This window comes from Bradyrhizobium yuanmingense (assembly GCF_025200905.1).
Classification (GTDB): domain Bacteria; phylum Pseudomonadota; class Alphaproteobacteria; order Rhizobiales; family Xanthobacteraceae; genus Bradyrhizobium; species Bradyrhizobium yuanmingense.
In genome coordinates this window covers 3361746-3417745 of the sequence record NZ_CP104173.1, presented here as the reverse complement: position 1 = coordinate 3417745, position 56000 = coordinate 3361746, and the positions used below count along the sequence as shown (strand labels likewise).

52 protein-coding genes (1 of these 52 only partly in view) are annotated in these 56000 nt (G+C 64.6%); 18 read left to right on the top strand and 34 right to left on the bottom strand.

What is annotated here, in order from left to right:
• Window positions 1-91 precede the first annotated feature (91 nt).
• The gene (locus tag N2605_RS15960) at window positions 92-1321 is read left to right on the top strand and encodes a lytic murein transglycosylase (protein ID WP_035999838.1); all 1230 of its coding nucleotides are present in this window, start codon (window positions 92-94) and stop codon (window positions 1319-1321) included.
• Window positions 1322-1371: 50 nt separating this feature from the next.
• Here N2605_RS15960 and N2605_RS15955 read toward each other — a convergent pair whose 3' ends face one another.
• A complete protein-coding gene (locus N2605_RS15955) occupies window positions 1372-2061 on the bottom strand; it encodes an FMN-dependent NADH-azoreductase (protein ID WP_260347224.1) in 690 nt (229 codons plus the stop codon).
• Between the two features lie 108 nt (window positions 2062-2169).
• Here N2605_RS15955 and N2605_RS15950 point away from each other — a divergent pair, with 108 nt between their 5' ends.
• Window positions 2170-3054 (top strand): LysR substrate-binding domain-containing protein, encoded by an 885-nt coding sequence (locus N2605_RS15950; protein WP_225113569.1) that lies wholly within the window; start codon window positions 2170-2172, stop codon window positions 3052-3054.
• 39 nt (window positions 3055-3093) lie between these two features.
• Here N2605_RS15950 and N2605_RS15945 read toward each other — a convergent pair whose 3' ends face one another.
• From N2605_RS15945 to recJ, 3 genes are all read right to left on the bottom strand, one after another.
• Entirely contained in the window at window positions 3094-3891 is a 798-nt protein-coding gene (locus N2605_RS15945) for an aldolase (RefSeq protein ID WP_225113568.1), read from the bottom strand.
• 97 nt (window positions 3892-3988) lie between these two features.
• Window positions 3989-4798, bottom strand: coding sequence for an SDR family NAD(P)-dependent oxidoreductase (locus tag N2605_RS15940; protein WP_036033467.1), 810 nt, complete (start codon window positions 4796-4798; stop codon window positions 3989-3991).
• A gap of 82 nt (window positions 4799-4880) precedes the next feature.
• On the bottom strand, window positions 4881-6722 hold the full coding sequence (gene recJ, locus N2605_RS15935) for a single-stranded-DNA-specific exonuclease RecJ (RefSeq protein WP_260347223.1): 1842 nt from the start codon (window positions 6720-6722) through the stop codon (window positions 4881-4883).
• Between the two features lie 286 nt (window positions 6723-7008).
• Between recJ and N2605_RS15930 the strand changes: the two genes are divergently transcribed.
• Window positions 7009-8085 carry a methyl-accepting chemotaxis protein gene (locus N2605_RS15930; RefSeq protein WP_225113566.1) on the top strand — a complete coding sequence of 359 codons (1077 nt, stop codon included), beginning with the start codon at window positions 7009-7011 and terminating at the stop codon, window positions 8083-8085.
• 188 nt (window positions 8086-8273) lie between these two features.
• Here N2605_RS15930 and N2605_RS15925 read toward each other — a convergent pair whose 3' ends face one another.
• The 8 genes from N2605_RS15925 to N2605_RS15890 form a co-directional block, all read right to left on the bottom strand.
• Window positions 8274-9335, bottom strand: coding sequence for a glycosyltransferase family 4 protein (locus N2605_RS15925; RefSeq protein WP_225136037.1), 1062 nt, complete (start codon window positions 9333-9335; stop codon window positions 8274-8276).
• A 131-nt stretch (window positions 9336-9466) separates the two neighbouring features.
• The gene (locus N2605_RS15920) at window positions 9467-9682 is read right to left on the bottom strand and encodes a hypothetical protein (protein ID WP_074447910.1); all 216 of its coding nucleotides are present in this window, start codon (window positions 9680-9682) and stop codon (window positions 9467-9469) included.
• Window positions 9683-9818: 136 nt separating this feature from the next.
• The gene (locus tag N2605_RS15915; protein WP_225186002.1) at window positions 9819-10823 is read right to left on the bottom strand and encodes a 4-hydroxythreonine-4-phosphate dehydrogenase PdxA; all 1005 of its coding nucleotides are present in this window, start codon (window positions 10821-10823) and stop codon (window positions 9819-9821) included.
• Window positions 10820-12358 carry a tripartite tricarboxylate transporter permease gene (locus tag N2605_RS15910; protein ID WP_057029102.1) on the bottom strand — a complete coding sequence of 513 codons (1539 nt, stop codon included), beginning with the start codon at window positions 12356-12358 and terminating at the stop codon, window positions 10820-10822. The genes N2605_RS15915 and N2605_RS15910 overlap by 4 nt, the downstream gene beginning before the upstream one ends.
• Window positions 12359-12370: 12 nt before the next feature.
• Entirely contained in the window at window positions 12371-12853 is a 483-nt protein-coding gene (locus tag N2605_RS15905) for a tripartite tricarboxylate transporter TctB family protein (protein WP_225125514.1), read from the bottom strand.
• Between the two features lie 177 nt (window positions 12854-13030).
• On the bottom strand, window positions 13031-14023 hold the full coding sequence (locus tag N2605_RS15900; RefSeq protein ID WP_225140681.1) for a Bug family tripartite tricarboxylate transporter substrate binding protein: 993 nt from the start codon (window positions 14021-14023) through the stop codon (window positions 13031-13033).
• A gap of 52 nt (window positions 14024-14075) precedes the next feature.
• Window positions 14076-15335, bottom strand: coding sequence for a CaiB/BaiF CoA transferase family protein (locus N2605_RS15895; protein ID WP_035999872.1), 1260 nt, complete (start codon window positions 15333-15335; stop codon window positions 14076-14078).
• Window positions 15336-15344: 9 nt separating this feature from the next.
• Window positions 15345-16139: an enoyl-CoA hydratase/isomerase family protein gene (locus N2605_RS15890; protein WP_260347222.1), complete on the bottom strand. Its 795-nt coding sequence runs from the start codon at window positions 16137-16139 to the stop codon at window positions 15345-15347.
• Between the two features lie 117 nt (window positions 16140-16256).
• On the opposite strand from N2605_RS15890, the gene N2605_RS15885 reads away from it, so the two are divergent.
• Together N2605_RS15885 and N2605_RS15880 are read left to right on the top strand one after the other, a co-directional pair.
• Entirely contained in the window at window positions 16257-16922 is a 666-nt protein-coding gene (locus N2605_RS15885) for a GntR family transcriptional regulator (RefSeq protein ID WP_036022947.1), read from the top strand.
• Between the two features lie 218 nt (window positions 16923-17140).
• Window positions 17141-18112 carry an MBL fold metallo-hydrolase gene (locus tag N2605_RS15880; RefSeq protein ID WP_036022946.1) on the top strand — a complete coding sequence of 324 codons (972 nt, stop codon included), beginning with the start codon at window positions 17141-17143 and terminating at the stop codon, window positions 18110-18112.
• Window positions 18113-18174: 62 nt separating this feature from the next.
• Here N2605_RS15880 and N2605_RS15875 read toward each other — a convergent pair whose 3' ends face one another.
• Together N2605_RS15875 and N2605_RS15870 are read right to left on the bottom strand one after the other, a co-directional pair.
• Window positions 18175-18684 carry a DUF4269 domain-containing protein gene (locus N2605_RS15875; protein ID WP_109143886.1) on the bottom strand — a complete coding sequence of 170 codons (510 nt, stop codon included), beginning with the start codon at window positions 18682-18684 and terminating at the stop codon, window positions 18175-18177.
• A 23-nt stretch (window positions 18685-18707) separates the two neighbouring features.
• Window positions 18708-19436 carry a haloacid dehalogenase type II gene (locus N2605_RS15870; protein WP_260347221.1) on the bottom strand — a complete coding sequence of 243 codons (729 nt, stop codon included), beginning with the start codon at window positions 19434-19436 and terminating at the stop codon, window positions 18708-18710.
• Between the two features lie 338 nt (window positions 19437-19774).
• Here N2605_RS15870 and N2605_RS15865 point away from each other — a divergent pair, with 338 nt between their 5' ends.
• The gene (locus tag N2605_RS15865; protein WP_260347220.1) at window positions 19775-20797 is read left to right on the top strand and encodes a hypothetical protein; all 1023 of its coding nucleotides are present in this window, start codon (window positions 19775-19777) and stop codon (window positions 20795-20797) included.
• Between the two features lie 64 nt (window positions 20798-20861).
• Here the strand turns inward: N2605_RS15865 and glpX are convergent, their stop codons facing one another.
• From glpX to N2605_RS15845, 4 genes are all read right to left on the bottom strand, one after another.
• Window positions 20862-21863, bottom strand: a complete 1002-nt coding sequence (gene glpX, locus N2605_RS15860; protein WP_036022942.1) for a class II fructose-bisphosphatase — start codon at window positions 21861-21863, stop codon at window positions 20862-20864.
• A gap of 144 nt (window positions 21864-22007) precedes the next feature.
• Complete coding sequence (locus N2605_RS15855; RefSeq protein ID WP_260347219.1) at window positions 22008-23324, bottom strand: homoserine dehydrogenase; 1317 nt, start codon at window positions 23322-23324, stop codon at window positions 22008-22010.
• 28 nt (window positions 23325-23352) lie between these two features.
• Window positions 23353-24573 (bottom strand): LL-diaminopimelate aminotransferase, encoded by a 1221-nt coding sequence (locus tag N2605_RS15850; protein WP_109143888.1) that lies wholly within the window; start codon window positions 24571-24573, stop codon window positions 23353-23355.
• 228 nt (window positions 24574-24801) lie between these two features.
• Window positions 24802-25077: a hypothetical protein gene (locus N2605_RS15845; RefSeq protein WP_260347218.1), complete on the bottom strand. Its 276-nt coding sequence runs from the start codon at window positions 25075-25077 to the stop codon at window positions 24802-24804.
• A 254-nt stretch (window positions 25078-25331) separates the two neighbouring features.
• Between N2605_RS15845 and N2605_RS15840 the strand changes: the two genes are divergently transcribed.
• Both N2605_RS15840 and N2605_RS15835 read left to right on the top strand, forming a co-directional pair.
• Window positions 25332-27140, top strand: a complete 1809-nt coding sequence (locus tag N2605_RS15840; protein WP_225171209.1) for a PHA/PHB synthase family protein — start codon at window positions 25332-25334, stop codon at window positions 27138-27140.
• 122 nt (window positions 27141-27262) lie between these two features.
• Window positions 27263-27661 carry an MAPEG family protein gene (locus N2605_RS15835; protein WP_225113555.1) on the top strand — a complete coding sequence of 133 codons (399 nt, stop codon included), beginning with the start codon at window positions 27263-27265 and terminating at the stop codon, window positions 27659-27661.
• 116 nt (window positions 27662-27777) lie between these two features.
• Here N2605_RS15835 and argC read toward each other — a convergent pair whose 3' ends face one another.
• Both argC and N2605_RS15825 read right to left on the bottom strand, forming a co-directional pair.
• Window positions 27778-28761, bottom strand: a complete 984-nt coding sequence (argC, locus tag N2605_RS15830; RefSeq protein ID WP_036022938.1) for an N-acetyl-gamma-glutamyl-phosphate reductase — start codon at window positions 28759-28761, stop codon at window positions 27778-27780.
• Window positions 28758-29423, bottom strand: a complete 666-nt coding sequence (locus N2605_RS15825) for an FMN-binding negative transcriptional regulator (RefSeq protein WP_035999927.1) — start codon at window positions 29421-29423, stop codon at window positions 28758-28760. Before N2605_RS15825 ends, argC begins: the two co-directional genes overlap by 4 nt.
• 367 nt (window positions 29424-29790) lie before the next feature.
• Between N2605_RS15825 and N2605_RS15820 the strand changes: the two genes are divergently transcribed.
• The gene (locus N2605_RS15820; protein ID WP_035999929.1) at window positions 29791-30786 is read left to right on the top strand and encodes an MBL fold metallo-hydrolase; all 996 of its coding nucleotides are present in this window, start codon (window positions 29791-29793) and stop codon (window positions 30784-30786) included.
• A 53-nt stretch (window positions 30787-30839) separates the two neighbouring features.
• Here N2605_RS15820 and N2605_RS15815 read toward each other — a convergent pair whose 3' ends face one another.
• On the bottom strand, window positions 30840-31370 hold the full coding sequence (locus N2605_RS15815; protein ID WP_035999932.1) for a DedA family protein: 531 nt from the start codon (window positions 31368-31370) through the stop codon (window positions 30840-30842).
• A gap of 274 nt (window positions 31371-31644) precedes the next feature.
• On the opposite strand from N2605_RS15815, the gene parE reads away from it, so the two are divergent.
• From parE to N2605_RS15795, 4 genes are all read left to right on the top strand, one after another.
• Window positions 31645-33687, top strand: a complete 2043-nt coding sequence (gene parE, locus N2605_RS15810) for a DNA topoisomerase IV subunit B (protein WP_035999934.1) — start codon at window positions 31645-31647, stop codon at window positions 33685-33687.
• 441 nt (window positions 33688-34128) lie between these two features.
• The gene (locus tag N2605_RS15805; protein ID WP_057029089.1) at window positions 34129-34911 is read left to right on the top strand and encodes an outer membrane protein; all 783 of its coding nucleotides are present in this window, start codon (window positions 34129-34131) and stop codon (window positions 34909-34911) included.
• A gap of 193 nt (window positions 34912-35104) precedes the next feature.
• Window positions 35105-35290, top strand: coding sequence for a hypothetical protein (locus tag N2605_RS15800; RefSeq protein WP_036000069.1), 186 nt, complete (start codon window positions 35105-35107; stop codon window positions 35288-35290).
• 21 nt (window positions 35291-35311) lie between these two features.
• Complete coding sequence (locus N2605_RS15795) at window positions 35312-36082, top strand: SDR family NAD(P)-dependent oxidoreductase (protein WP_260347217.1); 771 nt, start codon at window positions 35312-35314, stop codon at window positions 36080-36082.
• A 111-nt stretch (window positions 36083-36193) separates the two neighbouring features.
• Here N2605_RS15795 and N2605_RS15790 read toward each other — a convergent pair whose 3' ends face one another.
• The 4 genes from N2605_RS15790 to N2605_RS15775 form a co-directional block, all read right to left on the bottom strand.
• Window positions 36194-36961 carry an outer membrane protein gene (locus N2605_RS15790; protein WP_036022935.1) on the bottom strand — a complete coding sequence of 256 codons (768 nt, stop codon included), beginning with the start codon at window positions 36959-36961 and terminating at the stop codon, window positions 36194-36196.
• A gap of 178 nt (window positions 36962-37139) precedes the next feature.
• Window positions 37140-38357 carry an FAD-dependent oxidoreductase gene (locus tag N2605_RS15785; protein WP_260347216.1) on the bottom strand — a complete coding sequence of 406 codons (1218 nt, stop codon included), beginning with the start codon at window positions 38355-38357 and terminating at the stop codon, window positions 37140-37142.
• A gap of 211 nt (window positions 38358-38568) precedes the next feature.
• Entirely contained in the window at window positions 38569-39009 is a 441-nt protein-coding gene (locus tag N2605_RS15780) for a hypothetical protein (RefSeq protein WP_225156025.1), read from the bottom strand.
• 378 nt (window positions 39010-39387) lie between these two features.
• Window positions 39388-40902 (bottom strand): caspase family protein, encoded by a 1515-nt coding sequence (locus tag N2605_RS15775; protein ID WP_225149557.1) that lies wholly within the window; start codon window positions 40900-40902, stop codon window positions 39388-39390.
• A 205-nt stretch (window positions 40903-41107) separates the two neighbouring features.
• On the opposite strand from N2605_RS15775, the gene N2605_RS15770 reads away from it, so the two are divergent.
• The 3 genes from N2605_RS15770 (at window position 41108) to N2605_RS15760 (ending at window position 45114) form a co-directional block, all read left to right on the top strand.
• Window positions 41108-42073, top strand: coding sequence for a helix-turn-helix domain-containing protein (locus N2605_RS15770; RefSeq protein ID WP_260347215.1), 966 nt, complete (start codon window positions 41108-41110; stop codon window positions 42071-42073).
• A 300-nt stretch (window positions 42074-42373) separates the two neighbouring features.
• Window positions 42374-43882, top strand: a complete 1509-nt coding sequence (locus tag N2605_RS15765; protein ID WP_260347214.1) for a DEAD/DEAH box helicase — start codon at window positions 42374-42376, stop codon at window positions 43880-43882.
• Window positions 43883-44046: 164 nt separating this feature from the next.
• Window positions 44047-45114 carry a GGDEF domain-containing protein gene (locus N2605_RS15760; RefSeq protein ID WP_260347213.1) on the top strand — a complete coding sequence of 356 codons (1068 nt, stop codon included), beginning with the start codon at window positions 44047-44049 and terminating at the stop codon, window positions 45112-45114.
• An 88-nt stretch (window positions 45115-45202) separates the two neighbouring features.
• Here the strand turns inward: N2605_RS15760 and N2605_RS15755 are convergent, their stop codons facing one another.
• The 9 genes from N2605_RS15755 to N2605_RS15715 all read right to left on the bottom strand — a co-directional run bounded on the left by N2605_RS15755 (window position 45203) and on the right by N2605_RS15715 (window position 54057).
• On the bottom strand, window positions 45203-45625 hold the full coding sequence (locus N2605_RS15755) for a TfoX/Sxy family protein (protein WP_057029081.1): 423 nt from the start codon (window positions 45623-45625) through the stop codon (window positions 45203-45205).
• A 166-nt stretch (window positions 45626-45791) separates the two neighbouring features.
• Window positions 45792-46202: a HesB/IscA family protein gene (locus tag N2605_RS15750; protein WP_074447904.1), complete on the bottom strand. Its 411-nt coding sequence runs from the start codon at window positions 46200-46202 to the stop codon at window positions 45792-45794.
• A 49-nt stretch (window positions 46203-46251) separates the two neighbouring features.
• Entirely contained in the window at window positions 46252-46623 is a 372-nt protein-coding gene (locus N2605_RS15745) for an SUF system Fe-S cluster assembly protein (protein WP_018641712.1), read from the bottom strand.
• The gene (locus N2605_RS15740) at window positions 46620-47867 is read right to left on the bottom strand and encodes a cysteine desulfurase (RefSeq protein ID WP_036022923.1); all 1248 of its coding nucleotides are present in this window, start codon (window positions 47865-47867) and stop codon (window positions 46620-46622) included. The genes N2605_RS15745 and N2605_RS15740 overlap by 4 nt, the downstream gene beginning before the upstream one ends.
• Entirely contained in the window at window positions 47864-49168 is a 1305-nt protein-coding gene (gene sufD, locus N2605_RS15735; protein WP_260347212.1) for a Fe-S cluster assembly protein SufD, read from the bottom strand. Before sufD ends, N2605_RS15740 begins: the two co-directional genes overlap by 4 nt.
• 11 nt (window positions 49169-49179) lie before the next feature.
• On the bottom strand, window positions 49180-49932 hold the full coding sequence (gene sufC / locus N2605_RS15730; RefSeq protein WP_035999976.1) for a Fe-S cluster assembly ATPase SufC: 753 nt from the start codon (window positions 49930-49932) through the stop codon (window positions 49180-49182).
• A gap of 132 nt (window positions 49933-50064) precedes the next feature.
• The gene (gene sufB, locus N2605_RS15725; RefSeq protein ID WP_036022921.1) at window positions 50065-51561 is read right to left on the bottom strand and encodes a Fe-S cluster assembly protein SufB; all 1497 of its coding nucleotides are present in this window, start codon (window positions 51559-51561) and stop codon (window positions 50065-50067) included.
• Window positions 51562-51674: 113 nt separating this feature from the next.
• Window positions 51675-52814 carry a cysteine desulfurase family protein gene (locus N2605_RS15720; protein ID WP_225125545.1) on the bottom strand — a complete coding sequence of 380 codons (1140 nt, stop codon included), beginning with the start codon at window positions 52812-52814 and terminating at the stop codon, window positions 51675-51677.
• Window positions 52815-52866: 52 nt separating this feature from the next.
• On the bottom strand, window positions 52867-54057 hold the full coding sequence (locus tag N2605_RS15715) for an acyltransferase family protein (protein WP_109143899.1): 1191 nt from the start codon (window positions 54055-54057) through the stop codon (window positions 52867-52869).
• 57 nt (window positions 54058-54114) lie between these two features.
• On the opposite strand from N2605_RS15715, the gene N2605_RS15710 reads away from it, so the two are divergent.
• Window positions 54115-55086 carry a LytTR family DNA-binding domain-containing protein gene (locus tag N2605_RS15710; RefSeq protein ID WP_225125547.1) on the top strand — a complete coding sequence of 324 codons (972 nt, stop codon included), beginning with the start codon at window positions 54115-54117 and terminating at the stop codon, window positions 55084-55086.
• A 348-nt stretch (window positions 55087-55434) separates the two neighbouring features.
• A protein-coding gene (locus tag N2605_RS15705) for an alpha/beta hydrolase (protein WP_035999994.1) crosses the window boundary here: on the top strand, window positions 55435-56000 show its 5' portion. It continues 82 nt past the right edge of the window; the window shows 566 of its 648 coding nt (coding positions 1-566); it begins with the start codon at window positions 55435-55437; its stop codon lies beyond the right edge, outside the window.

Genomic DNA, 56000 nt, shown 5'->3' with positions numbered 1-56000 from the left:
TGGGAACGACCGACGGGGTCGGGCCGAGTTGACGCACGCGGCCGTTTCGGAACCGACTCACGCGTGCCATGTTTCCGGCTAGAATGTGCCCATGAAGCACACTGATTCCTCGCCCCGTCACACACGCCGCGCCCTGCTCCAGTCGACGCTCGGTGCAGCCGCTTTGCTCGCGCTTCCCACCCGCGCTCTCGCCGCGCCTCCCGGCTTCGACGAATGGCGCGAGAGCTTTCGTGCGCGCGCGATGGCAAAAGGTATTTCCGCCGCGACATGGCAGCGCGCGATGGGACGGGTCGAACCGGACATGAGCGTGTTCGCGCAGATGCGCAACCAGCCCGAATTCCGCGAGCAGGTCTGGCAGTACATCAACCGCCGCGTCTCGGACTGGCGCATCATTAACGGCAAGATCGCGCTGAAGAACAACGAGGCGCTGTTCGCCCGCATCGAGCGCGATTTCGGGGTCGAGCGCGGCACGCTGCTGGCGCTTTGGGGCGTCGAGTCCGCCTATGGCGATCCGCTGGTGCAGCAGAACCACATGAGGCCGGTGTTTCCCTCGCTCGCCGCGCTCGCCTGGAACGAGCCGCGCCGCAAGGCCTATTGGGAGACCGAGCTGATCAATGCACTGCGCATCGTCGACAAGGGCTGGTCCACGCCTGAGGACATGCGGGGATCATGGGCCGGCGCGATGGGCCATTCGCAATGGATGCCGGAGGTCTGGCTCAATGTCGGCATCGACTATGACGGCAACGGCAAGGTCTCGCCATTCGGCAAGCCCGACGACGCGCTGGGCTCGACGGCAAAGTATCTCGTCAATCGTGGCAAGTGGCATCGCGGCGAGCACTGGGGCTACGAGGTGCGCGCGCCCGCCAACATGAGCGGCAGCCGGACCTATGCGGCCTGGCAGGCGGCCGGCGTGACGCGTGCCGACGGCCAACCATTTCCGCAGCCCAACGCATCCGCGCAGATGTGGACGCCGGTTGCGGGCGGGCCGACCTTCCTGCTCGGGCCGAATTTCTACTCGGTGAAGAGCTACAACCCTTCCATGAACTACGCGCTGGCGATCTGCCATCTCGGGGATCGCTGCCTGGGAGCTCCGCCCTTCATCCAGCCCTTCCCGGGCTCCGAGCGTGCGTTGACGCTCGCCGAAGTGCAGGAGATGCAGACGCGCCTGACCAAGGCCGGCTTCGACACGGGCGGCACCGACGGCCGGGTCGGCAACGACACCATGAAGGCAGTCAAGGAGTTTCAGCAGAAAGTCGGGATCGCGCCAGCCGATGGCTACGGCGGGCTGAAGGTGCTGGCCAAGCTGCGGCAAACCAACTAGCACGGCCGGAAGCGCCGGCGCTGGCGCCTCGCCGCAGCTGCAGCCGACCCTTAAGCCGCGTTTCGCTGTTCTGTCAGCTTCAGCAGCTCGTCGACGAGGTCATCCACGGTACGCTCGGCCGCGGCAATCGACGCCTGCAACCGTTCGTCGGCGAATTCGTCGTACTCGACTGCGATGCTGTGGAAGGCCGTGATCCCGATGAAAGCAAACACGTCCCGGACGGCTCCTTCGACATGATTGACGGCGGCCATACGCCCGCCCGGATCGTACCCGTAGTCTCCGCGCGAACCGAGCAGGACAAGACGCTTGTCCATGCCCTCAAGCAGCGCCGAATATGGATTGTCCGGGCGTGATCGGTCGAAGCCAAACGTGCGTCCGACCCGAACGATGTTGTCTATGTATGCCTTGAACTGCGCTGGCACACCGAAGTTGTACATTGGCACGCCCGCGACGATCAGATCAGCTGAGATCAACTCGTCGACCAGCGCATCGCTTTCCGCCAAAGCCTCTCTCATCCATGGCTCGCGCCGATCGGGCTTCGCGAAGGCCGCCTTGACCCAGTCGTCCGTCACCGGACTCGGTGCGAAGCGACCGAGGTCGCGGCAGACGACGCGATCCCCCGGCCGCGACTGTAGCCATCGTTGGACGAAACGCTGAGTCAGACGCCTGGTGTGCGAACCGCGCGGATTTGCATCTGAAGGCTCTAACCGCGCGCTTGAATCGATTTGTAGCAGTTGCATTGCAGAACTCCTCTCATCTGTTTGCCCAATAGATCGGTTCAGGCCCCGTCGTTGACAAACGAAAGTTGCTCAGCTTATGGATGAACTGCATTCATCCTTGAGTTCGCGATGAGAAGGCTTCCTCCGCTGGCGGGATTGCGTGCATTTGAAGCGGCGGCACGTCACCTCAGCTTCAAGCGCGCCGCCGATGAGCTTCACGTCACGCCGACCGCGATCAGCCATCAGGTGCGACAGCTGGAGCAGACGGTCGGGGTCAGGCTGTTCGAGCGCCGGACGCGGCAGGTTCTGCTCACCGCGGAAGGTCAGGTCCTGCTTCCGGTCCTGCGCGACGGCTTTGATGCGTTTGCGCGTGTTCTGGAGGGATTGAGCCGGAAGCGACGCCGGGCGGTGGTCACACTTTCGGCGACGCCGGCTTTCACAGCCAAATGGCTGGTGCCGCGTCTTGCTGGGCTCCGAAAGAGCAGAGGCGACATTGATCTCACATTGCTTGCGAGCTTGGAGGTGGCCGATCTCAATTCGACCGCGGATCTCGCACTTCGCTACGGTTCCGGTCCTTATCCCGATCTGATTGCCGAGCCGCTCACGGTCGATCGTTTCGCACCGGTGGTCAGTCCGCGCTTGGGCATCCGAAGACCGAGCGACCTGCGCTCAGCAACGCTGCTACATTTCGACTGGCACCGTCGTGATGCCCGAAATCCGACCTGGCGGCGCTGGTTCAAGACGGCCGGCATGGACGACGTTGATGCGCGCGCCGGCGTGCGTTTCAGCGATGAAACCCATGCCATCCAGGCAACCGTCGCCGGCGCTGGTGTCGCTTTGCACAGTCTTGTGCTCGTCGCCGACGAACTTTCGCAGGGAACGCTGGTCGCACCATTCGGGCCGGAGCTGGAAGGCTCTTCGCTGCACTTGGTCCGCAGCCGCAACCGGCCGCTCACCGAGCCGGTCGAGGCTGTACGGCACTGGCTGAAGTCAGAGTTCGACGCGGCCCGCTGATGCGCAGCGCAGCTCCCGCGCCGCGGCATGACATCGTGGTCAGTGCCGATATTGCGGCTCCTCCGCATCGAGCTGCCGCCGGATCGCGGCGAGATGCAGCCGGGCGGATTCGGAATCGCCCTCGCGCATCTGCCTGTAGGTCTCCGCCGCAACGGCGGGATCGACCGGCAGCACCTTCCGCCCCGTCGACATCGCCAGCACCTGCACCTCGGCGGCGCGCTCGAGATAATAGAGATCGTCCCAGGCTTCCGCGATGGTCGGCGCCAGCACCATCACGCCGTGATGCTTCATGAAGACGATGTCGGCAGCGCCGACGGCGGAGGCGATGCGGGCACCTTCGCGGCTGTCGAGCGCGAGGCCGTTGTAGTCGCGGTCGACCGCGGTGCGGCCGTAGAATTTCAGCGCGGTCTGGCCGGCCCAGATCAGGGGCTCGCCTTCGGTCATCGACAGCGCTGTCGCGTAGGGCATGTGGGTGTGGAAGGCGACCTTGGCGCGCGGCAGCAGCCTGTGCATCTCGGCATGGATGTAGAACGCGGTCGCCTCGGGCACGCCCTCGCCGTCGAGCACGTTGCCGTGGAAGTCGCAGATCAACAGCTTCGACGCGGTCAGCTCGCGGAAGGCGTAGCCGTAGGGATTGACGAGGAACAGATCGTCATGACCGGGCACCACGGCCGAGAAGTGGTTGCAGATGCCCTCCTCAAAGCCGTTGCGCGCGGCCATGCGGAAGCAGGCGGCGAGATCCTCGCGCGCGGTGCGGATCGCGTCGGTGGCGAGATCCGGCCGGTTGGAACGGAATGGCGCGGGCGCGGGTGAAGAAGCGTGAAGGCTGTGCGCCATGGCGAAGGACACCTCTTTCGGTCGGGAGCTGCCCAGTGTTGTACAGGGACTGCGCCTGCGCGTCAGCCCCTGCGGCCGCCACCCTGCCCTGCGCAGCTCAAGCGCGCCGCGGCACGCCGCCGGCATTCATGCCGCCGTCGATGACGAGCTCGCTGCCGGTGACGTAGCGCGAGGCATCGGAAGCCAAGTATAGCACGCCCGAGGCGATCTCCGCCGCCTGGCCCGCACGACCAAGCGGCGTCACCACCTTGGCGCGCTCCTCCGGATCGATCGGGGCATTCTGGCCGGCGCCGGCCGCCCCCGTCGGGATCTTGCCCCAGATCGGGGTGTCGATGATGCCGGGGTGAACCGAGTTGACCCGGATGCCGTCGCCCGCCGCCGCGCACTCCATCGCAATGGATTTGGCGAACAGCCGCACGCCGCCCTTGGTCGCCGAATAGGCCGACAATCCGGGCGAGCCGCGCAGTCCCGCCAGCGAGGACATCATGACGATCGAGCCGCCCCCGATCTTGCGCATCAAAGGCAGGCAATGCTTGACCGAGAGGAACACGCCATCGAGGTTGATCGCGTTCTGCTTGCGCCAGTCGGCGAGGGTCATGTCGACGATCGAAGGCACGGAGATGCCGATCCCGGCATTTGAGACGAGCACGTCGAGCCGGCCATATCGCTTTGCGATCTCGGCGACGATCTCGATCCAGCGCTCTTCGCTCGTGACATCCTGCTCCAGGAAGATCGCCTTGCCGCCCACGTTTGTTACGCGCCTGGCGAGCTCCGGGCCGCGCAGCTCGTCGATATCGGTGATGACGACAGTCGCGCCCTCGCGCGCGAACAGCTCGACGATGGCCTCGCCTATGCCGGAGGCGCCACCCGTCACCAGCGCGACCTTGCCCTCAACCTGCCCTGCCATGCTCACTCCCTTTTTTTGTTGTTTGGAACCGTTGTCTTTGATCGTTGTCGGAAAACCGCTTCGCACTTTTCCGGATCATGCGTCATCTAATCACGGATGGCCCCTGGTCCGGTAGCGCGACGTCGACGACACGGAATTGCACGCGCTCGGCGCCCTGGTAGCGATCGACCGAGAGCGAGCCCGCGACATGCATCTGCTGGCTGCGATTGGCGAGCAGCGCATTGCCGAGCTTCTGGCCGATCGAACGGAACGCGATGCCGTTGACGATGGAGCCGTCGCCCGCCTTGAAACGCAGGCGCAGATGTGCCTGGCCGACCTCGTCGGCAAACACGAGCTGGTGCGCCGGCAGCGCCAGCACCGGCTCGGGATTGCCGCTGCCGAAGGGACCTGCGCGGTTGAGCGTCGTCGCCAGCTCCGGCGTCACCGCACGGGCGGTGACTGCGCCGTCGATATAGAGCTCGTTGACGTGGCGCGCCTCGGCGACGTCGCGCGCCAGCGCGGTCTCGAGATAGGCGCGGAATTCGGCGAGCTTCTCCTTGCGCAGCGTCACGCCCGCGGCCATCGCGTGGCCGCCGCCCTTGAGCAGGATGCCGTCGGCGACCGCCTGCCGCACCGCCTTGCCGAGATCGACGCCGGCGATCGAGCGGCCCGAGCCGGTGCCGATCCCCCCCGGCTCCAGCGCAATGGCAAAGGCCGGCCGCGAGAACTTCTCCTTCAGGCGGGAGGCAACGAGGCCGACCACGCCGGGATGCCAGCCTTCCGAGGCCGTGACGATGACGGCGAGCTTGTCCTCCAGCCCGATCGAGGCCAGCGCCTCGGCTTCGGCCTGGGCTTCCGCCGCCTGCTCGATGACGCGACGTTCGCTGTTGAGACGGTCGAGCTCGGCCGCGATCCGCGCTGCCTCGACGCTGTCGCCTTCGAGCAGCAGCCGCACGCCGAGATCGGCGCGGCCGATACGACCGCCGGCATTGACGCGCGGGCCCAGCATGAAGCCGAGATGCCAGGCCTCCGGAGGGCCGTTGAGCCGCGCCACGTCCATCAGCGCGGTGTGGCCGACATGGTCGCGCCGACGCATCGCGATCAGCCCCTTGGCGACGAAGGCGCGGTTGAGACCGATCAGCGGCGCGACGTCGGCGACAGTGCCGAGCGCGACGTGATGCAGCATGCCCAGGAGATCGGGCTCGGGCATCTCGCTGGTCCAGAAGCCGCGCTGGCGCAGCTCGCGATTGACCGCCACCAGCGTCACCAGCACGAGGCCGACGGCGGCGAGATGACCGAGGCCGGAGAGATCGTCGAGCCGGTTCGGATTGACCAGCGCATCCACCACCGGCAGCTCCGTGCCAGCCTGGTGATGGTCGATCACGACCACGGACATGCCGAGGCGCTTGGCCTCGGCGAGCGGCTCTATGCTGGTGGTGCCGCAATCGACTGTGATCAGCAGCGTGGCGCCCTTGGCCGCGAGCGCGCGCACCGCTTCCGTGTTGGGGCCATAGCCCTCGAAAATCCGGTCGGGAATATGGATCAGCGGATCGAGCCCGCAATGGCGCAGATGCCAGGCCAGCAGCGCCGCCGAGGTCGCGCCGTCGACGTCGTAGTCGCCGAAGATCGCAACCTTCTCGCCCTTGGTCGCGGCATCCGCAATGCGTTTGGCAGCGGCCTCCATCTCCGTCACCGTGAACGGGTCCGGCAGCAGCTTTCGGATGGTCGGATCGAGAAAGTCGGACACCGCGTCGATGTCGACACCGCGGCCCGCCAGTACCCGCGCCAGCAGTTCCGGCAATTGGTGCCGCTGCACGATGGTGAGCGCCTGGGCTGCCCCGCGGGCATCAAGCCGGTCGCGCCACAGCTTGTCGGTGAGCGAGCGCGCCACGCCCAGGAAGGCCTGGGGCGCTTCGATAGGCAAGGCGGTGGCTGGCGGCGTCATGACAGAGGCAGATGTTGGGGAACTCGAAGGGCCAGGCGGTCACGCGAACGCAGAGTCACTGGCTTCAGGGGATTGGTCGGCATCCGGGACGGATTTGCAACGGTCCGGCCGCACAAAGCGGTGGATGGCCGCCCCGACGGGCGCACTGACTATCATTTAGGCATCCCGTCAAACAGCAAATTAAGCAGGCGTTAGGCGGAATCCTCGAAAAAGAATCGTATTCGATCTGTAAGTCGTTGTTCCGGGTTCATTGCAGATCAGACCTCATTGCCAAGGGAAGTCCCCGATGTCTGCTGCGCTGGGTCTGAAAGCCAAGCCGATCGCCACCGAGCCCGCGGACGATGATTCCGACATCTCCGCGCTGATCAACCGTCTCACCGCCGAGGTCAACCAGATCGCGGTCGACAAGACCAAGTCGATCCAGCAGATCACCAACCAGATGAAGATGCTGGCGCTCAACGCGCTGATCGAGAGCTCGCGCGCCGGCGCGCAAGGCGCGGGCTTTGCGGTGGTGGCGCAGGAGGTGCGCGGCGTCGGCCAGCAGGTCGAGACCATCGCCCGCGAGCTCGAGACCCAATTGACCAAACGCACCGGCGATCTCGTCGCCTCGATCGACCGCATGAGCCAGCGCTCCCGCGGCGAGCGCATGGTCGACCTGTCGCTCAACGCGATCGAGCTGATCGACCGCAATCTCTACGAACGCACCTGCGATGTGCGCTGGTGGGCGACCGATTCCGCCGTGGTCGATTGCGCGGCCTCGCCCAGTGCTGCGGCCGTCTCCCATGCGTCGCAGCGCCTCGGCGTGATCCTCGGGGCCTACACCGTCTATCTCGATCTCTGGCTCTGCGACCTCGACGGCAACGTCATCGCCAACGGCCGCGCCGACCGCTTCCGCGTCGTCGGCCAGAACGTCGCCCACACCAGATGGTTTCGCGATGCGAAAGGCCTTCGCTCCGGCGACGATTATGTCGCCGGCGACGTCGAGAACCAGCCGCTGCTCGGCAATGCGCAGGTCGCGACCTATTGCGCCAGCGTCCGCGCCGGCGGCCAGGCTCATGGCGCACCGATCGGGGTGCTCGCCATCCATTTCGACTGGGAGCCGCAGGCCCGCGCCATCGTGCAGGGCGTGCGCGTCGGCGACAGCGACAAGGCGCGCGTGCTGCTGGTCGATTCCAATTTTCGCGTGATCGCGGCCTCCGACGGCCAGGGCATCCTCAGCGAACGCATCTCGCTGTCGCTGAACGGCCAGCGCTCCGGCTTCTATCAGGAACGCACGGGCACACTGGTCGCGTTCCATGCCACCCCAGGCTACGAGACCTATCGCGGGCTCGGCTGGTACGGCGTGATCGTCTGCGGCGCGTGAGGCGAGCGGGCCCGCCTCGATCAAAACTCGCGAAAACAACCCCATGCACAGTAGCCAAGGGGTTGTCTTACCTCGCTGTTTTTGCACGCGCGAAGATTCTTTGACACGTCGGGCAAAACAGAAGGAATCCGGCTCGGCGACACCTCATTGGGCGCGGCGATCTAGCACAGCGACATCGCCGCCTCCCTTCACCTTTCCGACATTTGCGTGTTGACCTTCCGAGCTGCCGCGGCAGCCAGCTTGCGGTACTGATCTTCGTACTGGCGCGCCATTCGGTATGCGGTGAAGCGTTCCTCGAAGCGGGCGCGCACTCTCCTTCGATCCAGCTTGCCCAATTCGCCGACCGCCTTGACCGCCTGCTCCTCGTTCTCGACGATGAAACCGGTTAGGCCGTGCTCGATGACCTCAGGGACAGAGCCGGAGCGATAGGCGATCACGGGCGTTCCGCACGCCATCGCCTCGATCATGACCAGCCCGAAAGGCTCCGGCCAAGCGATCGGAAATAGCAGAGCGGCTGCTCCGCCAAGGAATGATTGCTTCTTCACGTCGTCGACTTCGCCGATAAGCTGGATCATCTCGCCGTCGATCCGGGGCGCAAGGTGTTTCCTGAAGTAGGCAGTCTCGGCGCGTGGAATCTTCGCGGCGATGCGAAGAGGCATCCGGGCTGCGTGCGCGATGCGGATGGCGTCCTCCGGACCCTTATCCTCCGTGAGACGGCCAAGAAACGCCAGATAGGATCCCTCCTCATAGGATGGGTCCAACAGCTCCGACGGCAGCCCGTGCTGGATCGTCCCAATCCATTTCGCATCCGGAAGCGGCAGGCGCTGGTGATCCGAGATCGACACGAAGCATGCTTCTGGGAACTGCCGAACCACGTCAGGCAAGCCAGGCAAGTCAAGGCGGCCGTGCATGGTCGTCAGGAACGGTACGCCAACGCGACTGAGCAACGGCAGCGGAAGCCAGTCGAGATGGGCGTGGATCACGTCGAAGTCGTTGGCTCGTCTCGCGATCGCTTCCAGCAGCATCGCGCAGGCTGCGTTCGGATCGGCGCCCTTCCGGCCGAGACGCAGCGCGCGTGGCCATACCGGGTGGAGTTTGCCTCTCGTTCGGGAGTCACCGCTGGCAAACAGCGTGACGTCGTGACCGAGCTCGACAAGCTCATCCACAAGCCAGGCTACCACCCGCTCGGTGCCGCCGTAGAGCTTCGGAGGGACGCTTTCGGCAAGCGGAGCCAGCTGGGCGATACGCATTGGAGCTCGCTATATCGCTGAACGCACGATCAGCACGATGGCCGCAGACAGAAGGTTCGAAATCGCGAGCAAGGTCCAATCCGGCCTTGCGCTCGCGCTAGCCAGCCGACAGATACCGCCCTCGATGAGCCTCAACATTCGTCATCGGAAAGCCGCTCGAGATAGGCAAGCCCGAATGCTGCGAGTTCCTGGGCATCACCGTTACTCTCGCGCGCTTCCCGCCTCCCTTGCAGATGACGCTCGAGCAGGCAACGACGGCCATCCGCTGCATCGACGCTGCGATGCCGGGCAAGGTACACGCACCAAGCGGTGTCCACCGCTGTTCGTAGCGGGCTGTCGTCGACCATGTTCCAGCTCCGACGTGGAAGATGTTCATGGGGCGCCAACTCCTCGCGACGGCGGAAGTTTCCAGTTTTTCCCTAAAGTCTAAGTCTGCGCGCAAGGCGAGCGCAATCAGCGGTCGCTCCCTTCGCGCGTGCAAGTTCAGCCGAGACGACGCGCCGCCATCTCCGCGGCGAGCAGCAACGCCGCGCGGCTGGCGCCAATCGATGCGATACCTTGACCCGCGATGTCGTAGGCGGTGCCGTGCGCGGGCGTGCAGATCGGGAACGGGAAGCCGCCGAGCAAGGTCACGCCGCGAGCGAAACCCATCAGCTTCATCGCGATCTGGCCCTGGTCGTGATACATCGTCAGCACGGCATCGAAGGCGCCGGCCTTGGCGCGCAGGAACACGGTGTCGGCCGGAAACGGTCCCTCCGCGGCAATGCCCTCGCTCTGGCTTGCTGCGACCACCGGCGCAATCACGTCGATCTCCTCGCGGCCGAAATTGCCGCCGTCGCCGGCATGGGGGTTGAGGCCTGCGACCGCGATGCGTGGCCGCGCAAAGCCGGCGTTGCGCATGCAGGAATCGGTTAGTCTGAGCGCGCGATGGATGCGTTCGCCGGATAGCTTCGCAGCGACGTCCCTGAGCGGGATGTGCGAGGTGACCCGTGCGTTCCAGAGCCGGTCCAGCACGTTGAATTCGCTTGCCGGCGTCTTGAGACCGACGACCTCGGCGGAGAACGCGATCTCGTCGTCGTACTCGGCACGGGCAAGGCGCATCGCCTGCTTGTTAAAGGGGGTGAAGCAGACCGCGTCGACATGGCCGTCGCGGCCGCGCTCGAGCGCATGCCTGTAATTGGCCAGCGCAAATTTTCCGCCGGCAAGGGTCGCTTTCTTCGGCTCGACCTCTCTGGGGTCGAGGTGGCGGAGATCGACGAACAGCGCATCTTCCTGCGCTGCGCGAAGATCGGCGCCCTGCTCTAGCATCTTCAGCTCCGGCTTGACGCCGGCAATGCGCGCGCCCTCGTCGAAAATGCGGCGGTCGCCGATGACGACGAGCCGGCAGCGCGCGCGGATGTCGTCCTGCGCCACGAGCTTGGCCGTCAGCTCCGGGCTGATGCCGGCTGGATCTCCCATGGCCAGCGCAATCAGCGGCTTTGCGGTCATATGATCGCCCTTTCCTGGACTGGCGCATCGGTCGCGGGCGACGCAGGTTTGCGCCAGAGCCGCGGCAGCTGCAACAGAAGCGGAAGCAGCAGCAGCGCGATGCCGCCCACGATCAAGCACGTCACCAGCTTGTTCGCAAAGAAAATGCCGAGAGATCCCTTGGAGATCAGCATCGACTGCCGGAAGGCGTCCTCGGCCTTGTCGCCGATGACGATCGCGAGCACGAGCGGCGCCAGCGGATAGAACAGCTTCTTGAAGAGATAGCCGACGACCCCGAAGCCGAGCATCATGACGACGTCGAGATAGGAGTTCGACACCGAATAGGCGCCGACGACGCAGATGATCACGATCAGCGGCGCGATCACCACGAAGGGAATCCGCATCAGGGCGGCGAACACCGGGACCGTCAGCAGCACCAGGGCGACGGCGACGATGTTGCCGACATACATCGAGGCGATCAGGCCCCAGACAAAATCCTTTTGGTCCACGAACAGCATGGGCCCGGGATTGAGGCCCCAGATCATCAACCCGCCCATCATCACGGCCGCGGTTGCCGAGCCCGGAATGCCGAGCGAGAGCATCGGCAGCAGCGCGCTGGTGCCGGCGGCATGATCGGCCGTCTCCGGCGAGACGATGCCTTCGACCTCGCCCGTGCCGAAATGTCGGCCGCGCCGTGAAAAGCGGCGCGCGATGCCGTAGCTCATGAAGGAGGCCGCGGTCGGGCCGCCCGGCGTGATGCCCATCCAGCAGCCGATCGCGGCGCTGCGCAGCAGGGCGACGCCGTGCCGCGGCAGGCGGCCGACGGCGCGAAACACCTCGCGCCAATCGATCTTGGACGAGACGGCGCGCGCGTGAAATTCCTCCTCGACGGCGACAAGCAGTTCGCCAATGCCGAACAGGCCCATCACCGCCACGACGAAGCTGACGCCCTTGACGAGTTCGTCCACGCCCATGGTGAGGCGCACGCTGCCGGAGACTGTGTCGATGCCGATGGCGGCGATGGCAAAGCCGAGCGCCAGCGCCACGACGGTCTTGATCGGCGCCGCACCGCCCATGCCGACGAAGCTGGCAAAGGCGAGAAAATAGACGGCAAAATACTCGGCCGGCCCGAACGCGAGCGCAGCCTGCGCCACCCAGGAGGCGAGGAAGGTGATCAGGATGACGCCGACCAGCGCGCCGAACGCCGCCGAACCGAAGGCGGTCGCGAGCGCGGTGGTCGGCCTGCCGTCGCGCGCCATCGGATAGCCGTCGAAGGTGGTCGCCACCGACGACGGCTCCCCCGGGATATTGAACAGGATGGAGGTCACCGATCCCCCGAATAGCGCGCCCCAATACATGCTGGAGAGCAGGATGATGGCCGAGACCGGCTGCATGCCGAAGGTGAGCGGCAGGAGCAGCGACACGCCGTTCGGCGCGCCCAGACCCGGCAGCACGCCGACGAGAATGCCGAGCAGCACGCCGACCACCATCAGGACCAGATGCGGCACCGTGACCGCGATGGTGAAGCCGTGCAGGAGCTCCTGGAGATTGTCCATCCCGCTGCTCCCTCAGAACCCGAGCGCGGAAGCCAGTGCGCCGCGCGGCAGACTGACCTGGAACATGCGCTCGAACACGAGGTAGAGCGCGAGCGCCGTAGCTCCTGCCATAGCCAGCGCGCGCGGCACGGATTGGTGTCGGGGAATCGCCAGCACCGCGAAGACATAGAGAGCGGAGGCGACGTACATCCCGGCGAGCGGGATCGCAGCGACGAAGATGGCAGCCGGCACGAACAGGCCGACGAGCCGGCGCAGCTCGATCGACGTGATCGCGATGGGAACGTTTGCGAGCGTCGCGGCCGGCACCACGCCTCGCACCAGATTGTAGAGGCTGCCGAGCACGACGATGATCCCGGTCAGGAACGGGAATGTGCCGGCGTCCACGCCTGCGCTGGACCAGCCGATGCCGTTGTCGAGGCTGGAGACGACGACGGCCACGCCGAAGCTGCCGGTGAGCACGGCGGTCGCAAGTTCAAGCGCGCGACGGGAGATCATGGGCAGCTCCGGCGAAACAGTCCTCGTCCTGAGGAGCGCGCTTTTTCGCGCGTGTCGAAGGACGGCTCCAGGAGACATCGCATCCGCGGCCATCCTTCGAGACGCCCGCCTCCGGCGGGCCCTCAGGATGAGGACCAGGGCTACAGTTGGCGGCGCGATCGAAACCCATCCTCGGCCTCACCTCACCAGCCAGCCCTGCTCGCCCGCGACCTGCTTGATGCGCTCGAGGTCCTCCTTGATGAATTTTTCGAGCTCGGCACCGGTGAGGAACGTGTCGACCTGGGAGGTCTTCTCGATGTAGTCCTTCCACTCCGGCGTCGCCTGCACCTTCTTCATGAGGTCGACATAGAACGCGGCCTGCTCCGGCGAGACCTTGCCGGGCAGCCACACGGTACGCGGCTGCTCATATTGCTTGATGTCGAGGCCCTGCTCGACGCAGGTTGGAACGTCGCCCCAGCCTTCCGTTGCGGTGACCTTCGGCCCCTGCGGCAGCCGCTTCGGGCTGAACACGCAGAGCGGGCGCTGCGTGCTGCCGCGCCATTGCCCGAGGCTTTCGCTGGGGTTGTTGACGTGGGAGTCGAGATGTCCGCCGGCGAGCTGCACAGCGGTCTCAGCGCCGCTCTTGAACGGGATATAGGTCAGCTTGACCTTGCCGACCTTCTCGATCATGCGCGTCAGCACCTCGTCGGTGTCCTTGGACTGCGCGCCGCCCATCTTGAATTCGCCCGATGCGGCCGCCTTCAGATAATCGCTCGCAGTCTTGTACGGCGCGTCCTGCTTGACCCAGAGCAGGAACTCGTCCTGCGCCATCGCCGCGATCGGCGTGAGATCGGTGTAGTTGAAGGCGACCTTGGAGACGAGCGGCTGCTGCCAGGCATTCGAGGTGCCGAAGATCACCTTGTAGGGATCACCGGCGGAGGCCTTGCCATAGACATAGCCTTCAGCGCCACTGCCGCCCCCCTTGTTGACGACGACGATCGGCTGCTCGATCAGCTTGTGCTTGGTGATGATGTTCTGCACCGCGCGCGCGAGATTGTCGGTGCCGCCGCCGGGGCCGGCGGTGGCCACGAACTCGATCGGCTTTTGCGGTTGCCAGGCGCTGAGCGCCGGCATGGTGCCGGCGAGCACGGCTGCGGCTGCGGAGAGCAGAAATGTTGACGTCCGACCCATGATTTCCTCCAGCTGATTTTTTGTCTTTTGTTGTTGTCGTATCGACGTCCGGTCAGGCGACGTGTTCCTCGCGTCTTTCCAGGGCCGAGACAATTGCGCCTTCTTTTTCGAGCGCTTCGATTCGTGACTGGTCGAACCCGTGCTCGGCCAGAACCTCTTTCGTGTGCTCACCATAGACCGGTGCGCCTGATCGCACTTTGCCCGGGGTCTCCGAAAACTTGATGGGAAGCCCGATCGTCTTGACGGGACCGAGCGTGGAGTGCTCGACCTCGACGACCATCTCGCGCGCCAGCGTCTGCGGATCGCTCAGCGCCTCCAGCATGTCGTGCACGGGGCCGCACGGTACGCCCTTCTCGTCCAGCGCCGCGAGCCAATGCGCCCGCGATTGCTTGCGGAAGCGTTCGCTGAGGACGGCTTCGAGCTCCTTCAGGTTGGCCATGCGATCGGCACCGGTGACGAAGCGCGGATCGTCGGCGAGCTCGCTCGCGCCGAGCGCTTCCAGCATCAACAGCCAATGCTTCTTGTTGGCGCCGCCGACCACGAGCCAGCCGTCCGAGGCTTCAAACGCCTGGTACGGCGCGTTGAGCGGATGCGCCGAGCCCATCGCGCGCGGCGCGGTGCCCGCGGCGAGCGCGATGGTCGACTGCCAATAGGTCTGCACCAAGGCGGCTTCATAAAGCGAGGTCTCGACCCATTGGCCTTCACCGGTCTTGAGGCGATGGGTGTAGGCGGCCAGGATGCCCATGCTCGCGAGCAGGCCGGCGGTGATGTCCGACAGCGGCGGGCCGCACTTGACGGGCGGACCGTCGGGCCGCTCGCCGGTAAAACTCATGATGCCGCTCATGGCTTGCGCGACGAGATCGAACCCCCTGCGATGCTTGTAGGGGCCGGTGCGGCCGAAGCCCGACAGCGAGCAATAGATCAGCGCCGGGAATTCCGCGTGCAGCGCCTCATAGCCGAAGCCGAGGCGCTCCATCGCGCCCGGCGCAAAGTTCTCGACCAGCACGTCGGCATCGGCGATCAGCCGGCGCAGCACCTCTTTGCCGCCGTCGGTCTTCAGGTCCAGCACGATGCCGCGCTTGTTGCGGTTCATCATCAGGAAGGAGGCCGCCTCGTCCCCGATCTTCGGCGGCACCGAATGACGGGTGTCGTCGCCGTTCGGCCATTTCTCGATCTTGATCACGTCGGCGCCCATGTCGGCGAGCATCAAGGTGCAGGTCGGTCCCGCCATGACGTGAGTGAGATCAATGACCTTGAGGCCGGCCAGCGGTCCCGAACGGCGGGAGGTGGATTGCGATGGATCGCTTTGCATCGGCTCGTCCTATTGGCCGCGCCATTGCGGCGCGCGCTTGTTGAGGAAAGCATCGAGCCCTTCGCGAAAATCCTGGCTCGTGTAGCACATCAGGATGAGGTCTTCGCCCTCGTCCTGCGTCAGCCGGCGCTGCAGACGGCTGACAGCCTGCTTGGTCGCGTTCAGCGTCAGCGGCGCATGGCTCGCGACGAGCCGGGCCACCTCGTCGGCGCGTCGTTCAAGGGCGGCAAGATCGTCGACGACCTCGCCGAGCAGCCCGACGCTTGCGGCCTCCCCGGCATCGACGAGGCGTGCGGTGAAGATGAGATCCTTGACGCGCGCGGCTCCGATCAGTGCGGTGAGACGGCTGACATTGGACATCGACAGGCAATTGCCGAGCGTCCTGGCGATGGGGAATCCGATCTTCGCAGCTTTTGTGCCGATGCGGAGGTCGCAGGCCGCGGCAATGCCCGCCCCGCCGCCGGTACAGAACCCGTTGATCGCCGCGATCGTGGGGACCCGGCATTGCTCGAGTGTGGTCAGAACGCGGTCGATACGGTTCTCGTAGTCGATGGCGTCCTGCGGCGTCCTGAATTCGCGAAACTGATTGATGTCGGTGCCCGAGGCGAAGGCCTTGTCGCCGGCCCCCCGCAGCACCAGCACCTTGATGTCATGGTCGCGATTGGCCTCCTCGCAGATCGCGGCGAGCCGCTCGTACATGGCGAACGTGAAGGCATTGCGGGCCTGCGGACGGTTGAAGGTGATCCGCCCGATGCCGCCGTCGCGCTCGAACACGAGGTCTTCTGCCGCCACTTGCAGGTCCATTTCCTCATACCTTTCTGTTTTTTACATTTTTGAATGCAAAACTCTGAATTTTCAAGCTGGAACTTGGCCATATGGGCGTATAAGTTCATTTTTGCATTCAAAACAGAGCTCAGAGCCATGCTTCACGACGAGGTCGTCAACCGCATCCGCGCCATCCTGCTCGACGGCGAAATCCCGCCGGGCGCGCGGATTCCCGAGCGCGAGCTGTGCGAGCGGCTCGAGATCTCGCGGACGCCGCTGCGCGAGGCGCTCAAGGTGCTGGCGGCGGAAGGGCTCGTGCAGCTGCTGCCGCATCGCGGCTCGCGGGCAGCAAAGCTGACCGACAAGGACATGCGCGACCTGTTCGAGGTCTGCCAGGGCTTGGAGGCTCTCGCGGGCGAACTCGCCTGCGAGCGCATCAGCGACGCCGAGATCGATGCGATCGCCGCCGCACATGCGGACATGGTGCAGCATTATCGCGAGCGCGACCTGATCCAGTACTACCGTGGCAATCGCGCCATTCACGAAGCCATCGTGACCGCAGCGGGAAATCCTGTGCTCGCCGGGCTTTACGCCTCGGTGACCGCGCGCATCCGGCGCGCGCGCTATGTCACGCCGATGACGGCGCAGCGCTGGGCGCTCGCCGTGAAGGAGCACGAGGCAATCCTGAACGCGCTTCAGCGCCGCGACGGTGTCGGGCTCGCCCACATCCTGCGTGCGCATCTGCGTCACAAGCGCGAAGAGGTGCTGCAGGCGGGCTTTGCCGAGACGGAAGGCAATGACGTCACGTTGAGAATTGCGTAACGCGCAATTCCGCGCCTTGGCGCAGCCTGCCTTTGGACGTCGCTTTCGCGCTCCGGCTATCGTTCTCGTTCAGCGTGCCGTACCGGGTAATTCCACTTGCTAGCTTGTCGCAACCGGCGCAGCATGCTTTCCGCCGCCCTCCGGCCACGTGGCCGATCGGGCGGCCGCTTACCGCGCCAACGATTGCGCAAAACAAAAGACGAAAGCGGAGGAAAAGAATGACACTCGATGTCTCGCGTCGGTCCCTACTCGCACTTGGGGCCGGTCTCGGCGCCAGCGCCATGCTCGGCAGCAGCGCGATGGCGCGGGCGCCCAAGCTCGGCACTCAGACGCCCTACTGGCACCGCTTCATTCTCGGCGATGCCGAGGTGACCGTCGTATCCGACGGACCGCTTCCGCTCGGCGATCCCTCCGGGACCTTCACCGGCGTTCCCAAGGAAGAGGTCAAGAAGATGCTGGCCGACAATTTCCTGTCGCCGGACAATGTCGTGCTCGAACAGAACTCTCCGATCGTGAACACCGGTGACAAGCTCATCCTGTTCGACACGGGCATGGGCTCATCGAAGATGTTCGGCGCCAGCACCGGACGGCAGCAGAAGAGCATGACGGAGGCCGGCATCAAGCCGGGCGACATCGATGCCGTCGTATGCTCGCATGCCCATATCGATCATATCGGCGGCATCGTCGACGAGGGCGGCAAGCCGCTGTTCCCCAACGCGCAAGTCTACATTGCCCAGAGCGATTTCGACTTCTGGACCGACGAAGGCAAGCTCGGCAGCGCGGCCAAGGATTTCGTCATCCACGCCCGCAAGAACCTGCTGCCGGTCCGGGATCGGATCAAATTCTTCAAGGATGGCGAGGAATTCCTGCCCGGCGTGCAGGCGATCGCGGCCCCCGGCCACACCGTCGGCCACACCATCTTCATGGTGACGTCGGCCGGCAAGTCGTTCGCCTTCCTCGGCGATCTCTCGCACCATTCGGTGCTGCTGCTGGAGAAGCCACGGATGGAGTTCTCCTACGATTCCGACCCGAAGCAGGCGGCGGAGTCGCGCGTCAAGCTGCTGACGATGCTGGCGGCGAACAAGATCCCGGTGATGTCCTATCACTTCGCCTGGCCAGGCTATGGCCATGTCGCCAAAGCCGGAGATGGTTTCCGCTACTATCCGGAGCCGATGAAGATGACGTTGTAGCCGTCAGTTCAGATCCGGGCGGCGCGAGCCGCCCGGATCTGTGCGGTCCCACGCGGCGAACCTTACAGGCACTCCAGGCGGGCCCGCAGCTGGGCGTCGCTCTCACGGCCCAATGCAAGCAATGCGGAATACGGGTCCCCGGCAATGCCGAGCGCGGCGGCAAACGCGGGCTCGGTCTTCATCCCGCGCGCCCTATGGTCGGCCACGGCTTTGCGCAGACGCCCGTCGTCGAGCGCGAGCAATCTCCGCTCGATTTCGAAGTGCAGCCAGCCTTCCTGCTGATCGACCGGCCTGGGATCGCCGAACAGCTCGAACGGCCAGCCGTCCCACTCGAAGCGGGCGACCACCGGCCGCCGGCTGGAGCACCATTGGTAGAGCGCAAACCCGCCACAGGCGCGGTACCGGCGCCAGATCACTTCGGCGAAAGCCACCGCGTCCAGAACATGGCAGACGACATCGATGTCGCTCAATGGCGTCGCAAGCCCCAAAGGCAGCGTCCCGACCACGCGTGGATCGAACTCCCGCAGCTCGTCGAGCAATCCCGAACTGCCGATCGCACTTTCGTAGTCCATTGATCGCCGCTGCGCCGCGAATGTCAGCAGCCGAGCTGATCGGCGATGCCGCCAAAATCCTTCGCGACGATGTCCCACTTGCCGGTTGCTTCGAAATCGACCTTCTGAAGCGGGCCGTATTCGGTCGGTCGCGCCACGAAGGCGGTCTTCAATCCGTTCTTCTGGGCGGCAGCGAGATCGCCATTGTGGGCCGCGACCATCATCACCTCTTCCGGCTTGAGGCAGAGCAGCTTTGCTGCGCCGAGATAGGTTTCCGGATCGGGCTTGTAGTGCTCGAACAGCTCGGCCGACATGATGAGGTCCCACGGCAGGCCGGCGAACTTCGCCATGTTGGTGAGCAGCGCGACGTTGCCGTTCGAGAGCGGCGAGAGCACGAACTTTGATTTCAGCCGCATCAAGCCGGCGACGCTGTCGGGCCAGGGATGCAGGCGGTGCCAGCCTTTGGTGAGGTAGTCGAGATCGGCCTCGGTGAGGCCCCTGATCGCGAATTGATCGACCAGCTGCTCCAGCGAGCGGCGATGCAGATCGTCGAGCATGACGTAGCCGCGCTCGGGATGTTGGCGCACGTCGTCCATCGAGGCCATGTACATGCCGCGCCAGCCGTCGACCAGCGCGGTCCAATCGGCGGTGATGCCGCGCTGCTTGCTCCACCACATGAAGTCGGTAATCAGGCTGGTGCGCCAGTCCACGACTGTGCCGAATACGTCGAAGACGAGGGCTTTGACGACGGAGAGATTGGATGGTGTGGTCATGCTTCGCTCCGCTGATATTTGTTTTGGCCCGGCTAGCCGGCCGAGATCGAGGGCTTTAAAGCATGATCCGTTCCATGCAACAATAGCGCTAGTTCGGCGCATCAAGCACGTGAGGGACGAGTTTGGTCGCCTACCTCAACTCGTCGGGGTGAAGCGCACCGGCCATGACAACCGTCTCTGTCGCATACATATTGCTCGAGGATGCCCGCCTCCCGGACGAGGAGGCTTTGATCCAGTCCTTACGCGTTCGTCATGCCGACATACGCTGGAACCGTAGCACCTTCGCACCGAGCGACGGTGCTGATGGTCCCCTGTTCATCCGCGCAGGAGATCATCTCATGACGATCCTCCTGATGCCTGCGCCGATACCTTTCGATCAGCAATTGTGGGAGCGGGCTTCCTGGCTGTGGCCGGAAGCTTTCCACGCCGCTCGACGCCATCGTGCGCACCTCGTGGTCGCGCCGATGGGCTCTGCCGAAGGCAATACGGAAACGAAAGCGCTGGATTTTGCCGAGAATACGTACTTCACGACCGCCTTTGTGGGTGCCGTGGTTGCGGCACTGCCTAATGTTGTCGCCGTCATCTGGGACGGAAAAATCGGCCGTTCCCCCGAGATGTGGCTGGAGCAGTCAAGCCGCGCGTTCGAGGCGTATCCAGATCAGCCGTTCGGATTGTGGATGGACATCGTCCCCTTCCGTTCCGGCAAGACCCTGGGAGCTTATACGCTCGGATTGTCCGCGTTCGCTGGACGAGAGATCGAGTTTGAGGTGGACGGGCTTGACGAACGCACCGTCACCGGCCGGGTTGCCCAGCTCTCGGCATTTCTCATCGCTGCCGACCCCGACGCGAGCTTCAAGAACGGTGAGGTGTTCAAACCGGACTCCGAGATCGACCATCGCGTTGCTGTGCTCCATCGCAAGTCGCGCTTCAACCTTGGGCCGGTCATCTCCTTCTCATCTCTTGATGATCGATCGGGGAGAATCAGGACCTATCCGATCATTCCTCCTTCCATCGCCGGAAATCATCCTCTGCTGATCATGCTGGCAAAGGTTGGGCATTTCGATCCGGCGCATCCAAGAAACAAAATCGGTCTCAAGCCTGATCACTACGTCTCCGAAGTACGCCTGGAGAGCTTCGATGAAGGCCTCGCGCAGGCGCTGTCCCGTATGATTGCAACTGACACCTATGCCGAGGCCGACATAAACGCGCGCAGCGCGCTCGCGCGCGGAGACATGGCGACCGCGAAGTCCATTCTTCAGCCCTGGGCCGATGAGGTTGGGCAGCTCCAGGGGGCCGTCATGCTGGCTCTGATGTTGCGCGACCTGCACATGTTCGCCCCGGCACCGCATCGCAGCCCATAGCAGACAGACGACGGATCCGTCTGCGACCAAAGCGCCGAGCAATCGCGCGCGGATGACCGCGGCCTCAATCCAGATGGAACTTTGCCAGCTCGCGATGCTCGGCCTTGATGTAGCGCACGGTGCCGGTGACGGAGCGCATCACCACCGTCTCGGTCTCGATCACACCGTCCTTGCGGAACTTGACGCCTGAGAGCAGCGAGCCCGTGGTGACGCCGGTGGCGGCGAACAGGCAGTCGCCGCGTGCCATGTCCTCGATGCCGTAGATCATCTTGGGATCGTTGACGCCCATCTTGGCGGCGCGCTCGCGCTTCTCCTCGGAATCGAGGATGAGGCGGCACTGCATCTGGCCGCCGATGCAGCGCAGCGCCACGGCGGCGAGCACGCCTTCCGGTGCACCGCCGGTGCCGAGATACATGTCGACGCCGGTATTGTCGGGGTCGGCGCAATGGATGACGCCGGCAACGTCGCCGTCGGTGATCAGGCGTACGGCCGCACCGGTCGAGCGCACGCTCGATATGATGTCGGCGTGGCGCGGACGGTCGAGCACGAGAACGGTGATGCCCTCGGGCTTCACGCCCTTGGCCTTGGCGAGGCGACGGACATTGTCGGCCGGCGAGGCATCGAGATCGACCACGCCCTTGTCGTAGCCGGGGCCGATCGCGAGCTTCTGCATGTAGACGTCGGGGGCGTGCAGCAGCGTGCCGCCGTCAGCCATCGCCATGGTGGCGATCGAGCCCGGCATGTTCTTGGCGCACAGCGTGGTGCCTTCGAGCGGGTCGACCGCGATATCGACCTCGGGACCTGCCTTGAGGCCGACCTGCTCGCCGATATAGAGCATCGGCGCCTCGTCACGCTCGCCCTCGCCGATCACAATGGTGCCCTGGATCGGCAGCTTGTTGAGCTCGCGCCGCATGGCGTCGACGGCGGCCTGGTCGGCCGCCTTCTCGTTGCCGTGGCCGCGCAACCGCGCCGACGACACCGCCGCCCGCTCCGTCACCCGCACGATCTCCAGCGTGAGAATGCGCTCGAGCAAGGCGTGCGGGGGGACTTCAATATGGGTCGACATCGGCTCACTCCTTCGAAACGTTTGGGACGGAAATCTCCGTCCACATCAACTCACAACGCCCGGTGTTCGTTCGAACGAACGACCGCCTTATGGCTTGAGCATGACCTTTCCGGAAAACCGCTCAGACTTTTCCGAGGTCATGCTCTAGTTCTTCTCGATCCGGATCACCTGCGGCCGTCCGCTGATCACCTTGTCCTTCTGCACGGCGGCGAGCGCACGGCGCACGGCATCCTCGTGCGTGGCATAGGTGATCAGGATGACGGGCACCGGAGCAGCCTTGCCGTCAGTGGGCGCAGCGCCGCCATTGGGATGACGCTGCACGATCGACTCGATCGAAATCTTCTGCTCGGCAAGCCGCGTCGCGATCGCGGCCGCAGTGCCGGGGAAATCGCGGGCGAGCAGGCGAATGTAATAGCCGCCCTCGTGGCGCTCCATCGGCGCCTTCTTGGTGTCGCGCAGCTGCCCGATCGGCCGGCCGAACGGATTGGCGCGGATGCCGCGCGCGACGTCGGCGATGTCGGCGACGACGGCGGATGCGGTCGCGGCACCGCCCGCGCCGGGGCCGACCAGCGTGATCGGCGGAATGCCTTCGCCATCGATCGTGACCGCATTGGTGACACCCATCACCTGCGCGATCGAGGAGGATTTCGGCACCATGGTCGGATGCACGCGCTGCTCGATGCCCTTGGCGGTGCGAACGGCAACACCGAGCAGTTTGAGCCGATAACCGAGATCGTCGGCGGCGCGAAGATCTTCCGGCGCGATGGAGGAGATGCCTTCGACATACACCGCACTTTGAGCAACTTTCGTGCCGAAAGCGAGGCTGGCGAGAATGGCGAGCTTCTGCGCGGTATCGTGGCCGTCGACGTCGAAGGACGGATTGGCCTCAGCATAGCCGAGCCGCTGGGCATCCTTGAGGCATTCGGCGAAGGACAGGCCCTCCTGCTCCATCCGGGTCAGGATGTAATTGCAGGTGCCGTTGAGGATGCCGTAGACGCGGTTGATGCCGGTTCCGGCAAGACCTTCGCGCAACGTCTTGATGACGGGGATCGCGGCGCCGACCGCTGCCTCGAAATTCAGCGCACCGCCGTGCTTTTCAGCCGCCTTGGCCAGCTTGAGGCCGTGCTTGGCGAGCAGCGCCTTGTTTGCTGTGACGACCGACTTGCCGGCACCGAGCGCAGCGTCCACCGCCGACAGCGCGGGATCGCCGGCGCCGCCCATCAGCTCGACGAAGCAATCGACCTCCGGATGCGTGGCGAGCGCGATCGGGTCCTTCGCCCAATCGAAGCCGCGCAGGTCGATGCCGCGTTTCTTCGCCTTCGAACGCGCGGTGACCGCAACCACGCGGATGCCCCGGCCGCTGCGCCCTGCGAGCACGCGCGCCTGTGTTTCGATCAAACGGATAACCTCGGCACCCACGGTGCCGAGCCCCGCTATGCCCACTTTCAGCGGTGCGACCATGATACTTCAGAAAACCTGCAGAAGAGAATTACCGCCGATTGGCGAGAGGAACCACGTTGTGCAACGTTTCGATGCCGCTTTCAAGGAAGCGGCGGACGCCGCGCGCGGCCTGCCTGATCCGTTGCTCGTTTTCCACCATGGCGATGCGGACATATCCTTCACCATGCTCGCCGAAGCCGACGCCGGGCGAGACCGCGACGCCGGATTTCTCCACCAACAGGGTCGCGAACTGCATGCTGCCGACGCTGCGGAAGGCTTCCGGCAGCGGCACCCAGGCGAACATCGAGGCCTCCGGCGCCGGGATTTCCCACCCAGCCCGGCCGAACGATTCCACCAGCGCGTCGCGGCGCTTGCGGTAGGTGTCGCGCATCTCCTTGATGCAATCGTCGGGGCCGTTCAGCGCGGCGGTCGCCGCGACCTGCACCGGCGTGAACGCGCCGTAATCGAGATAGGATTTGACGCGGGCGAGCGCTGCGATCACGCGCTCATTGCCGACTGCAAAGCCCATGCGCCAGCCGGCCATCGAATAGGTCTTCGACATCGAGGTGAACTCGACGGTGCAGTCCATCGCGCCCGGCACCTCCAGCACCGAGGGCGGCGGGTTGCTCTCGTCGAAATAGACCTCGGCATAAGCGAGATCGGACAGGATCAGGATCTCGTGCTTCTTCGCGAAGGCGACGAGGTCCTTGTAGAAGTCGAGGCTCGCGACATAGGCGGTCGGGTTCGAGGGATAGCAGACGACGAGCGCGAGCGGCTTGGGGATCGAATGCACGATCGCCCGCTCCGCCGCCTCGAAGAACTGCGGCGTCGGCTCCGACGGCACCGAGCGGATGACGCCGCCCGCCATCAAGAAACCGAAGGCGTGAATCGGGTAGCTCGGGTTCGGACAGAGGATGACGTCGCCCGGCGCGGTGATCGCCTGCGCCACGTTGGCGAAACCCTCCTTCGAGCCCAGCGTCGCCACGACCTGGGTGTCGGGGTTCAGCTTCACGCCGAAGCGGCGGGCGTAATAGGCCGCCTGGGCCCGGCGCAGCCCGGGGATGCCGCGCGAGGCCGAGTAGCGGTCGGTGCGCGGCTTGCCGAGCGTCTCCTTCAGCTTCTCCAGCACATGCGCCGGCGCCGGCAGGTCCGGATTGCCCATGCCGAGGTCGATGATGTCGGCGCCGGCATTGCGCGCAGCCGCCTTGGCCCGGTTGACCTGCTCGAACACGTAAGGCGGAAGGCGGCGAATGCGGTAAAATTCTTCCATGGCTCTCTGGGCTCCGGGCAACCGGTCAGGACAGAATCGACAGGCCGCGAGGGCCGGCACGAAAGCACTCAGGCTCCATCGCGAAAATTACTCAGAATCAAATACTTAGAGCAATCGTCGGCAACGAAGATTGAAGTCGTTCGCCCTGACTCCAGGCTGAACCGAGGTCTTTTAGCACGGCAAAGCGGAGGCGCCAGCGATTACGTTGGCAGTCTCGCGGCCACGGGCCTATTTGGCGTCCTTGGCGGCAGCGGCCTGGCGATCGCGCGCGGCGGCGAGCTCGGCCTCGATCTTGGCGCGCTGCTCCAGCGGGATGATCGCCTGATCGCGATCCGGCGGCAGATCGTGCACGGGCAGATAGCTCCCGGGCTCCCTGGCGCGCGGCGGCGCATCCGCGGGCGCCAGATCCGCGAGTTGGCTCGAACACCCGCCCAGGGCGAGCGCCGCGATCAGCACCGCGCCGCAGATCGGCAGCGTCTTTTGCAGGTCCCACAACGCCAACACTTGGGAAATCCCCTACTCGTCCCAATGCACGGCCCCGGGGCAAGCTTACCCAAGACCGTGCCCAAGCTCAAACCATTGCTGCCCAAATGGTGCGAGCGAGAAAACAACCGATGCCCAACAAGCCGAGCCGTGCGGCCCGATTGTGACGGAACCAAGAAGATTTGTCGCAGTGCAACACATCTTCGAGAGTGTTTAACGTCAAACCTGCGAGCTTCGCGGTGACGAATACGGAATGAATCGTTACTGTTCTGCTCATGAGTATGGCCACGACCGATACGCCGAAACCCGAGACGAAGTTCGACGCCGAAGCCTTTGCGATGAACGTCGCGCGGGCGATGGAGAGCGGCGGCAAGGCGCTCGCCGCCTATCTCAAGCCGCGCGAGAGCGGCGAGGTGCAGGACCGCCCGCCGGCCGAGCTTGCCGAGGTCGTCAAGACGTTCACGTCGGTCGCCGAATATTGGCTGTCGGACACGTCCCGCTCGTCCGATCTCCAGACCAAGCTTGCCAAGGATTATCTCGACCTGTGGGGCTCGGCGGTGCGTCGCATGGCCGGTCAGGACGCCGAGCCCGCGATCGCGCCCTCGCCGCGCGACAAGCGCTTTGCCGATCCGGAATGGAAGTCGAACCAGTTCTTCGACTTCGTCATGCAGCTCTATCTGCTCACGACCAAATGGGCGCAGGAGCTGGTGCGCGACGCCGAAGGGCTCGATCCGCACACGCGCCGCAAGGCCGAGTTCTACGTCCAGCAGGTCACCAACGCGCTCTCGCCGTCGAACTTCGTGCTGACCAACCCCGAAGTGCTGCGCGAGACGGTGGCGTCCAGCGGCGAGAACCTCGCGCGCGGCCTGAAGATGCTGGCCGAGGACATCGCCGCCGGCAAGGGCATGCTGAAGATCCGCCAGTCCAACCCGGACAATCTCGTCGTCGGCGTCAACATGGCGACGACGCCGGGCAAGGTGATCTACCAGAACGAGATGATGCAGCTGATCCAGTATTCGCCGACGACGGAGAAGGTGCTGCGCACCCCGCTCCTGATCGTGCCGCCCTGGATCAACAAGTTCTACATCCTCGATCTCAAGCCGGAGAAATCCTACATCAAGTGGTGCGTCGATCAGGGCATCACCGTCTTCGTGATCTCATGGGTCAATCCCGACAAGCGGCTCGGCAACAAGGGCTGGGAAGACTACATGAAGGAAGGCCCGCTCACGGCGATGGACGTGATCGAGAAGATCACCGGCGAGATGAAGGTGCACACCGCCGGCTATTGCGTCGGCGGCACGATGCTCGCGACCACGCTGGCCTGGCTCGCCGAGAAGCGCCGCCAGCGCGTGTCGTCCGCGACGTTCTTCGCGGCCCAGGTCGACTTCACCCATGCCGGCGATCTGCTCGTGTTCGTCGACGAGGAGCAGATCGCCGCGATCGAGCAGGACATGAAGACTGCCGGCGTGCTCGAAGGCTCGAAGATGGCCATGGCCTTCAACATGCTGCGCTCCAACGACCTGATCTGGTCCTACGTGGTCAGCAACTATCTGAAAGGCCAGCAGCCGAGCGCGTTCGACCTGTTGCATTGGAACTCCGATGCGACACGGATGACCCAGGCCAACCATTCCTATTACCTGCGCAATTGCTACCTGGAGAACCGGCTCTCCACCGGCACGATGGCGCTCGACAACACCCTGCTCGATCTCTCCAAGGTGAAGGTGCCGGTCTACAATCTCGCCACCCGCGAGGATCACATCGCGCCCGCGGAATCGGTGCTCTACGGCTCGCAATTCTTCGGCGGCCCGGTGAAATACGTGCTGTCCGGCTCGGGCCACATCGCGGGCGTGGTCAATCCGCCTGCCGCGAACAAGTACCAGTATTGGACCAACGACAACATCAAGAACGTCAGCGTCGCGCAGTGGATGAAGGGCGCCACCGAGCACAAGGGCTCGTGGTGGCCGGACTGGCGGGAGTGGCTGGGCGAGCTCGACCCCGAGGAAGTCCCGGCGCGCGTGGTCGGCAGCGACGCATTTCCGCCGATCGAGGACGCGCCCGGCAGCTATGTCAGAGTTCGCGCGTAGCGGAATCCGGCGCGCTTTCGTATAGACTAATTGTTTGAGCATGATCTTTTCGGAAAACCGCTACTCACTTTTCCGGATCGTGCTCTCGCCTCAATCCAGCGACGACACAGGGGACCGGCACTATGACACGCGAATTGTTCTGGCTGACACTGACGGTGATCCTGACGGGAGTTCTGTGGGTTCCGTACATCATCAACCGCTGCCAGGTTCGCGGTTTGAGCGGTGCGATGGCCAACCCCGCGCGCGGCGACAAGCCCCAGGCGGAGTGGGCAAACCGGCTGATGTTCGCCCATGACAACGCGGTCGAGAACCTCGTCATCTTCGCCCCGCTGGTGCTGATCCTGAACGCGATCGACTATTCCACGAAATGGACGGTGCTCGCCTGCGCCGTCTATTTCTGGTCGCGCATCGCGCACACCATCGTCTATGCGCTCGGAATTCCGGTGTTCCGCACCCTCGCCTTCACCGTCGGCTTCTTCGCCCAGGCCGTGCTGGTGTTGGCGATCTTCGGATTGGTTTGAAGCACTTTCCACGTCATTGCGAGGAGCCCTTGCGACGAAGCAATCCAGACTATTTCCGCGGTGGAAGCTCTGGATTGCTTCGCTTCGCTCGCAATGACGGAGGATAGAGGCCTGCCTCACTCCTCCGGCAGGCCGAGCATCAGCCGCATGTTCTGCACGGCTGCGCCGGATGCCCCCTTGCCGAGATTGTCGAGCCGGGCGACCAATAGCGCCTGGTGATATTTGTCGCTGGCGAAGACGTAGAGCTCGAGCATGTTGGTCTCGTTGAGCGCCTCCGGCTCGAGCCGGCCGCCCTTGCTCGCCTCGTTTTGCAGCGGCATCACCTTGACGTATTTCGAGCCGGCGTAACGTTTTGCCATCGCCGCCTGCAGGTCGGCGCCGCCGGGCTTGCCCGGCAGCGTGTCGAGCTGGAGCGGCACCGAGACCAGCATGCCCTGCCGGTAGTTGCCGACCGAGGGAATGAAGATCGGCCGCCGCGTTAGGTTCGAATAGAGCTGCATCTCCGGCAGATGCTTGTGCTCGAAGCCGAGGCCGTAGAGCTCGAAGGACGGGGCGCTGCCATCCTCGAAGCTTGCGATCATCGACTTGCCACCGCCGGAATAGCCGCTCACCGCGTTGACGGTGACGGGATAATCAGGCGGCAGCAGGCCAGCATCGACGATCGGCCGCAGCAGCGCGATCGCCCCGGTCGGATAGCAGCCGGGATTGGAGACCTTCTTCGCCGCCTTGATCTTGCCGGCCTGGTCAGGCGTGAGCTCCGCAAAGCCGTAAGCCCAGTCCGGCGCGACCCGGTAGGCGGTCGAGGCATCCAGCACCTTGGGCGCGTGAGCCCCCATGCCGTCGACCAGGGCAACGGTTTCCTTGGCGGCATCGTCGGGAAGGCAGAGGATGACGAGATCCACCTCCTCCATCAGCGCCTTCTTGGCCGCGGGATCCTTGCGCTTGTCGTCGGCAATGGTCTTCACCGCGACGTCGCTTTGGAGCTTCAGCCGCTCATTGATGCCGAGCCCGGTGGTGCCGGAGCCGCCGTCGACGAAGACGGTGGCCGGCTTCTTGGCCGCGCTGGTGGCCGGAGCTTTGGTGGTGTCAGCGAGGCTCATGATGCGCTCCCTTCGAGCATGTTCGTGTCGTCTGCGAAAATCTGCGGCCTTGCCTGCCGCATCAATTGTGAGATCCGCTTGGCATCGGCATCGCCGCCGTCAAGCGCATTCGCGATCGCTGCATAATCGGCATCCGACTTGTGCTGGTTCAGCTTGAAGCTGCCTTCGACCTCCTCAACGGTCATGACCAGCCCAACGATCCCTTTCTTCATCGTCTCCAGCCGACCCGCCGTCATCTTGGCCGACGTCCACGGCTTTTTCGGCAGCAGCCAGCTCTCGAACTTGGCGCTGAGCACCTCGAGCTGCACCGCCAGTTCGTCATCCGACAACAGCCGAACCGGCCCGCTCAGATGCACCGACTGGTAGAGCCAGGTCGGAACCTGATCCGGCGAGACGTACCAGTCCGGCGATACATAGGCATCCGGGCCGTTGACCGCGAGCAGCCACGACGCCTCGCCGCCCGCCAGCTTTAGCAGCGGATTGTGACGGGCGAGATGAAAGGCAGCCTGCGGCGTGCCATCTGCGGCATAGGTCAAATAGAACGGCAACGGCGAGGCGATCGGCCGCTTGCCATCGAAGGCGCACATCGTGCCGAAGCCGCGCTCCTCGGCGAATTTCAGGCTCGCGGCGCGGTCCTGCTTGAAAAAGGGTGGCGTGTACATCGTGGTCTCCTGCTGGGCCTCCTAAGGACCGCCGGATCAGATCGCGCTGACAGGAGAGAGGATGCCGCGGATCGGGTCCAGCGGCAAAGACGATGATCTCAAACGCGATCGACCGCCCAAACCGCTAAGCTGCGGCGGCGGCGACGGGCGAACAGAATGGTCGCGGCGTTGATCATGGCGCGCGGCTATAATGCCACCAGGTTCCATGGTCAAGAGCAAATCGGTTCAGTGGGACGGCAGGATGCACACAGATGTCATCGGACCGCCGTGGAATTTCTACTAGAAGTAGGGGTTTTCGAGAACGACCGGCGGGACACAACCTCTTCGCCGGCCCCGAGCCGTTCGCACCCAGCCTCAGGACATCACCATGACCGAGATTACTCGTCGCGCAACGCTAGCCGGCGCCGCCGCATCGGCGCTCCTGCCTTTCGTGAAGATTTCGCCCGCGGGCGCCGCCGCGCCGCTGGCCGAGAAGCAGAATGCGAGCTTCTATCGCTACAATGTCGGCACCCACCAGGTCACGGTGGTCTGCGATGGCGTTGCGACCGTCAATCTGACCGACAATTACGCCGCCGGCGCCAGCAAGGATGACATCAACAAAGTGTTCGCCGAGCACCACCTGCCGGCCGACAAGGTCACCCACACCTTCAACCCGGTGGTGGTCAACACCGGACCGAAGCTCGTCGTCATCGATACCGGGCTCGGTCCCGACCAGTTCACGCAGTCGAAGGGCAAGGTCGGCCAATTCCAAAACAATCTCGCCGCCGCCGGCATCGACCGCGCGGCGGTCGATACCGTCATCATCTCCCATTTCCATGGCGACCACATCAACGGCCTGCTGGCGGCCGAGAACAAGCCCGCCTTCCCCAATGCCGAGATCATGGTTCCGGCGGTGGAATGGAAGTTCTGGATGGATGACGGCGAGATGAGCAAGGGGATGGGCAATCCGATCCTCGAGAACAATTTCAAGAACATTCGCCGCGTGTTCGATGCCCTGGGCCGCAAGGTCACACAATATGAGGCCGGCAAGGAGGTCGCGCCCGGGATCACCTCGGTGGCGAGCCCCGGCCACACGCCAGGCCACAATTCCTTCATCGTCGCCTCCGGCGCCGAGAAGGTGCTGGTGCAGGTGGATATCACCGCGGGCGCAGCGTTCCTGTTCGTGAAGCATCCCGAATGGAACATCGCATCCGACGTCGACAAACCGCTGGCCCAGCAGACGCGCCGCAAGCTCTACGACATGGCGATTGCCGAGAAGATGCCGATCCAGGCCTTCCACGCCGCCTTCCCCGGTCTCGTCCGGGTCGAGAAGGACGGCTCCGGATATCGCTGGATCCCCGCGATCTGGAACGCATCGCTGTAGGCTTGCTTAGAAGGCTTGGCCTGACGCCCTGACCGGGCGGCCCCGTTGCCCGGTCAGATCACCCGCCAGATCCACTCCATGATCTTGGCGAGCACGTCGCCGAACAGCAGGAGCACGGCCGACCAGATCAGGGCCGAGACGAAGTTTGCAGCCTGGAAGGTCCAATAGGGCATCTCGAAGATGCCGGCCGCGAGCGGCACCGAGGCGCGCAGGGGTCCGAAGAAGCGCCCGATGAAGATGCTGGGGACGCCCCAGCTGCGCACGAAAGCCTCGCCTCTGGGGAGCAGTCCCGGATAGCGCGAGAGCGGCCACATCTCGGCGACCTTCTCCTTGTAGCGATAGCCGAACCAGTAGGAGACCCAGTCACCCAGCGCCGCGCCGAGGGCGCCGGCAATCCAGACCGGAAAAAAGTTGATGCCGCTGACCCCGATCAGCGCACCGATTGCCACCAGCGCGCCCCAGGCCGGGACCAGCAGCGAGATGAAGGCGAGCGACTCTCCGAAGGCCAGCACGAACACGATTGGCGCTGCCCAAGCCTGGTGAACGCGCACGAAGTCAGTGAGGGCGTGCGCAAACTGCTCCATCCAAAATAGCCTTCCCGCCCCGTCTCAAGGTGCTGCTCGATGAAAAGGACTGGTAAGCCAAGGACTTGTGTGACATCAAGTCACAAAACCCAGACATCACCAAGCCGGCACGTCAAATTGCCGGGAAATGGCGAGGCTGCGGCGTAAAATCGCCCGGATTCGCTCCCAACCCACAGCGCCCAGTCCGCCCTACGGTAACCTTTCCAAGTCAGAAGTGGCATAGTCGGCTTAACCGATTCGCCGCTTCTGCGGCCCTCAAAACCCATCAAGATATATGTCCAAGCAGTTGAAGCCAAAAGCAAAAGACGATTTCTTCGGCGGTGACGAGCCGAAGCCCCGCACAGCCGTCAAGGCGGCGCCGCGCAGTGGCGGGGAAGCCGATTACACGGCAGCCGATATCGAGGTGCTCGAGGGGCTGGAACCGGTGCGGCGTCGGCCTGGCATGTATATCGGCGGCACCGACGAGAAGGCGCTGCATCATCTGTTCGCCGAAGTCATCGACAACTCGATGGACGAGGCGTTGGCCGGGCATGCGACCTTCATCGGAGTCGAGCTGAGTGCGGACGGTTTCCTGACCGTCACCGACAACGGCCGCGGCATCCCGATCGATCCGCATCCGAAATTCCCGAAGAAGTCGGCGCTCGAAGTCATCATGTGCACGCTGCATTCGGGCGGCAAGTTCGACAGCAAGGTCTACGAGACCTCGGGCGGTCTGCACGGCGTCGGCATCTCCGTGGTGAACGCCCTCTCCTCGCGTCTCGAAGTCGAGGTCGCGCGCAGCCAGAAGCTCTACCGCATGACCTTCGAGCGCGGCCATCCCAAGGGCAAGCTCGAGGACCTCGGCAAGGTCAACAACCGCCGCGGCACGCGCGTGCGCTTCAAGCCCGACACCGACATCTTCGGGCAGAAGGCCGCGTTCAAGCCGCAGCGCCTGTTCAAGATGACGCGCTCGAAGGCCTACCTGTTCGGCGGCGTCGAGATCCGCTGGAACTGCGCGCCCGAGCTGCTCAAAGGCGTCGAGGACGTGCCGGCGGAAGCGACGTTCCACTTCCCGGGCGGCCTCAAGGACTATCTCGCTGCCGCGATCCACGCCGACACGCTGGTGCATCCGGACATCTTCTCCGGCAAGTCGGGACGCAACGGCGCGCACGGCGCCTGCGAATGGGCGGTGGCCTGGACCGCGGATGCCGACGGCTTCCTTTCCTCCTACACCAACACCGTGCCGACGCCCGACGGCGGCACCCACGAATCCGGCCTGCGCAGCGCGCTGCTGCGCGGCTTGAAGGATCACGCCGAGCGCGTCGGCCAGGGCAAGCGCGCCGCCTCCGTCACCTCGGAAGACGTGATGGTGGGCGCCGCCGTGATGCTTTCGGTGTTCGTGCGCGAGCCTGAATTCCAGGGCCAGACCAAGGATCGCCTCGCCACCGCCGAAGCGCAACGCATCGTCGAGCAGGCGATGAAGGACCCGTTCGACCATTGGCTGTCGGGCAATCCGAACATGGCCAACCGGCTGCTCGACTTCGTCATCGACCGCGCCGAGGAGCGGCTGCGGCGGCGGCAGGAGAAGGAGACCGCGCGCAAGACCGCCGGCAAGAAGCTGCGCCTGCCCGGCAAGCTCGCCGACTGCACCGATGCCGGCACCGAGGGCTCGGAGCTGTTCATCGTCGAGGGCGACTCGGCCGGCGGCAGCGCCAAGCAGGCGCGCGACCGCAAGACCCAGGCCGTGCTGCCGCTGCGCGGCAAGATCCTCAACGTCGCCTCCGCCGGCAAGGACAAGCTGACGGCGAATGCGCAGCTCTCCGACCTCGTGCAGGCGATCGGCTGCGGCACGCTCGCGCAATATCGCGAGGAGGATCTGCGCTATCAGCGCATCATCATCATGACCGACGCCGACGTCGACGGCGCCCACATCGCCTCGCTCCTGATCACCTTCTTCTATCGCCAGATGCCGCGGCTGATCGACGAGGGACATCTCTTCCTCGCGGTGCCGCCGCTCTACAAGCTGACCCACGGCTCCAAGTCGGTCTACGCCCGCGACGACGCGCACAAGGAGGCGCTGCTCAAGAGCGCGTTCAACGCCAACGCCAAGGTCGAGGTGAACCGCTTCAAAGGGCTCGGCGAGATGATGCCGGCGCAGCTCAAGGAGACCACCATGGACCCGGCCAGGCGGACGCTGCTCAAGGTGGTGCTGCTGGCCGACGACCGCGACACCACGGCGGATTCGGTCGAGCGGCTGATGGGCACCAAGGCCGAGGCGCGCTTTGCCTTCATCTCGGACAAGGCCGAGTTTGCCAGCGACGAGCTGCTGGACGTTTGAGGCGGCAACCAGACCGGCCGCACGCCAACACAGCCCCGGCCCAAAGCCGGGGCTGTGTCTTTGGGGCAGCGGCCGCCGTTTCGGACCAGTTTGCCTTGTGTGCTGCCGGGATCTTCGTTGCTTTCCGGATTCGTCTCGCGGCGACTCGGCCAGCGACTCAGCGGATGCTGCGGCCGGGAGCAGGATTGCCTCCGTCTCGGACAAAACCGAATTTGCTAACGAAACCTTACTCAAAATCGAGTCGCCAGAATTCGGTCAAGGCCTTGAAACATAACAATTTTTCTAGATCTGGGCGCGGCCGCCGCAAAATACCCCCACGCCGGCGTTTTCCGGCGACTGTGCCTGTCCGGCAACAGCATTTCGGCAAGAACCGTCTATAGTCCGGTCATCAGATGACACGGACTTCAGTGCGCTCGCGCCGACAAGGTTTGGGGATTTAAAATGAAGAAGACATTGCTCGCTCTGACCGCGGTTGCGGCGATGACCGGCACGGCCTCGGCTGCCGACTTGGGCGCCCGTCCCTACGCGAAGGCCCCGATGCCGGCGCCCGTCGCCAACTGGACCGGCTTCTACGTCTTCGGCGGCGGCGGCGGCGGCCTCTCCAATGCTGACCAGCAGATTGTCGACACCGCCACGGGTACCCCGCTGACCATCACCCAGCGTCAGGGCGGTTCCGGTTGGTTTGGTACGGTCGGCGCTGGTTACGACTGGCAGTTCAGCGGCACCTGGGTCGCCGGTGTGTTTGGCGACGCTCAGTTCGGCAGCATCCGCTCCACCATCCAGGATCCGATCTTCGACATCACTGGTAACCAGAAGCTGGAGACCTCTTGGGCCGCGGGCGTGCGCCTCGGCTGGCTGGTCGCTCCGAACGTTCTCTCCTACGTCAACGGCGGTTACTCCGGCGCTCACTTCGGCCGCACCAACTTCACGACGCTCGGCGGTACCCCGGCCGGTGTTCACCTCAATGGCTACGATCGTCACGGCTGGTTCATCGGCGGCGGCGTCGAGAACAGCCTGAACATCTTCGGCATCACCTCGCCCGGCTGGTTCATGAAGACCGAGTACCGTTCGGCCTTCTACAATGCCAAGACTGAGGCTATCCGCACCGATATCGGCGACCTCCCGACCATCAACAGCGTCCGCGCCAACAGCTGGAACCAGACGATCTCGACCTCGCTGGTCTACCGCTTCAACTGGACCGGTCCGGTCGTCGCGAAGTACTGATCTGATCTCACGATCAAGCGTCAAAGCCCCGGCATCGCCGGGGCTTTTTCGTATTGGGCCTAGCTAGCGTCCTTGCGGCCACGGCCCATTGTGTCCGTACCAGAGCTACGGCTAGTCTGTCGGCAAGTTTTCGTGGCTGCGGCAGTCGTTGATGCCGTGGAGCGCGACAGAAGCGGACCGATGGGAGGAAGGCATGCGCAGATTTCTGCTGGTGGCAGGCCTGTTTGCAACCGCTCTCGGGCTGCTCTGGATTGGACAGGGCACGGGCACGGTTCCGTGGCCGCGATCGAGCTTCATGGTCAACCAGCTGCACTGGGCCGGCTATGGCGCAGCCATGGCCGGGTTCGGGCTGGTGCTGATCTGGCAGAGCAACCAATAGAAGAACTCAGGGAATCCAAGCATGACATCCAGCCGGTTCGATCTCCGCGGCAAGGTCGCGATCGTCACGGGAGGCAATGGCGGCATCGGGCTCGGCATGGCGCGCGGCCTCGCCGATGCCGGCGCCGACATCGCCGTGGTCGGACGCAACGAGAGCAAGTCCGCCGCCGCCGTGGCCGATCTCAGGCAGCGCGGCGTGAAGGCGATCGCCGTCGCCACCGACGTGACCGACAAGGCGGCGGTCGCAGCCATGATCGACCGTGTCGTCAAGGAGCTCGGCCGCATCGACATCCTCGTCAACAATGCCGGCATGAGCATCCGCAAGCCGCCGCACGAGCTCGAGCTTGACGAGTGGAACAAGGTGATCGACACCAACCTCACCAGCGCCTTCATGTGCTCGAAGCTGGCCTATCCGGCGCTGAAGGCGTCCGGCAACGGCAAGGTGATCAACATCGGCTCGATGATGTCGATCTTCGGCGCGAGCTTCGCGACCGCCTATGCGGCCAGCAAGGGCGGCATCGTGCAGTATACGCGCGCCTGCGCCAATGCCTGGGCGCCGGACAACATCCAGGTCAACGCCATCCTGCCGGGCTGGATCGACACCGATCTCACCCGCGGCGCGCGACAGCAGGTCTCGGGGCTGCACGAGCGCGTGCTGGCGCGCACGCCTGCGGGGCGCTGGGGCGACATCGACGACTTCGCCGGCATCGCCGTGTTCCTGGCATCGCCCGCGTCGAATTTCGTCACGGGTACGGCGATCCCGGTCGACGGCGGATTCTCGGTGATGGCCTGAAGCCGGCCTGCCCGCCATCCAACAACGCAAAAAAGAAGCCCCGGACGACGCCGGGGCTTTTGAATTGAGACAGTGCTTTTCTTGATCGTTGGTCGCGTTGCGTCGACGTGCTCAGTAGCGGGCGATGGTGGGTGCGTCGAACTTGTAGCTCGCGCGCACCACGGCCCATTGGATGTCGCGCGGCTTGGCATCGAAGGTGTAGTTTCCGGAGGTGCCGCCGAGCTGATAGGTCTGGCTGGTGAAGGCCGCGTAATTGTATTCGAGGCCGACGATCCAGTTGCGGGTGACGCCGTATTCCCAGCCGGCGCCGACGGTCCAGCCGTTGGCCCAATGGGTTTGTCCGCCCGAGCCCGTCGCCACACCGACGGTGTCGGTGACCGAGAGGCGGTTGTTCGCGCCGGCATAGCCGCCCTTGATGTAGAAGAGGTTGTTCTGCACGGCGAAGCCGGCGCGCCCGACCACGGTCGCGAGCACGTTGGTACGCCAGGAGAACACGTCATCCGCGGCGCCAAACACGGTGTTCGTGAACGAGCCCTTGTTGTCGAGACCCGAAATCGTGCCTTCCACGCCGAACACGTAATTGTTGGCCTGCCAATTGTAGCCGATCTGCGCGCCGCCCATGACGCCCGCGTTGCGCTGGCGATAGCCCTCTCCCGGCAGCAGATCGCCGAACGCCGCGCCGGTGCCGTTGTTGATGAACTGCTGGTTGGTCCATGCGCCACCGATGTGGCCGCCGACATAGAAGCCGGTCCAGTTGAACAGCGGCTCGACATAGGCGGGCGCCTTCGTGTAGCGCGCACCGAGATCGGCGGCGGAGGCCGCGCCGGTCGAAACCAGAGCCGTCGTGCAGGCAAAGGCGGCAATCAACTTATTACGCATGGTACACCCCGTGTCCTTGATGGACGCACGGTCACAGACGGCTCTTACTAAAATTGAAATCAACACGGTTAACGTGGCGGTTGGGCCCGCATCGCGCCGTGAATCCGATGGCGATGTTGCAAGCGTGCAACGCATCGCGCGCGAATTCACGCCGCGTTATCCCTACCGAAGTCCTCCGCTAGGATTGCGGCGCGGCGCGCAAATGCACGTGCTCGGGCCGCACGCCGAGCGCAAGCAGGCGCGCTGGAATGCCCTGGAGCCATGGCAGCGCGGTGATGAGGCGCACGACCAGCGGCACCTTCAGCGGCCGGTCGCCGCCCTGCAAGGCGCCACTGATGATGTTGTTCTGCACGACCACCTGCATAGCTTGCGTCATCTTCACCGGGAACGCGCGACGGCGCCTGATGGCATCGAGCTCGTGCTCGGACGGGCAGCCATGCTGCAGCTTGTCCGCCAGGAGGTTCGCGGTCGCAACCGCATCCTGCACGGCGAGATTGACGCCGACGCCGCCGATTGGCGACATCGCATGTGCGGCATCGCCGATGCACAACAGGCCCGGCTGCGTCCAGCGTGTCAGACGGTTGATCGCGACGGTGAGCAGCTTGACGTCGTCGAAGCTCTTCACCTCGGCGGTGCCGGAGCGGAGGATCGGCGCCATGCGCACGACGTCGTCGAGCAGCGCCGAAAGTCCCCTCGCCTTCACCGCATCGTACTGTCCCTTGGCGATGACATAAGCGCACTGCCAATAATCGCCGCGGTCGAAGGTGATCATCATCTTGCCGGGCTCGACCCGCGCGAACACGTTCTCGGTCTCTTCGGGTGTGCGGCCGGCGCGAAACCACAGCACGTCCATCGGCGCGCCGATCTCCTCGACGCTAAGGCCGGCGCGCTCGCGCACCGTCGAATGCCGGCCGTCGCAGGCGATGGTGAGATCGGCCTCGATGTCGATGATGCCCTCAGGCGTCTTCGCCCGCACGCCGGCGATCGTCTCGCCGCGGCGGATCAGATCGATCGCCTCCGTGCTCATCATCACCTCGAGCGAGGCAAAGCGCCTGCCCGCCTCGCGCAGAAAATTCAAGAAGTCCCATTGCGGCATGAAGGCGATGAAGGGGTATTTGGTATGGAGCCGGCTGAGATCGGCAATGCGCACAGGCGTGCCGCCGAACAGGCCGTCCATCTTTTGCAGGCGCTGGTGCGGCAGCTTCAGGAAGCCGTCGATCAGGCCGAGCTCATCCATCACTTCAAGCGTCGACGGATGCACGGTATCGCCGCGGAAGTCGCGGAAGAAATCCGCATGCTTCTCCAGCACCACGACGTCGATGCCGGCGCGTCCCAGGAGGTAGCCGAGCATCATGCCGGCAGGTCCGCCGCCGACGACGCAGCAGCGGACTTTCATGGTCCTGTCAGATTGTGGGTTGGGTGTCACTGCAGACGCGAACCGCGAGGTGAGTATCGATGAAGAGATGTCCGCCGATACTAGCGCGATTCAGGTCAAAGAGAGTCCTAATTATGCAGGGCGCAGTTGGATCAATGCCCGTTGGGAGCAGCAGACCGGCGCCAAATGAAAGGCCCGCTTCGTGCGGGCCTTCCGTGACAATCGCGTTCGACTATTTCTGATCCTCGTTGCTGGTCCCGGACCCCGGACTGCCGATCGGCACCCCATTCGGAGCGCGCCCGGCACCCATGTTTCGCTCGGCCTGAGCTGCCGTGGGCGACTTGCCGGCGGCAGTCGGCGCCTGAACGTTGGGATTGGTCGGGCTGTTATTGGTGTTGATGTTGGCGCCTGTGGTGGTGCCCTGCGTTCCCATGCCGGAGGGAGCCGACGGCCCGGAATTGGCACTGCTGGGTGACGTTCCCATTCCGGCGCCCGATGAGGCCGCAGATCCGCCGCTGGTTCCGCCGGTCCCCGTGCCTGCCGCGGCACCCGCACCTGCGCCACCGCCGCCTGCGCCACCACCACCGCCTCCGCCACCACCGCCTCCTTGAGCAAGGGCGGCCGTCGAAAGCGCAGCACAAGCGATCGTGACGAGGATGGATTTACGGATCATGGATCGTCTCCCTGGTTTGGCAGACAATCCAGCCCGGCAGGAGTTGTTCCTTCCGCGGGGGAAGCGAGCTTCGCGTCTCAGGACTTTGGCGACTTGCGGTCCCACGGCCGTTTGCCATCGGCGTCGCGATCCCATGGTCGCGTGGCCGGAGCCCCCTTCTCATCCTCGGCGGCCTTCGCGCGGTCCGCCTGGACGCGTTCGCGATCGGTGAGAGGTGGGGCTGTGGGAACTGGATTCGTTTGAGCCAGAACCGGAAGCGTCGTCAGGAGCGCGACAATAAGGAATTTTGTCATTCCCGGCTCTAGCACTTTCACCTTGGCTTGTCCGATTTAAGTTCGGCCGCTGCGCAAGATCATCCCGTCACAATCGAACAGGACGTCAATTATTACTCCGGTTCGCGCTCCTGAAGCTCTTGATCTCCGACACGCTGCCGTCGCGATAGGTCAGCTCCACCGAGACTGATTTCGTGCTTGGCGCGAGCTTCATGTAGAGCGGCATGCCGGCGCTGACCGCGCTGGGGTCGCGCATGTCGCAGGGTGGCATCTTCAGCACCTGGTTGGGCACGGCGCTGTCGACGCCGATGCGCACCTCGCGGATGGCGCAGCGGTAGGAGACGAGATGGGTGTAGTAGACGAGCAGCCCGTTGAACTCGCGGAACGACAGCCAGCTCGTCGAGGTCATGTCGAGGATCTTGCGCTGGTCGCGGATCAGCGCGGCCTCGGGATCGAACCTGATCGGGAACGGGCCCTGCATGTCGCCGGACTGATCGACATAACGGACCTCGATGGTGCCAGCCTGCGCATCCGGCGGCAGCTCGATCGACGGGTTCGGCATCCGCTTGCGGGTGCGCGGATCGAGCGTGTCGATGAACCCGGTCTCGCGGAAATCGCCCGTGCCGGCAATGCGCCAGGAAATGCCGAGCGTCGGATCGGCGAAAGAGAAGGTCACGCTCCAGCCGCCATTGTGACGCGAGAAGCTCGCGATCGGCGCGTTGAGGGTCTCCTCCTTGGGCATCTGCGGCACCGACACCGGCGGCAGCGCCGCAAGCTTCGTGGGCGGCGGATCGTCCGAACGCGCGGCGGTGTCCTTGGCGAGGCCGCTGAGGAAGACATCGTCGACCATCTGGTCGAAATAGACCGGCACCTGCCTGTGCTTCACGGTGTCGGCGAGCTCGCTGACGGCACGGCGGGTACGCTGCGCCACCTGCACCAGATTCTCGCCGGGCTTGAGCAGCTCCTTGGCGAAGGTGCGCGTAAACACTGAGTTTGGATTGGCGTCGTCATTGGAGAGCCGATCGAGCGCGGTCTGGCGGGGACCCGCGGAGAACACCGAGAACACGCCCTCCGGCAACTGGGTCATCGGCGCGAGCCCGCCGGCGCCGGCAACCGCGCGGGTGCCCTTGCGCTCGAACGGATTGTTGCGGCAGGCGTCGAACACCAGGATCGAGGTCCGCGCCTTCTTGTTCTGCAGCCGCTCGACGATGCGGTCGGCCAGGATCGAGGCGTCGCGCACCAGCTCCTCCTGCCCTTCCGTCGCAGCCGGCACGTCGGTCGGCAGCAGATAGTTCTGGCCCGCGATCTCGAAGCCGTGGCCGGCATAGAAGAAGAAGGCGGTGTCGCCGGGCTCGATGGCCTTGTCGAAGGCGAGCAGCGTCTCGGAGAATTGCTGCCGGCTCTGGTTCTCGGCGACCATCACCGAGAAGCCGAGCTGCCTCAAGGTGTCGCCCATGGTGCGAGCGTCGTTGACCGCCTTGAGCAGCTTCGGCACGTTCTTGTAGTCGTTGTTGCCGACGACGAGCGCGACGCGCTTAGCGGCCCAGGCGGGCCCCGCGAAACCGCTCAGGCCCACCGCGAGGCCAAGGGCCGCCAGAATTCTGAAAAGCCGACGCGTCATCACAAAATTTCCCGTTGCAGAACCGGCCCTGCCACCGATCTTCGAACGGCAGTTCATGGGACCCCCCTGCCGCTGTGTGATAGTCGGCCCAGACCTGACGACGGTTCAAGGACCCCGGGGGGCTCCGATTGTACGATCCGACTATGGCCGATTCCGCTGGAATCTGTTTCCTTTTGGACAATTTCGCCGGAAGCGAGGGGCTGCCGTGTTGCACTGGTGTACGGACGAGGTCGACCCGAAGGATCGCTTCGACTATTGGCGCGAGGTGCGCGCCAAGGGGTTGTTCGGTGTCACCGCCGAGCTCGCGCGCGAGCGGCGCGCGGACTTCTTCGGCGAATTCTCGCTGCGTAAGCTGGGCGGCGCCGGCCTCGTCGAGCTGAAGGCCTCGCCCTACGCGGTCGAGCGCAGCGCGTCGGACATCGCCTATGCCCCGGGTGAGGCGATCTGCGTCTACCAACAGCTCGGCAGCGGCGGCTGGTTCGGCGGCATGCGCGCAAGCGACTTTGCCATTGCCAATGGCAGCTTCGCCACCAGCCATACCGACCTGCCGTACCGCACCGCCCCGCTGGGCACCGGGGGCTTCCACCTGCGGATCCTCAAGATCCCCGTGAGCCACATCCCGGTGCAGGACAAGCGCATGCGCGAGCTGGCGCCCCGGACCTTCAACGATCTGGCCCTGGCGCCCCTGCTCGCGGCCTGCTTCGCCGATCTCGGCGAAATCGCCGCGGACGATACGGCCTCTGCCGTCCAGACCTCGTTAGTCCAGGCGTTGGCCCACCTGGCGCTGATCGAGCGCGGCATCGTGCGGCCCGGAAGCCGGCGGGGACAGGAGGCACTGCGGACCGCCCGCCTCTCGCACGCCCGACGGCTGATCGCGCGCCACCTTCAGGACCCCAATCTTGCGCCAGCCATGGTGGCCGACCTGCTCGGCGTCTCCGTTCGTCACCTGCACATGCTGTTCGAGATGGCGGAGAAGAGCTTTTCCCAGACGGTGACCGACGAGCGCCTGAAACAGAGCCGCCGCCTGCTGCGCGAGGCGCCGGAACGGCTGATCGCCGACATCGCCGCCTCGTGCGGCTTCGAGAGCCTGGCGACCTATTACCGGGTGTTCAACGCCGCCTACGGCATGGCCCCAGGTGATTTCCGGGCCAAAGGCACGGACGGGCCTTAGCTGCTGTCTAGGCGGTTGCGGCCAGGCGGAGGGGGCTCGGGGGAAAACCCCAGCCGCGCCCGTGATTTGGGCAAAAACCTCAGGCTTTTTAGGCTCTTCCCGCGCCCGCTCCATTGACTTTGGCCAATTCCCGCCTATGTTCCGGGTCGACGCGGCTCAGATCGAAGAGCGATTCCTGAGCCTTGCGCTTTGTCCGCGTGAGTCAGCACCCCCAGCTTCTTCGAGAGCGCGCCGTTTCGGGGTGGAACGCGACAGCCTTATTACCCTCGATTCCGAACGGCGGTTTCGACCAGAGGCTCAATGTCCTTTTCAGATCTCGGACTGTCCGAAAAAGTCCTCGCCGCAGTGGCGGCCACCGGTTACACCACCCCCACCCCGATTCAGGAACAGGCGATCCCCCACGTCCTCGCACGCAAGGACGTGCTCGGCATCGCCCAGACCGGCACCGGCAAGACCGCGGCCTTCGTGCTGCCGATGCTCACCATCCTCGAAAAGGGCCGCGCCCGGGCGCGCATGCCGCGCACGCTGATCCTCGAGCCAACCCGCGAGCTCGCGGCCCAGGTGAAGGAAAACTTCGATCGCTACGGCGCCGGCCAGAAGCTCAACGTCGCCCTCCTGATCGGCGGCGTCTCCTTCGGCGACCAGGATGCCAAGCTGATGCGCGGCGTCGACGTGCTGATCGCCACCCCCGGCCGGCTGCTCGACCATACCGAGCGCGGCGGCCTGTTGCTCACCGGCGTCGAACTGCTCGTCATCGACGAAGCCGACCGCATGCTGGACATGGGCTTCATCCCCGACATCGAGCGCATCTGCAAGCTCGTTCCCTTCACGCGGCAGACCCTGTTCTTCACCGCGACCATGCCGCCGGAAATCCGGCGCATCACCGAAGCCTTCCTGCACAATCCGCAGAAGGTCGAGGTCTCCAAGCCCGCCACGACCGCCGTCACCGTTACGCAAGCCCAGGTGCCCGCCGGCCGCGAGGCGCACGAGAAGCGCGAATTGCTCCGCCGTTTGCTACGCGAGGCCAAGGACCTCAAGAACGCGATCATCTTCTGCAATCGCAAGCGCGAGGTCGCGATCGTTCACAAATCGCTGCAGAAGCACGGCTTCAGCGTCGGTGCCCTGCACGGCGACATGGACCAGCCGGCCCGCATGGCCGCGCTCGACCAGTTCCGCAAGGGTGAGCTGCCCCTCCTCGTCGCCTCCGACGTCGCCGCCCGCGGCCTCGACATTCCCGAGGTCAGCCACGTCTTCAATTTCGACGTTCCCCACCACGCCGACGATTACGTCCACCGCATCGGCCGCACCGGCCGCGCCGGCCGAACCGGCACCGCGATCTCGATCGTGACACCGCTCGACCAGAAGTCGATGGCGGCGATCGAGAAGCTGATCGGCCAGAGCATTCCGCGCGCCGAAGGCGACTATGAAGTCCACGCCGAAGCGGGCGAACAAGGCGAGCGTCCGCGCGAGCAGCGCGGCCGCGAGCGTTCACGCGGCGGACGCGGCAAGCCGCAGCGCGGCGAGCGGCGCGGTCATGACCGCGAGCGCAGCCACGAGCCGCGCGAGGCGCGTGGCGAGGCACGGGCGGCTCCCGAGGCGAGGCCGGCACGCGAGGCACGGCCTCCGCGCGAAGCCAGGCAATCATCCGAGCCGCGCAATGGTGTGCGCCCGCAAGCGAATTCGTCGCATGTGCCCTCGATCGGCCGTCCCGAGCCGCGCCGCCAGCGCGAGATCGACAGCGAGCCGGGCGATCACTCGCATCTGCCGGCGTTTCTTCTGCGGCCGGTGCGCTCCCCCGCCGGCGCCTGAAGCGCGCTGGCGCGCCAGATTTCGGTTGAAGATCCTCGATCTACAATTTTTTGGATGCCCCGTGAACGTATATTTACGGGGCGTTCACGATCGTCCGTTAGCCTACGAACATAATTTAAGGATTGCTGCGGTCGATGGCGCGTCGGCCGCTGTGGGGATGTTCAGTGATCAAGGTACTCGACGAACACGAACGCACCCTGGCGTTCGCCGAGGTGGCGCTCGGTCAGATCCGATCGCTTCGACAGACGGCCATTCCCCGCAATTACGAGATCTGGTACGTCTACGCCACCGGCTACAACGCACCGCTCAACAAGATCATCAATGAGACGCTGGCGCGCAGCGGCAAGCTGACCGAGGCCGATCTCGAGCAGATCTACGAGACCTATCTCTCCCACATCAAGACCACCGACCGCATCGACAAGGTCGGCGCGCGCGTCGTCGGCGAGATCGACGACGTCGTGAAGGTGTTGGGCGAGGCGCTCGGCATGACCGGGGCCTACGATACCAGTCTGTCGGATGCGACCGAGAAACTGTCGTCGGCCGAGAACCGCGACCAGGTCAAGGCGATCGTCGAGGCGCTGCTGCGCTCCACCAGCGAGATGCGCGAGACCAACAAGGCGCTCGAAGAGAGGCTGACGCTGTCGAAGAACGAGATCAGCAATCTCCAGCAGAGCCTGGAGGCGATCCGCGCCGAAAGCCTGACCGATCCGCTCACGGGCCTGGGAAATCGCAAATATTTCGACCGCATGATCGGCATCGCAGTGCAGAGCGCGCTCGTCTCGGGCGAGCCGCTGTCGCTGCTGCTGTTCGACATCGATCACTTCAAGTCGTTCAACGATTCCTACGGCCATCTCACCGGCGACCAGGTGCTGCGGCTCGTCGGCCTTTCGCTGAAGCAGACCATCAAGGGCCAGGACATCACGGCGCGCTACGGCGGCGAGGAATTCGCGGTCGTTCTCCCCAACACCGCGATGCGCCAGGCACTGACGGTGGCCGACCACATTCGCCGCGCCGTGATGGCGAAGGAATTGAAGAAGAAATCGACCGGCGAGATCCTCGGCCGCGTCACCATCTCCGTCGGCGTCTCCATGCTCAGGGAGGGCGACGACACCGACGCGCTGATCGAGCGTGCCGACGCCTGCCTCTACGCCGCCAAGCGCAACGGCCGCAACCGCGTGATCTGCGAAGCCGATCCGGAATTCGCGATCGAGAGCCACAGCCGGGTGGCGTGACGTTCATCCTCGCATCTGTAGGGTGGGTTAGCGCAGCGTAACCCACCTCTTGTCTATCAAGGTGTATGAAGTGGTGGGCTACGCTGCGCTAACCCACCCTACGCATCGCCTTCCCGGCAACCTTCTTCGCCACACCCTTCTTCGGCGCAACCTTCTTCTTCGCCGCCGCCTTCTTCGCCTTCGGTCGCTTCTTCACCTTGGCGCGCTGGGCGGCAGTGAGCGCCGCCCTCGCCCATTGCGCAAGCTCCTGGGAATCGTCGAACAGGCGCGCCGGCAGCTCCCAGTAGGAATTCACAACCACGGTCTTGGCGCGGGTCGAATACTGGAACGGCTTCGAGCCTTCGGCCTCGAAGTCGGGAATGGTCGTCTCGTCGGCGCGAAAGAACAGGCCGGCGCGCAGCGACAGCGCGAAATTGACGCCGTCGGCGGAGATGCCGTAGCCGGAGAACATTTTCCGGATGGTGACCGGGCCGAAATCGGCGAACAGGTCGATCAGGAATTCGCGATCCATCGGAGGCTTCCCTGCGCAAGCAAGTGGGCCTTCATAGCATTTCCGTCATTGCGAGCGAAGCGAAGCAATCCAGACTTCCGCCGCGGAGGCAGGTTGGATTGTTTTGTCGCCAGCGCAAGATTGCTCGCAATTTTGTCGCGGGCTCTTCGCAGTGACGCTGGAGAGTCTACCCGTCGATCTTTGCCGGCCGCAACTCGACCGATTCGCCGCAACCGCAGGCGGAGACCTGGTTGGGATTGTTGAAGACGAACTGGGCCTGCATCTTGTCGGCCTTGTAGTCCATCTCGGTGCCGAGCAGGAACAGCACGGCCTTGGGATCGACCAGGATCTTGACGCCCTTGTCCTCGACGACCTCGTCGGTCGGGCGGATGTCGTGGGCGTATTCGACCGTGTAGGACTGGCCGGCGCAGCCGCCGTTCTTCACGCCGACGCGCAAGCCCACGATCTCCGAGTCCGCACGCTGGGTCAGCTCGGTGATGCGCTGGGCAGCGGCATCCGTCAGCCGCATCACCTGCGGGCGCGGGCGCCGCGGCTTCGGAGTGGATGCTGGTGTCGAGCCTGACGAAATCTGGGTCATGTTGTCTATGTGGTCCGTTGCGGAGCGAATTCAATGCGGCCCGAGGGCGTCACCACATGTTCAGCACGAGGCGGGCCTCGTCGCTCATGCGTTCCGGCGACCACGGCGGCTCCCAGACGACCTTGACGTCGACCACGCCGACGCCGGGCACGCTCGCGACCGCGTTCTCGACCATGGTCGGCAGCTCGCCGGCGGCCGGGCAGTTCGGCGTCGTCAGCGTCATCTGCACGTCCACGGAACGGTCGTCCTTGATCTCGACCTTGTAGATCAGGCCGAGCTCGTAGATGTCGGCGGGGATTTCCGGGTCGAACACGGTCTTGAGCCCGGCGATGATCTCGCGGGTCAGCCGCTCGGTCTCCTCCGGCGGCAATGCCGAATGGGTCTCCATCGGATTGGCTTTGATTTCGGCCGTGTCACTCATGCAAACAAATCCCGCGCCTTCAGCAGCGCCTGTGCCAGATGATCGACTTCTTCCCGCGTATTATACATGCCGAACGAGGCCCGGCATGTCGCCGTCACGTTGAACCGCTCTAAAAGCGGCATGACGCAATGGGTGCCGGCTCGCACCGCGATGCCCTGGCGGTCGATCACGGTGGCGACATCGTGGGCGTGCGCGCCCTTGAGCTCGAAGGAGATCACGGGGCCCTTGCCCCGCGCCGTGCCGATCAGCCGCAGCGAGTTGATCTCGCGCAGGCGCTCCTGGGCGTAGGCGGTGAGGTCCGCCTCGTAGGCGGCGATGCGTTCCTTGCCGATCGAGTTGACGTAGTCGATGGCGGCGCCAAGGCCGACGGCCTCGACGATCGCCGGCGTGCCCGCCTCGAACTTGTGCGGGGGATCGCCGTAGGTGACGACGTCGCGCGAGACCTCGCGGATCATCTCGCCGCCGCCGTTGAAGGGGCGCATCGCGACGAGGTGGTCGTACTTGGCCCAGAGCACGCCGATGCCGGTCGGACCATAGACCTTGTGACCGGTGAAGACGTAGAAGTCGCAGCCGATATCCTGGACGTCGACCGGCAGATGCACCGCGCCCTGGCTGCCGTCGACCAGCACCGGAATGCCGCGGGCATGGGCGATCCTGACGACGTCCTTGACCGGCACGATGGTGCCGAGCGCGTTCGACATCTGCGTGATCGCGACCAGCTTGGTCTTCGACGTCAGCAGCTTCTCGAATTCGTCGATGAGGAAATTGCCCTCATCGTCGACCGGTGCCCATTTGATCACCGCGCCCTGGCGTTCCCTCAGGAAGTGCCAGGGTACGATATTCGAGTGGTGCTCCATGATCGAGATGACGATCTCGTCGCCTTCCCCGATGTTGGGGGCACCCCACGAGGACGCGACCAGGTTGATCGCCTCGGTCGCGTTGCGGGTGAAGATGACTTCCTCGGTGCGCGCAGCGTTGATGAACTGCGCCACCTTGGTGCGGCCGCCCTCATAGGCTTCGGTCGCGGCATTGGCGAGGTAGTGCAGGCCGCGATGCACGTTGGCGTATTCGGATGTATAGGCCTGCGTCATGCGGTCGAGCACAGCACTCGGCTTCTGCGCCGAGGCGGCGTTGTCGAGATAGACGAGCGGCTTGCCGTAGACCTGCATGGCGAGCGCCGGAAAATCCTGGCGCACGCGCGTAACGTCATAGGCGCCGTTCTTGACCGCCGGATGCGTGCTCATGACCGCCGCTCCAGCCAGCGCTCGGCGATGCCGATGACGTGCTCGCGCAAAGTATCATCGGCGATCTGCTCGATCGCCTCGCCGACGAAGGCCTGGATCAGCAGCGCCTGGGCCTGCTTCTCCGGCAGGCCACGGGCCTTCAGGTAGAACAGCAGGCTGTCGTCGAGCGCGCCGGCGGTGGCGCCGTGGCCGCAGGAGACGTCGTCGGCAAAAATCTCGAGCTCGGGCTTATTGTCGGCCTCGGCCTCGTCCGAGAGCAGCAGCGCGCGCGTCATCATCTTGCCGTCGGTCTTCTGTGCGTCGGGACGGACGATGATGCGGCCCTGGAACACCGAATGGGCGCGGTCGTCGATCACCGCACGGAAGATCTCGCGGCTGACGCAGTTCGGCACGGCATGGTCGACCACCAGTGTGGTGTCGCCGTGCTCGGTCTTCTTCAACAGGTTGACGCCGTTGACCGAGAGCTGGCTGCCCTCGCCCGCCAGCGTAATGAAGCCCTGCAAGCGGCTGACCGCAGCGCCGCTGGTCATGTTGAAGACGTTCAGCTTGGTGTTGGCGCCGACGGTAACGAACTGCGAGGTGATGTTCACCGCATCGGCCGCATCGTCCATCAGGCGGATATGCGCGACGTCGGCGTCATCGCCGACCGAGATGATAACGGCGTCGTTGACCTGGTAGGCCGCAGCGCCGGCGGCGACGAAGCTCTCGATGATGGTGGCGCGGGCGCCCTTCCCGATCGCCACCTGCGAGCGGGTGAAAGCCGAGGCCGATGCGGCGGTCGCAACATGGATGATCTGGACCGGCGCAGAGAGCTGCGTTCCATCCGCGATCGACAGCACCACGCCGTCGGTCGCCAGCGCCGCGTTGACCGCGATCACGGCATCGGTGGACGCGGTCTTGAGGAGACCGGCATCCTTATCCAGCGTCTCGCGCAGAGTCTTGAAGCCGACCTCGGACGCAAGCGCCTTCACGTCTGAAAGCTCAGCCGCGAACACGCCGTCGACCAGGACCAGCTTGCGGGCGCCCGCGATGGCATGCGCCTTGACCGCGTCCGCGGCGCGCTTCAGCGCGGTCGCATCGGGTACGGCCGCCAGCGGCAGCACCTCGCCGACCAGCGCGCGCAGATCGGTGTATTTCCATTCCTCGATCCGGCGGTGCGGCAGACCGAGACGCTCATAGGTCTCGAACGCCTCGCGGCGCGCCGCCATCACGTCAGGCGAACCCGGCAGGCGGCCTTCGGCGCTGGCGAAGAGATCGCTCACCGCGCGGCCGCTCCCGGTCTTTGCCACAGCAACGTTCATCTTAAAATTCCTTACGCGGCATCCTCGAACTGGGCGTAGCCGGAGGCTTCCAGCTCCAGCGCCAATTCCTTGCCGCCGCTCTTCACGACGCGGCCCCTGGACATCACGTGCACGACGTCGGGCACGATGTAGTTCAGCAGCCGCTGATAATGGGTGATGACGACCATCGCGCGCCCCGGCGAGCGCAGTGCGTTGACGCCGTCGGCCGCGATGCGCAGGGCGTCGATGTCGAGGCCGGAATCCATCTCGTCGAGGATGCACAGGCTGGGCTCGAACAGCGCCATCTGCAGCACCTCGTTGCGCTTCTTCTCGCCGCCGGAGAAGCCGACATTGACGCCGCGCTTGAGCATGTCCTGCGGGATGTTCAGCGACTTCGAGACTTCGCGGACCTTCTTGAGGAAGTCCGGCACCATCAGCTCGCTCTCGCCGCGCGCCTTGCGCTGCGCGTTCAGCGCCGTGCGCAGGAAATTCATGGTGGTGACGCCGGGGATCTCGACCGGATATTGGAACGCCAGGAACACGCCCTTGGCGGCACGCTCGTCGGGATCCATCTCCAGCAGGTCCTCGCCCCTGAACAGGATCTGGCCGTCGGTGACCTCGTAGCCGGGCTTGCCGGCGATGACATGGGAGAGCGTCGACTTGCCGGAGCCGTTCGGCCCCATGATCGCGTGCACCTCGCCCTCGTTCACGGTCAGCGTCAGCCCGTGGAGGATCTCACGCTCCTCGACACGAACCTTGAGGTCTTTCACTTCAAGCAAAGCCATAATGTTTTTCCATCTATCCCCTCATCCCAGGGAGCGCCGCAGGCGCGTCTCGAAGGATTGAGGCCACCAATCTTTCCGGTATCCATCCTTCAAGGCGGCCGCTTGCGCGGCCTCTTCAGGACGAGGTCCGAGCTAGCCGACCGACCCTTCGAGCGAGATCGAGATCAGCTTCTGCGCTTCCACCGCGAACTCCATCGGCAGCTGCTGCAGCACGTCCTTGACGAAGCCGTTGACGACGAGGCCGACCGCTTCTTCCTGGCTGAGCCCGCGCTGGATGCAGTAGAACAGCACGTCCTCGGAGATCTTCGAGGTCGTCGCCTCGTGCTCGAACGTCGCCGACGAGTTCTTGGCTTCGATGTACGGCACGGTGTGCGCGCCGCATTTGTCGCCGATCAGGAGCGAGTCGCAGGCGGTGAAGTTGCGCGCGCCGGTCGCTTTCCGGTGCGCGGTGACGAGGCCGCGATAGGTGTTCTGCGACTTGCCGGCGGCGATGCCCTTGGAGATGATCCGGCTCGACGTGTTCTTGCCGAGATGGATCATCTTGGTGCCGCTATCGACCTGCTGGTAGCCATTCGAGATCGCAATTGAGTAGAACTCGCCGCGCGAATTGTCGCCGCGCAGAATGCAGCTCGGGTATTTCCAGGTGATCGCAGATCCCGTCTCGACCTGGGTCCAGGAAATCTTGGAATTGGCGCCGCGGCAGTCGCCACGCTTGGTGACGAAATTGTAGATGCCGCCCTTGCCTTCCGAATTGCCGGGGTACCAGTTCTGCACCGTCGAATATTTGATCTCGGCATCGTCGAGAGCGACGAGCTCGACCACGGCGGCATGCAGCTGGTTCTCGTCGCGCTGCGGCGCGGTGCAGCCTTCGAGATAGGAGACGTAGGAACCCTTGTCGGCGATGATCAGCGTGCGCTCGAACTGGCCGGTGTTGCGCTCGTTGATGCGGAAATAGGTCGACAGCTCCATCGGGCAGCGCACGCCCGGCGGTACGTAGACGAACGAGCCGTCGGAGAACACCGCCGAGTTCAGCGTCGCGTAGAAATTGTCCGAGGTCGGAACCACCGATCCCAGATATTTCTGCACCAATTCAGGGTGCTCGCGGATGGCTTCCGAGATCGGCATGAAGATCACGCCGGCCTTCTTCAGCTCAGCCTTGAACGTGGTCGCAACCGAGACCGAATCGAAGACAGCATCGACCGCGATCTTGCGGCGGGCGGGATCCTCCTCGCCCGGCTTGGGCTCGACGCCTTCGAGCATGGCGACTTCCCGCAAGGGGATGCCGAGCTTCTCGTAGGTCTTCAGGATCTCCGGATCGATCTCATCCAGCGAGGAGACGGTCTTCTTCGGCTTGGGCGCCGCGTAGTAATAGAGGTCCTGGAAGTCGATCTTCGGATAATCGACGCGCGCCCAGGTCGGCTCCTGCATGGTCAGCCAGCGCCGATAGGCCTCCAGCCGCCACTGCAGCATCCAGTCGGGCTCGTTCTTCTTCTGCGAGATGTATTTGACGATCTCTTCCGACAGCCCCTTGGGGGCCTTCTCGGACTCGATCAGGGTCTCAAACCCATAACGATACTGGTCGACGTCGATGCGCTTCACGCGCTCGACCGTCTCTTGTACGGCTGGCATTCCATCCTCCGCTCGCGGTTTCAAGGACCGCGGTGGATCAAACTCGGACGAGTATTACGATATTTCTCTGCGGAAAGCACGGGCTTAGAACCGTTCAAGCCGTGTTTCATCGCTCAACCCTTAAGTAGGGTATTACCAAGCTTTCGCCAAGCCTCTAACGCCCTATTGATGTCCGCCGGTTCCGTGGACCAGCCCAGACTGAGACGCACCGCTCCCTGGGCCACCACGGGATCATAGCCCATCGCCGACAGGACGTGAGACGGCTGGACCTTACCGGAGGAACAGGCGGAGCCGGAAGACACCGCGACGCCCTCCAGATCGAAGCCGATCACGGCGGTTTCGGCCTTGAGGCCTGGTGCGGTGAAAAGGACGGTATTCGGCAACCGTGCCACGTCTTTCGCAAAGACTGTCGTGCCGGGAACGTCGCGGACGCCATTTTCCAAGCGATCTCTGAGACTTGCCATACGCTTCACATCTTCCGGCAGAGCCTGAAGCGCAGCCTTCACCGCCGCGCCAAAGGCGGCGATCCCGGCAGTGTTCTCGGTTCCGGCCCGGCGGCTGAACTCCTGTCCGCCGCCCCGCAGCACCGGCTCAAGGCCGCTTATCCCATTCGCCATCGCCAGGGCGCCGACCCCCTTGGGGCCGCCGATCTTGTGCGCAGAAAAGGTCGCAAGGTCGGCGCCTACTGAATTGATATCGAACGGTATTTTGCCAAGCGCCTGGATCGCGTCGACATGCAGCAGGCCGCCGGCCTCGTGGACGATGGTTGCAGCCTCCGTGACGGGCTGAAGGGCGCCGGTCTCGTTGTTGGCGGCCATGATCGAGACCAGGGCTGGCGGGCCGCCCTTCAGCAGCGCCTTCAAATGACCGAGGTCGACCACGCCGGAGCGCGTGACCTGGATCAGCCCGATCTTGTCCGCCGGGAACCGGCCGCCGGCCAGCACCGAGGCGTGCTCAACCGCCGAGACCAGCAGCCGCTCGACGGGTGCGCCGGAGGGGCCCCGCAAACCCGGCGAGAGCGCCAGCGCATTGGCCTCGGTTCCAGCGGAGGTGAAGACGACGTTGCGCGGCTGCGCCCCCACCGCGGCGGCGAGTGTCGCGCGGGCTTCTTCGACCAGCCGCCGCGACTCCCGCCCCTCGGCATGGACCGAGGATGGATTGCCGACCAGGTCGAAGGCTGCGACCATCGCCGCTCGCGCCTCGGGGCGCAGCGGCGTGGTCGCATTCCAGTCGAGATAGACACGGTTCGGCATCTGGCCCTCTTAGCACCTTTTGTCGTTCGGCCAATCGGAGGGCGTGCGCTCGTCAGGCCAGCTGTTGCTCCGTCCTCGCAACACTTCGGGGCACCGCCCGCAACCCGAACAGCGGCCGAAGCCAGGCAACGCGCCGGACGATCTCATAGCTCGCCACACATGTGAGCGCGGTCCCGGCGATGACAATGGACGCTTCGATCCCAGCCGACAGACCGCTGCCATGCAATTGATGCGCGATCACGATGATCGCGGTCTGATGCACTATGTAGTACGGGAAGATCGCGTCGGTCAGATAGCGCCGCGCCGGGCTGTCGGCTGTAAGATAGCGCCGGGCAAAGCCCAGCACGACGGCGATCGCGAGCCATTGATAACAGCCATAGGCCGAGGCGGCGAACCACTTCAGCATGGGCGACGGCGCAAACAGGCCGGCGCGTACCAGGATGAAGCCAGCGAAGCACGCGGCGGCGGCCAGCAGGGCCGCCCAGCGCAGGCGTTCGAGTTCGCGCCAGATCCCCTCCTGCTTGGCCAGCAGGAAACCGATCAGGAAGGCCGTGGCGTGGTCCGCGTGGTTGTACCAGTCGCCAAACAGCGCGTGTGTCGACGGGAAAGCCGGGAACAGCACCAGGCGCCAGGCCGCATACAGCAGGCAGGGCGCGATCAGGAGCCATGGGCCGGTAAGCGCACGAGCCAGCTTTCGGCCAAGCCAGTCAGCGCCGGCCGGCCATAACGCGAGCACGCCGATCAACGCCATGGTGTAGACCCACAGATAGACCACGAACCAGAGGTGGTTCCAGGTCGGCAACACGATGCACGGCTTCGGACAGAATTGCGCGCCGAAGGCGAAGTAGTGCCTGGCGTAGAAATCGAAGAAGCCGGCGGGATAGCCGAGGCTTTCGACGATCTGGAGATAGGCCTGCGGCGGCACGATCACGAGCATGCCGAAGATCAGCGGGATCAGGAGCCGCGCCGATCGCGCACCGGCAAGCGAGGCGAGGCTGGACTTGCCGAGCATGAAGCGGGTGGCAACCCCAGACACCAGGAACAGAAGCGACAGCCGCCATGGGTTGAGGAAGAGCATCACCGGTTCCAGCCACGTCAGCCGGTGCGTGCTCTTGATGTGAAATCCCCAGGACACGTAGAGCATGCCGACGTGGTAGAAGATGAGCAGCGCGAAGGCTAAAATCCGCACCCAGTCCAGGTCGATACGCCTTTCAGAGCTTTGGGATTGCTGTGGTGTTGTCATGGTTTTCTGCTCCTTGACGGGACGACAAACGCGGTTTTGGGGCCAGGACTGACGAAAATGGCTGACACCGAAAATGCTCCGCCTGCGGCGCGCGTCGAGCCGGTTTGGGATCAGAATCGGACACGAGGGGATGAGCTGCCGGCGGCTGGGACGAGTCGCGGGACTTTCGGGATCGGCGGCGGCGACCGGATGATGTTCGCAGCGATCGCGGCCGTCGCGCTCGTGATCGGAATCGTCAATGCGTTTTCGTTCGCTCAGGACGCGGCCTGGCGCGGCGACAGCTACGACATCGGCCGGCGGTTGTTCTGGGAGATGTCGAGCATCGCCGTCATCCTGCTGTTGCTGCCGATCCTGGTTTTGGCGGTCCGCCGCATGCGCCGGACAGCCGGCCTCGCCGCCCAGGCGGCCATCGGGGCGATCGCCCTGCTCGGCTTCTCCACCCTCCACATCACCGGCATGGTCTGGGTGCGGAAGCTCGCGCTCTGGCTCGCCGGCGGCGCCTACGATTTCCGTTTCTCGCTCGCGACGGTCCTGTATGAATTCCGCAAAGACGCCGTGGCCTTTGTTCTGATCGCCGCCACGATCTGGCTGCTCGAAAGCCGGCGTGAGCTGAAGAGCGCGGCAGTCGCATCGTCGGCGCCGCCCACCCCGAAGCAGCCATCGTCCGCCGATCTGATCTGGCTGCGCGACGGCACCAGCCGCATTCGCGTGGTGCCGCGCGATATCCTCTGGGTCGCGTCAGCCGGCAATTACATCGAATATAGCCTCGCCGACGGCACCCAGCACCTCATACGGGGCACGCTGGCAGCGGCGGAAAGCGAGCTGGCGCGCTTTTCCATCGTTCGCGTCCACCGGACCAAGCTCGCCAATCTCGACCGGGTGCGCGGCGTGGACCTCAAGCCATCAGGGGATTTCGAGCTCGCCTTCGACAACGGCCAGACGCTCGGCGGCAGCCGGCGCTACCGGCCGGCGGTCGCATCGCTGGGAAGCCGAACCGCGCCAGCGGGAATCGCCCCAGGCGCCCCCTAAACAATCGTGATTTCAATAAGTTGGATAGCACCCTTCGGCAGGACGGCCGGCTCTTGCCGTGCTTCGGTTGATTCAGGCAGGTCCAGGTCGCGGCAGGCAAGCCAGAGATGACAATGCAATGACTGGCTAAGCTCTTGAGCTGATTGAGAGATGTCGAAGAAGCTTGCTTTTTGACCCTGGCCTTGTGTTAGAAGCGCGCGTCAGTTCACCTGCGCGCCACTCGCGCATCATCCGAGGGCGCGCCTCTCCACCCTTCATCCGTGCTCTCGTCGGCGGCAACGCTGCGAGAGCCACAATCGGACGATTGCGCAGGGATCACCTCCAAGGGACTTAGATCAGAGATCATCGATGCCTGAAGTCATTTTCACCGGCCCCGCCGGCCGCCTCGAGGGCCGCTATCACCCGGCCAAGCAGAAGAATGCGCCGATCGCGATGATCCTGCATCCGCATCCGCAGTTCCACGGCACGATGAACCATCAGATCGTGTACCAGTGCTACTACGCCTTCGCCCATCGCGGCTTCTCGGTGCTGCGCTTCAATTTCCGCGGCGTCGGCCGCAGCCAGGGCGCGTTCGACCACGGCACCGGCGAATTGTCCGACGCGGCCGCCGCGCTCGATTGGGCGCAGACCATCAATCCCGAGGCGCGCGCCTGCTGGGTTGCCGGCTTCTCCTTCGGCGCCTGGATCGGCATGCAGCTCTTGATGCGCCGCCCCGAGGTCGAGGGCTTCATCTCGATCGCGCCACCGGCCAACCTCTACGACTTCTCGTTCCTCGCGCCCTGCCCGTCCTCAGGTCTGATCGTGCATGGCGAGAAGGATGCGGTGGTGCCGCCCAAGGACGTCAACACGCTGGTCGAGAAGCTGAAGACCCAGAAAGGCATCGTAATCGATCAGCAGATCATCCCCGGCGCCAA

Excerpts from the sequence above, each read along its gene's own strand:
- N2605_RS15960 (WP_035999838.1), top strand. The coding sequence starts at position 92 with ATGAAGCACACTGATTCCTCGCCCCGTCACACACGCCGCGCCCTGCTC.
- N2605_RS15955 (WP_260347224.1), bottom strand. The coding sequence starts at position 2,061 with ATGCAACTGCTACAAATCGATTCAAGCGCGCGGTTAGAGCCTTCAGAT.
- N2605_RS15950 (WP_225113569.1), top strand. The coding sequence starts at position 2,170 with ATGAGAAGGCTTCCTCCGCTGGCGGGATTGCGTGCATTTGAAGCGGCG.
- N2605_RS15945 (WP_225113568.1), bottom strand. The coding sequence starts at position 3,891 with ATGGCGCACAGCCTTCACGCTTCTTCACCCGCGCCCGCGCCATTCCGT.
- N2605_RS15940 (WP_036033467.1), bottom strand. The coding sequence starts at position 4,798 with ATGGCAGGGCAGGTTGAGGGCAAGGTCGCGCTGGTGACGGGTGGCGCC.
- recJ (WP_260347223.1), bottom strand. The coding sequence starts at position 6,722 with ATGACGCCGCCAGCCACCGCCTTGCCTATCGAAGCGCCCCAGGCCTTC.
- N2605_RS15930 (WP_225113566.1), top strand. The coding sequence starts at position 7,009 with ATGTCTGCTGCGCTGGGTCTGAAAGCCAAGCCGATCGCCACCGAGCCC.
- N2605_RS15925 (WP_225136037.1), bottom strand. The coding sequence starts at position 9,335 with ATGCGTATCGCCCAGCTGGCTCCGCTTGCCGAAAGCGTCCCTCCGAAG.
- N2605_RS15920 (WP_074447910.1), bottom strand. The coding sequence starts at position 9,682 with ATGGTCGACGACAGCCCGCTACGAACAGCGGTGGACACCGCTTGGTGC.
- N2605_RS15915 (WP_225186002.1), bottom strand. The coding sequence starts at position 10,823 with ATGACCGCAAAGCCGCTGATTGCGCTGGCCATGGGAGATCCAGCCGGC.
- N2605_RS15910 (WP_057029102.1), bottom strand. The coding sequence starts at position 12,358 with ATGGACAATCTCCAGGAGCTCCTGCACGGCTTCACCATCGCGGTCACG.
- N2605_RS15905 (WP_225125514.1), bottom strand. The coding sequence starts at position 12,853 with ATGATCTCCCGTCGCGCGCTTGAACTTGCGACCGCCGTGCTCACCGGC.
- N2605_RS15900 (WP_225140681.1), bottom strand. The coding sequence starts at position 14,023 with ATGGGTCGGACGTCAACATTTCTGCTCTCCGCAGCCGCAGCCGTGCTC.
- N2605_RS15895 (WP_035999872.1), bottom strand. The coding sequence starts at position 15,335 with ATGCAAAGCGATCCATCGCAATCCACCTCCCGCCGTTCGGGACCGCTG.
- N2605_RS15890 (WP_260347222.1), bottom strand. The coding sequence starts at position 16,139 with ATGGACCTGCAAGTGGCGGCAGAAGACCTCGTGTTCGAGCGCGACGGC.
- N2605_RS15885 (WP_036022947.1), top strand. The coding sequence starts at position 16,257 with ATGCTTCACGACGAGGTCGTCAACCGCATCCGCGCCATCCTGCTCGAC.
- N2605_RS15880 (WP_036022946.1), top strand. The coding sequence starts at position 17,141 with ATGACACTCGATGTCTCGCGTCGGTCCCTACTCGCACTTGGGGCCGGT.
- N2605_RS15875 (WP_109143886.1), bottom strand. The coding sequence starts at position 18,684 with ATGGACTACGAAAGTGCGATCGGCAGTTCGGGATTGCTCGACGAGCTG.
- N2605_RS15870 (WP_260347221.1), bottom strand. The coding sequence starts at position 19,436 with ATGACCACACCATCCAATCTCTCCGTCGTCAAAGCCCTCGTCTTCGAC.
- N2605_RS15865 (WP_260347220.1), top strand. The coding sequence starts at position 19,775 with ATGACGATCCTCCTGATGCCTGCGCCGATACCTTTCGATCAGCAATTG.
- glpX (WP_036022942.1), bottom strand. The coding sequence starts at position 21,863 with ATGTCGACCCATATTGAAGTCCCCCCGCACGCCTTGCTCGAGCGCATT.
- N2605_RS15855 (WP_260347219.1), bottom strand. The coding sequence starts at position 23,324 with ATGGTCGCACCGCTGAAAGTGGGCATAGCGGGGCTCGGCACCGTGGGT.
- N2605_RS15850 (WP_109143888.1), bottom strand. The coding sequence starts at position 24,573 with ATGGAAGAATTTTACCGCATTCGCCGCCTTCCGCCTTACGTGTTCGAG.
- N2605_RS15840 (WP_225171209.1), top strand. The coding sequence starts at position 25,332 with ATGAGTATGGCCACGACCGATACGCCGAAACCCGAGACGAAGTTCGAC.
- N2605_RS15835 (WP_225113555.1), top strand. The coding sequence starts at position 27,263 with ATGACACGCGAATTGTTCTGGCTGACACTGACGGTGATCCTGACGGGA.
- argC (WP_036022938.1), bottom strand. The coding sequence starts at position 28,761 with ATGAGCCTCGCTGACACCACCAAAGCTCCGGCCACCAGCGCGGCCAAG.
- N2605_RS15825 (WP_035999927.1), bottom strand. The coding sequence starts at position 29,423 with ATGTACACGCCACCCTTTTTCAAGCAGGACCGCGCCGCGAGCCTGAAA.
- N2605_RS15820 (WP_035999929.1), top strand. The coding sequence starts at position 29,791 with ATGACCGAGATTACTCGTCGCGCAACGCTAGCCGGCGCCGCCGCATCG.
- N2605_RS15815 (WP_035999932.1), bottom strand. The coding sequence starts at position 31,370 with ATGGAGCAGTTTGCGCACGCCCTCACTGACTTCGTGCGCGTTCACCAG.
- parE (WP_035999934.1), top strand. The coding sequence starts at position 31,645 with ATGTCCAAGCAGTTGAAGCCAAAAGCAAAAGACGATTTCTTCGGCGGT.
- N2605_RS15805 (WP_057029089.1), top strand. The coding sequence starts at position 34,129 with ATGAAGAAGACATTGCTCGCTCTGACCGCGGTTGCGGCGATGACCGGC.
- N2605_RS15800 (WP_036000069.1), top strand. The coding sequence starts at position 35,105 with ATGCGCAGATTTCTGCTGGTGGCAGGCCTGTTTGCAACCGCTCTCGGG.
- N2605_RS15795 (WP_260347217.1), top strand. The coding sequence starts at position 35,312 with ATGACATCCAGCCGGTTCGATCTCCGCGGCAAGGTCGCGATCGTCACG.
- N2605_RS15790 (WP_036022935.1), bottom strand. The coding sequence starts at position 36,961 with ATGCGTAATAAGTTGATTGCCGCCTTTGCCTGCACGACGGCTCTGGTT.
- N2605_RS15785 (WP_260347216.1), bottom strand. The coding sequence starts at position 38,357 with ATGAAAGTCCGCTGCTGCGTCGTCGGCGGCGGACCTGCCGGCATGATG.
- N2605_RS15780 (WP_225156025.1), bottom strand. The coding sequence starts at position 39,009 with ATGATCCGTAAATCCATCCTCGTCACGATCGCTTGTGCTGCGCTTTCG.
- N2605_RS15775 (WP_225149557.1), bottom strand. The coding sequence starts at position 40,902 with ATGACGCGTCGGCTTTTCAGAATTCTGGCGGCCCTTGGCCTCGCGGTG.
- N2605_RS15765 (WP_260347214.1), top strand. The coding sequence starts at position 42,374 with ATGTCCTTTTCAGATCTCGGACTGTCCGAAAAAGTCCTCGCCGCAGTG.
- N2605_RS15755 (WP_057029081.1), bottom strand. The coding sequence starts at position 45,625 with ATGGATCGCGAATTCCTGATCGACCTGTTCGCCGATTTCGGCCCGGTC.
- N2605_RS15750 (WP_074447904.1), bottom strand. The coding sequence starts at position 46,202 with ATGACCCAGATTTCGTCAGGCTCGACACCAGCATCCACTCCGAAGCCG.
- N2605_RS15745 (WP_018641712.1), bottom strand. The coding sequence starts at position 46,623 with ATGAGTGACACGGCCGAAATCAAAGCCAATCCGATGGAGACCCATTCG.
- N2605_RS15740 (WP_036022923.1), bottom strand. The coding sequence starts at position 47,867 with ATGAGCACGCATCCGGCGGTCAAGAACGGCGCCTATGACGTTACGCGC.
- sufD (WP_260347212.1), bottom strand. The coding sequence starts at position 49,168 with ATGAACGTTGCTGTGGCAAAGACCGGGAGCGGCCGCGCGGTGAGCGAT.
- sufC (WP_035999976.1), bottom strand. The coding sequence starts at position 49,932 with ATGGCTTTGCTTGAAGTGAAAGACCTCAAGGTTCGTGTCGAGGAGCGT.
- sufB (WP_036022921.1), bottom strand. The coding sequence starts at position 51,561 with ATGCCAGCCGTACAAGAGACGGTCGAGCGCGTGAAGCGCATCGACGTC.
- N2605_RS15720 (WP_225125545.1), bottom strand. The coding sequence starts at position 52,814 with ATGCCGAACCGTGTCTATCTCGACTGGAATGCGACCACGCCGCTGCGC.
- N2605_RS15715 (WP_109143899.1), bottom strand. The coding sequence starts at position 54,057 with ATGACAACACCACAGCAATCCCAAAGCTCTGAAAGGCGTATCGACCTG.
- N2605_RS15710 (WP_225125547.1), top strand. The coding sequence starts at position 54,115 with ATGGCTGACACCGAAAATGCTCCGCCTGCGGCGCGCGTCGAGCCGGTT.